We start from the raw sequence: 56,073 nt of genomic DNA, 5'->3' as shown, positions 1-56,073 counted from the left end.
GTGTGATCAACCGGCACGCCCCGCTCGGTCATCATTTCCTCCAAGTCTCGGTAGCTCACCCCGTAGCGGCAGTACCACCGCACCGCCCACAGGATGACCTCGCGAGGGAAATGACGACCCGAGAAGATACCCATGGCTGTGATTATTTCACCTCGCTCTTCCTACTGCCCCAACTTTGCAACAGCACCGTTAGATGAGGGTGGCGCCGTATTCCACGGTCCACTGGCGTACCCAGTTGATGAAATACGCCCACGCCCCGCTGGCCAGGGCAATGCCCACGGCGACCATGAGCACCCCACCGAACATCTGGATCTTGCGGGAGTGGCGGCGCAGCCACCCCACGGTGCGCATCGCCCGGGCCGAGCCGAAGGCCATGAGAAGAAACGGCAGACCCAGGCCCAGGCAGTAACCGATGATCAGGATCACCCCACGCACAGCGGTCATCCCCTCGGTGCCGGCGGACACCGAGATGATCGCCGCCAAGGTGGGCCCCAGGCACGGCGTCCACCCCAGGGCGAAGACCCCGCCGAGCAGTGGCGCACCCAACCAGGTGGACCACTTCTTCGGGGCCATCCGGGTGTCGCGCTGCAGGGCAGGCACCATCCCCATGAACGCCAGACCCATGACGATGGTGATCACCCCTCCGATGCGCATGAGGGTCTCAGCATTGAGCGTGAGCATGCTGATCGCCCCAAAGACGGTGACGGTGGCCAGCACAAAGACGATGGTGAAGCCGAGAACGAACAACCCGGCCGCACCCGCTACCGCCCACTGGCGTTTGGTGACCACCGTGCCCCCCTCGGCGTCGTAGTTGACCTCCCCGCCGACCACACTGGCCAGATACGACATATACCCGGGTACCAGGGGTACGACGCACGGGGAGGCGAACGAGATCAGACCTGCAGCTGCCGCAGCCAGGATGCCGATCATCAGTGGCCCGGTGGCCGCGGCGTCGGCGAACTGCTGGCCGATCGCCAACTGCGCCATCACATCAACGGTCATGATGCTGGTGCCTCCTCGGCCAGCGGCAGGGCGACATCAAGGATGTCATCGGCGGTGACCTCCCTCAGGAACACCGCGGCCGGGCGGTGGCTTCGGTCCAGGACAATGGTGGTCGGGATGACGGAGGTCGGCACCCCACCCAGGGCCGCAGCGATACGAAACGGCGGGTCGTAGATCGAGGGATAGGTCACCGCGTTGTCGAGTTTGAAGTCCTGGGCGATGGTCTGGTTGTAGTCACGGACGTTGATGCCCAGCACCTTGCCACCGAGGGGGTCGGGAGTCTCCTGGACAAGCTGCAGGTCATCGACTTCCGCCCGACACGGTGCACACCACTGGCCCCAAGCGTTGAGGACGACGACCTCGCCTTCAAAATCAGACAGGCTGATCTCCTCACCCTCCTCCATCAGCGACGGGCCGGAGAAGTCCGGCAGCGGGGCACGTTCCTCCTCTGCGTAGATAATCTCGGTTTGGCCTCCTGGTGAGTGGAACTGGAAGGTGCCCCCGACGGCGACGGCGTTTCGGGCGCCGTCGCCTGAGGAACAGGCCACAAGGGTCACGGCGGTGAGCACCGCGGCAACCGCGATGGCGGCTCTGCGGGGTGTGCTCGGCATGGATTAGATCTCCTTATTCCGGGGCGGTGGGGAAGAAGACGGTGTTCTGGTTGTCCCGGAAGACCACAACACCGAGGAAGGTCATCGTGCTTGCCCGGTGGGTGGTCTGCAGCGACTCTGCCCACCTCGGCACTCAACCCTGCTGTGGGGGTTACTCGTAGCGAAGCGAGCTGACCATCCCGGTTTCCATGTGATAGGCGTTATGGCAGTGAAATGCCCACTCACCGGGGTTGTCAGCGATCAGGTCTGCGATCATGGTTTCACCGTGGCGGAGAAGGACGGTGTCCTTGCGTAGCCCGCCGCTGCCGGGCAGCGCCCACGTGTGGCCGTGGATGTGCATGGGATGGGGCATCATGGTCCTGTTGCGCATGACCATCCGCAGGCGCTGGCCCTCCTGCACGGTCGCGGAGGAGGATTGGCCGTCGGTGAGAATGCTCCATTCATACGGCATCATCTGCCCGCCCAGGTCGATGCTGACTTCTCGGTCTGGTGTGCCCTCGGGCAGGAGTGCACGGTCTGCTGGCTTCAGGGAGGACAGAAGCAGTCCGGTGGACGACAACTCGGGGAAGTCGACATCGGGGCGGGGGGCCTGGCCGCCGGCGGTGCGGATGACGGCGAAGGCGCGGTCGTCCTTACCCACCGCCAAAGCCGTGAGCGGGAAGATGCCGTCGCCGAGGATGACCTCGACGTCGACACGCTCGCCCATCGACAGGTAGATCGATTCGGTCTCCCAGGGCTGGACAGGGAAGCCGTCGGTGTGGGTGACGGTCATGCGGTGACCACCGAGGGCCACCTTGAAGATGGTGTCACCGCCGGAGTTGATAAACCGCAGGCGGGCCTTGTCGCCCGGGCGAGCCTCGAAGGTCCGGTGAGCACGGGGGATACGTCCGTTGATGAGGTAGTGCGGATACATCACATCGCCGACATCCCCGCCCAGTACCCGGTCCGGGGTGCCGTGTATCATCTGGCCGTGGCCTCCCATTCCCATCCTCCCGTTATGGTCGCCCGAACCCATTCCGGTGAGCTTGTCGAGCTCATCGTCGGGAGTGCCCTGAATGCCATCGACCCAGTCGTCGAGCACGATGGTCCACTCGACGTCCTGGTCCTCAGCGTCTTGCGGGTCACGGATGATCAGTGGGGCGTGGAGGCCGCGATCAAGCTGCAGGCCGGTGTGGGAATGGTAGAAGTAGGTGCCACCGTGGGGGACTTCAAAAACATAGGAGAAAGACTCGCCAGGTTCAATGGGGTCCTGGGTCATGCCGGGCACACCGTCGGCTGCGTTGTGGAGTGCGATGCCATGCCAGTGGATGGAGGTGCTCTCAGGCAGTTCATTGGTGATATCGACCTGGAGGACGTCGCCGGCGGTGGCCTCAATGGCCGCATCCCCGGTGTCAGAGACGTATCCCCACGTCTTGGCTTCGATGCCGCCGATATCCAGGGAGAGGGGCCGGGCGGTCAGTGTCCGGCGCACCGTCGGCTCACCGAGCGCAGTGGGGGTGGGAGTGGGGCGAAGGGAGGGACCTGGTGCCGAGGCAGCGGGTCCAGGGTCGCTGGTGCAGGCGGCCACGGCCCCGGTGCCGGCCAGGACGAGCCCGCCGAGCAGAAACTGTCGTCGGGAAAACGCGTTCGTCATGATTTAACCGTCCTTGGTGCAAGATTTCAGTGACGCGGGAGACAGGCGCAGGTGAGGACCCTGCTGAGCCATCACGTCAGGCGCAGGTCTGTGACACAGGTGGCACCGTCGTCGGTGGTGGAAAACTCCGTGGTGCCGGTACGCCCCTGGTAGCTGACCTCAATCAGGCCGGTGGCATCATCGGGAAGCCAGAAGCCAATAAACCCGTTGTCGAAGGTGGTTGTCGCCTCGTCCACCAGCACCTCACCGGTCGCCTCATCGGTAATCGTGACCTGGATATCCTCATTGTCGAGTTCCCCCAGGCAGGTCGTGAGGCTGTGGTAGAAGCAGTCGTGGGTGGAGGTGAGATAGGGTGCGATCGAGACATACGTCTGATTGTCGGGAAGATCGACCACGACTTCCTGGTCATCGCTCGAGAGCAGCAGTTCATTGCCACGTACTGAGGCGATCAGATCCGTGGGACGCTCAGTGACCTTCTGCCGGTCGAGGTGATCAATGATCTCCACCGCGTCCATGGCGGCCAGGCCATGGGCAGTCAGGAATGTGTCCTGGGACACCGTCCCGTCGGCGGTGGGTTCCGGGTCGGCGGCCGAACACCCCGTGAGGGCGAGGGCAAGGGCGGCGGCTGCGATCGCTGCTCGTTTCACGTCAATCTCCTTGGATCGTGGTAAGGCCATAAGAAGACACCGCCTCAAGGTCGATGCCATACCTTTATCTAGCACGGGTGCCTGACGGGCTAGAATCCAAAAACCCTGCTCACAGCCTTATAACAGGGCGAAAAGGGGGTGAATTCGGTGGGCTGGGTCACCACCGGGACACCACCCCACAGCCGTGGGCGATGTCCTTCCACCCGCCCCGGGTATGCGGTGCAGGCAGTGAAATCCCTGGTGGCGCCTGCTGAACCGACCAGGGGAGGCGATGCCACCGGCCCGGGGTGAGGCACAGGGGTGACGGCGGTCGAAGGGTGACGTTTGAAGATTTGATGAAGTTTTCCCCGCCAAGCACTGAGCGAGGGTGGTATTCCCCTGGCCGGAGCGATACTGGGGTCTATGGCTGACCGCACACCGACCACCGCCACGCCCCCGGGGCGGGTGCTGGTCGTCGATGATGAACAACCCCTGGCTCAGATGGTGGCCTCCTACCTCATCCGGGCCGGCTTCGATACCCGCCAGGCGCACACCGGCATCCAGGCCGTGGACGAGACCCGTCACTTTTCCCCCGATGTTGTGGTGCTGGATCTGGGGCTGCCCGAACTCGACGGCCTGGAGGTGTGCCGACGGATCCGCACCTTCTCGGACTGCTACATCCTCATGCTCACCGCGCGTGGCAGCGAGGACGACAAGATCAGCGGTTTGACCCTGGGGGCGGATGACTACATCACCAAACCTTTTAGCATCCGGGAACTGGTGACCCGGGTGCATGCGGTGCTGCGCCGCCCGCGCACCAGCACCACCCCACCGCAGGTGACCACCCCTTTGATCGTTGGTGACCTCATCCTTGACCCCGTCGCCCATCAGGTGCGGGTGGGGGAGACGACCGTGGAGCTCACCCACACGGAGTTCGAGCTGCTGGTTGCCCTGGCCCTGCGCCCCGGCCAGGTGCTGACCCGCCACGACCTGGTCACCGAGGTCTGGGACACCACCTGGGTCGGCGATGAACGCATCGTCGATGTCCACATCGGCAACTTGCGTCGCAAGCTCGGCACCGACACCCGGGGCCGGGGGTTTATCGACACCGTGCGTGGCGTGGGCTACCGGGTGGGGCAGCCATGAATCACGGACCCGGCCTGACCTTCCGCTTCCTGACCGCCCAGGTGGTGGTCGTGGTGATTAGCCTGCTGGTGGCCGCGACCGTGGCCACGATGGTGGGCCCGACCCTGTTCCATGATCATATGTTGATGGCCGGCCGGGAGGACCCCTCGCTGGAGCTGTTCCATGCCGAGCAGGCCTACCGGGACGCCAACCTGATCACCCTGGCCGTCGCCCTGCCCACCGCCTTGATCAGCGCCCTGCTTGCCAGCCTGTGGTTATCGCGTCGCCTGCGCACCCCCCTGCAAGATCTCGCCCGCGCCGCTACCAGCCTGACGGCCGGCAACTATCGCATCCGCGTGCCCGCCGGAGAAGCAGGCCCCGAGGTCACCACCCTGGCACATGCCTTCAACACCATGGCCGACCGGCTGGAACACACCGAACAGGTCCGCCGCCAGATGCTCTCTGATCTGGCCCACGAAATGGGCACCCCCTTATCGGTGCTCACGGTCTACCTCGATGGTCTCCAGGACGGGGCCGTGGACTGGAATAATGCCACCCACACGATCATGGCTGACCAACTCACCCGCCTGACCCGGTTGATGGAAGACATCGACGATGTCTCCCGGGCCCAGGAACACCGGATCGAGTTGGACCTGGCGGAGGAAGGGCTCGGGGATCTGCTCCATACCGCCGCTGCTGCCGCGGGGGAAGCTTATGCTAACAAAGGCGTCGATTTACAGGTCGAGACCATTACGGACACCGCCCGGGTGCTCGTGGACCGGCAACGCTTCGGCCAGGTGATGAGCAATCTCCTGTCGAACGCGCTACGGCACACCCCGGCCGGCGGGCAGGTCCGGATCAGCGTCCACCGACAGGGGGCGTCCACCGCGCTCATCCACGTCGCCGATGACGGCGAGGGCATCCCACCTGGCCAGCTCGGACACATCTTCGAACGCTTCTACCGGGGGGATGCCGCCCGCAGCCGGGACAACGGCGGGGCCGGTATCGGCCTGACCATCTCCAGGGCATTGGTCGAGGCCCACGGCGGCACTCTCACCGCCACCTCCCCCGGACCCGGTCGCGGAGCGGTGTTTGCCCTCCGCCTCCCGCTGTCTCCTCCCGACAGTGAGGAGGCTGCTCGGTGACCACACCCTGCCCCGCGTGAGGGCCGTGCCCTCCACCCCTTGAGAATGTACCCCGGGGGGGTATACGCTAGCGAGCGTTATCGCATCCCACCGACCCGTAGGAGCTTTCCCATGATCACCTCCCCGCCCCGCCTCTTGCCGATGGCCTCCCACGGCTGCAGCTGTTGCGGACCTGCCTCACGTGCCGACACCGCCTCCATCCCTGCCGCCAGCGACTCGTCAGCAGGAGGGTCCTCCCCTAGCTACCAGGTCACCGGCCTGACCTGCGGACACTGCGCGAAAAGCGTGACCCAGGCCCTTCAGGCCCTCCCCCAGGTCGACGACGTCCAGATTGATCTCGCTGCTGGTGGTGTTTCCACCGTCACGGTCACCGGTGTCGTACCTCCGGAGATGGTTCGCCGGGCCATCGAGGAGGCCGGCTACACCGTCTTATCCTGATCTGTTTTACCCATCATCTCGACCCCGACCGGGTTGAGCGGAAGGAACGTCATGAGCACTCCCCACCATTCCGGCGATCACCATGGTGATCACCCCGCTCCGGAAACAAACCACACCCACCACCCGGATCATGCCAGCCACGAACACCACGCAGATGCCGACACCCACGGCCAGGCGATGCCCCACGATCACCCGCACTCCGCCCTGGACGAAGACCACCACGTTCATGGTCACGGCGAACACGCCGGACACAGCACCGCAATGTTTCGGGACCGCTTCTGGTGGTCGCTGATTCTGTCCATTCCCGTCGTTATTTTCAGCCCCATGGTCGCCCACCTGCTCGGCTACCACCTCCCGGCATTCCCCGGATCCACCTGGATCCCCCCGGTGCTGGGCACGATCATCTTCGTCTACGGCGGAACGCCTTTCCTCAAGGGCGGATGGAACGAACTGAAATCCCGCCAACCCGGGATGATGCTCCTGATCGCCATGGCCATCACCGTGGCGTTTGTCGCCTCCTGGGTCACCACTCTGGGGCTGGGCGGTTTTGACCTGGACTTCTGGTGGGAGCTGGCCCTGCTGGTGACCATCATGCTGCTGGGCCACTGGCTGGAGATGCGTGCTCTCGGGGCCGCGTCCTCCGCGCTTGACGCGCTGGCTGCCCTGCTGCCGGACGAGGCCGAGAAAGTCATCGACGGGACCACCCGCACCGTGGCCATCTCCGAGCTGGTCGTCGACGACGTCGTGCTGGTGAGGGCCGGTGCCCGGGTGCCGGCCGACGGAACCATCCTCGACGGAGCCGCCGAATTCGATGAGGCGATGATCACCGGCGAATCCCGTCCCGTCTTCCGGGATACCGGTGAGACCGTGGTGGCCGGCACCGTGGCCACCGACAACACCGTCCGGGTCCGGGTGGAGGCCACCGGTGGGGACACCGCCCTGGCAGGCATCCAGCGCATGGTTGCCGACGCCCAGGCCTCCTCCTCCCGGGCCCAGGCCCTGGCGGATCGGGCGGCGGCGTTGTTGTTCTGGTTCGCGCTGATCTCCGCTCTGATCACCGCGGTGGTGTGGACCATCATCGGCAGCCCGGACGATGCCGTGGTGCGCACGGTCACGGTGCTGGTCATCGCCTGTCCGCACGCCCTGGGCCTGGCGATTCCGCTGGTCATTGCGATCTCCACCGAGCGGGCCGCGAAATCTGGGGTGCTCATCAAGGACCGGATGGCACTCGAGCGGATGCGCACCATAGACGTGGTGCTCTTCGACAAAACCGGCACCCTGACCGAGGGTGCGCACGCGGTCACCGGTGTCGCGGCAGCTGTCGGCGTCACCGAGGGCGAGCTGCTGGCCCTGGCCGCCGCCGCGGAGGCAGACAGCGAGCACCCCGTGGCCCGCGCCATCGTGGCGGCCGCGGCCGCCCATCCCGAGGCCTCCCGTCGGCAAATCCGTGCAACTGGTTTCAGCGCCGCCTCCGGCCGGGGGGTCCGGGCGACTGTCGATGGCGCTGAGATCCTCGTGGGCGGGCCGAACATGCTGCGCGAGTTCAACCTCACCACCCCGGCCGAGCTCACCGACACCACCAGCGCCTGGACCGGGCGTGGGGCCGGTGTGCTCCATATTGTCCGCGACGGTCAGATCATCGGTGCGGTGGCCGTCGAGGACAAGATCCGCCCCGAATCCCGCGCCGCCGTGAAAGCCCTGCAGGACCGCGGGGTGAAGGTCGCGATGATCACCGGTGACGCGCAGCAGGTGGCCCAGGCGGTTGGCCAGGACCTGGGGATCGATGAGGTCTTCGCCGAGGTCCTGCCCCAGGACAAGGACACCAAGGTCACCCAGTTACAGGAGCGTGGCCTGAGCGTGGCCATGGTCGGTGACGGTGTCAATGACGCCCCCGCTCTGGCCCGCGCGGAGGTCGGTATCGCCATCGGTGCCGGCACGGATGTGGCCATGGAATCTGCCGGGGTGGTCCTAGCCAGTGATGACCCGCGGGCAGTGCTGTCGATGATTGAGCTGTCCCAGGCCAGCTACCGCAAGATGATCCAGAACCTGATCTGGGCCTCTGGCTACAACATCCTCGCCGTGCCGCTGGCCGCCGGAGTGCTCGCCTCGATCGGGTTCGTGCTGTCCCCGGCCGTGGGCGCGATCTTGATGTCTGCCTCGACCATCGTGGTGGCCCTGAACGCCCAGCTGTTGCGCCGCATTGATCTGGAGCCGGCTCACCTGGCTCCGACCGAGTCGAAGGAGGAACACAGTGGGTCGATATCCCCCGTAACCGTTACTGACTGACCTTGTCTCTCGACCCCTAACTCACACCACCTTTGAAAGGAACGCTCATGAAACGCAGCATTACCCTCGCCGCCTTGGTACTGACCTCCACCCTGGCGCTGACCGCCTGCAGCGACGCCACCGACAACTCCGACGATGCCGACACCACCAGCACCACGACGGCAACCGCAGAGACCAACGAGACCCACCAGGAAGACACCACCACTGCCGACGACGGTGGTCATGACATGGAGCACCCGGAAGACGGTGGCCCGCCCCCGGAGGGCATCACTGAAGCCACGGATCCGACCTACCCGGTCGGCTCCGAGGTGATGCTCACGGCTGATCACATGCCGGGCATGGACGGTGCGCAGGCCACGATCTCCGGGGCCTTCGACACCACCACCTACTCGGTCAGCTACACCCCGACTGACGGTGGTGAGCCGGTCACCGATCACCGGTGGGTCGTGCACGAGGAGCTTGTCGACCCGGGCGAGGCACCGCTCCCCGGCGGCACCAAGGTGGTCCTGAACGCCGAGCACATGCCGGGAATGCAGGGCGCGACCGCCACCATCGACTACTCCACGCAGGAAACGGTCTACATGGTCGACATTGACACTGGGGAGATGACCATGATCAACCACAAATGGGTCACCGAGAGCGAGATCCAACCCGCCGAATAGTCCACCCACCCTGAACCGCGAGACCAGACAAGGCACCCGCTCCAGAGTCGGTCATCAATCGCTGCCGACCATGCCGCAGCACACCAGCCACACACGGAACCTGCACGCCCACAGGGCCCACGCTGAGGTAGACCTTCTGTGTCACTGCTTCTCTTAGTCAGGGGAAATATGCCCTGGAATGACCCTGGTGACAGGAGTTCATTCCAGGGCTTTGTCTCTGCCCACAGGCCCGGTCTCTTGGGGTACCTGCATCGGTGCTGTTGCAAAGTTGGGGCAGTAGGAAGAGCGAGGTGAAATAATCACAGCCATGGGTATCTTCTCGGGTCGTCATTTCCCTCGCGAGGTCATCCTGTGGGCGGTGCGGTGGTACTGCCGCTACGGGGTGAGCTACCGAGACTTGGAGGAAATGATGACCGAGCGGGGCGTGCCGGTTGATCACACCACGATTCTCACCGCTGGGTCCAGAAATACGCCCCTGAGCTGGGCAAGCAAACACGGTGGTACCGGCAGGTACCTGATTGGCAGGCCAGTTCCTGGCGGGTGGATGAGACCTATATCCGGGTCGGCGGCAGGTGGTGCTACCTCTATCGGGCGATCACCGCCGGTGGCCAGACCCTGGACTTTTACCTCTCTCCGAAACGGAACGTGGCCGCAGCGAAGCGTTTCCTGGCCAAGGCCCTCAGATCCAATGCGTCAGCCGGGTATCCCAGAGTGATCAACACCGATAAAGCACCCTCCCTAGCCAGGGCAATCGCCGAGTTGAAGTCAGAGGGAATCTGCCCGCCAACAGTGGAACACCGGCAGGTGAAATACCTCAACAACATCCTGGAAGGCGACCATGGTCGGCTGAAGCGGATCCTCGGGCCGAAAGGCGCGTTTAAGAACCGGACATCTGCATATCGGACGTTGAAAGGGATGGAGGCGATGCACTCATTGCGGAAAGGGCAAGGCACGATGTTTGCCTACGGGCAACCGAACCCGGACGCGGTGAACGTCAACCGGGTCTTCGAGACGGCCTGAGAACGCCCACACGCAGCGGCCATCAGAGAATGAGAAACTGAGTCTTCGCTGTTCTCCCCCAACTTTGCAACAGCACCTCGGCTGGCAGATGGCCGAGCACATGCGCACCTCGCTGTCGTCGATGCGCTGGCGATGGCCCGGGACCACGGCCACCTGCGCGAAGGCGCGGTGATGCACTCAGATCGCGGGGCCCAAGGCGGATTCAAGTGGTCGTCGCAACACCTTGATCGCGGAGGTGTTCAACGATGGCCTCGGTCGGATCCCGCGGGGTCAAGTCCTGGGAAGTGGTGTTTCTGCCCTTTTCTGCTTCCCCCGGCTGCTGCTGCGGTGTTGATGTCGCTGTCGACGATTGTGGTGGCGCTTAACGCTCAGCTGCTGCGCCGGATTGATCTGGACCCGGCCCACCTGGCTCCCACCAGTCCGAAGGAGGAACACACCACGCCTACTCCGGTATCCACCGCCGTCCACTGATCCACCACTTCTCTCCACTGCCCCCATATGACCCTGAAAGGCTCCACCATGAAGCGCACCCTTGTTCTTTCCGCTCTCGCCGTGGCCTCCACCCTGGCGCTGGCCGCCTGCGGTGAGGCCACCGAGTCAGGCAACACCGACGCCACCACCTCGGCCACCAGCACTGCGACGACTACCGCTGAGACGACCGAGACCACCACGGCGACGACTGAGGCGGACGGGGAGATCTCCGCCGATCACAACGACGCGGACATCATGTTTGCCCAGATGATGATCCCCCATCACCAGCAGGCCGTGGAGATGAGTGAGATGCTCCTGGCCAAGGAGGGTATCCCCGCCCAGGTCGTGGAGTTTGCCCAGGGGGTTATTGACGCCCAGGGACCGGAGATTGACCGGATGAACGCCATGCTCGAGGCCTGGGGCCAGCAGCCGGTCACCGACTCTGGGGGCATGGGGACCATGGACGAGATGGGTGGAATGGATCACGGCGAGATGGGTGGCATGAGCGGGATGATGAGCCAGGAGGACATGACAGCCCTTGAGGAAGCCCAGGGCACCGAGGCTGCCCGCCTCTACCTGGAGCAGATGACCGCCCACCACGAAGGTGCGGTCGACATGGCCCGTGACGAGGTTGCTGACGGCCAGAATCCCCATGCAATCACCCTGGCCGAACAAATTATCAACGACCAGGAGGCCGAGATCGCCCAGATGCAGCAGATGCTCACTGACCTATGACAGGCCCCCGTCTTTTTCTGATCCCGAGGACAGGAATCTGAAAAAGAGGGATAACCGTGACGATTGCCACCTGCTGCGGGCGATGGGTCGTTGTCACCGCAGCGGGTGCACCGGGGTGGATGTTTCTTCTCCCTCTGGTCGCACCACTGAGGAAAGGGGAAAGCTCCTGTGTCCAGACGCGACTATCCCCATTATGGGGACACCATCAAAGTAACGGGCGAGTACACACAAAATACACACCGCTCTGAGCGCTAACCGTTTCTCATTGGCGGTATTGCTTCTCTGATCTGGTCTTTTACTGTCGTCCTTGGTGGCGTTGTTGCTAGCCAACGCCAGGAAGGGTTCACTCGTAATGAGAAGGTCGCGAGTTCGATTCTCGCAGGTGGCTCATTTTCTTTTTCGGCGGTAGTACACCTGCCTACGCACATGCGCGACGACCTCGCCCGCCTCGCTGGTGACCTCGGTATCGAACCAGTGCAGGTACTTTGATCCGTCGGCCGTCTTTTCCTTGATCAGATCGTAGGTTTCGTCGGAGATCTCCATCACCGCCGTGATGGTTCCCTTTCCCGGTTTCAGGAATTTCACCTCGCCCGCGACATCCCACACGGTGTACTCCTTGCCCAGCCGTGCCATCGAGGCGAGCATGAAAAACGGGTCGGTCATCGCCATGATTGTGCCGCCGAAGGCGGTGCCCACGGCGTTGCGGTTGAACTTGGTCAGCGTGTGGTTCACCACCACACGCGAGCCGTCGTCGGCGAATTCGCGAACCCGGATTCCGGCGCCGAGAAACGGCGGCCAGAAATTCATGAACCTGCGCAGTGTTTTTGCGGAGAAGTGCATGGTGTGCACTCTACCGCTCGTCATCGCGTGTCGATGCCGGCAGCAGGCGCGGCACCACCTTGCCTGTGGCATTGCGCGGCAGCTCGGTCACGAAGTTAATGTCTCGCGGCACGGAGTGATCGGCGAGGTTGAGACGGACCCATTCACGGATTGCGTCGGAGGTCAGGGCATCTCCTGCCTCGTCGTCAGTGGGGACAACCCACACGGCGACGCGCTTGAAGGTGTCCTCGTCGTCAACACCTCCGGAATGGATCTCATCGATGCCGGGCATGCGCTCGAGAACCTCGGTGACGGACTGCGGGTGGACGTTTTCCCCGCCGACAATGATCATGTCGTCGTTGCGGCTGAGCACGTGGAGGTGCCCGTCGGTGTCGAAGTAACCCAGGTCGCCCATCTCGATGAGGCCGTCGATCTCCACGATGGGGGTCTGGGGGTTGGAATAGCCCTTCAACGCAGTTTCGTTAGTGAGGAAGATCCGCCCTACCTCGCCGGGCTTGGTCTCGCGCCCATTGTCGTCGTAAATCCGCAAGATCGTGCCCGGAGGAATGCGGCCGGCGATGGTCGGATCCGCCGCGACCATCTCCGCGTTGGCACAGGCCGCCAGGGCCAGCTCGGTGGAGCCGTAGTAGTTGGCCAGGATGGGCCCGAAGCGCTCGGTCATGCGCTCCACCAGAAGCGGTGTCAGCGCATTTCCGGACGAGGCGATGAACTTCAGGTTCGAGGTGTCGAACATCTTGTTGCCGGGGATGGCGAGCATCTGCTTGAAAAAGATCGGCGAGGACACCAGCCCGTCACAGCGGAAGTCCTGGATCTGGCGGAACACTTTCTCTGGGTCGAAGACGCGCTGGGTGATGATGGTGTTGCGCAGCGCGAGCGAGACATTGACCGCCGACCAGCCCCAGGTGTGGAACATGGAAGCGGTCAGTTGCACCGTCATCCCGGATCGCCACGGCACGGTGGAGAGGTACCCGCCGATCACGAACGGCAGGATGGGCTCCGGGCGGAGGATGCCCTTCGGCACCCCGGTGGTGCCCGAGGACATCAGGACGATGTTGCCGTGGGAGGGGAAAAGCGGCAGTTGCGGTGCGTTGTCGGCCTGCTCCACCCCTTCCGCGATGCGGGCGAGGGTGGGTTCGCTCCCGTGTGCCGTCGTGGTGTGTGCCCAGATGACCTCGATGCCGTCCATGTTCGCAGGGATCCGGTCGGCGAATTCGTCGTCGATAAACAGCACGTTGATGCGGTTCTCCGCGAAGATGCCGGCGAGCTGCTCCGGGGAGGAACCGACGTTGAGCAGGAACAGGTGCCCTCCGGTGAGGCCTTTCGCACCCATGGGTATGACCACACCGCGGCCGTTGCGGGCCATCACCGCAACACGGAGCTCTTCCACCCCCCCGGTCGCGCTTGCGAGCGAGGAGCCACGTGGCCACAGCGCGGGTCTGATCGCGTAGCTGGCGGTAGCTCAGGACCCCGTCGTCGTCGATAAGCGCGTTGCGCTCTGGGCACGCAGCGGATGACTGCTCGATCTCGCGCGCCGTGGTGAAGCGGTAGCGGCTGTAGAGGGGGAGAACCTTGAAAAGCGCGGCGGGGCTGCCTTCCGGCGACAACGCGCCCGCGCCGATGCCGGCCCGGAGGAGGCGCACCAGCGACGTGGTGGTAAAGGTCACGCGCTGCATTGGGTTCAGGGTGGGTATGGGCTTGTCTTTTCCGTCGGTGGTGCCAGTGCGTGTTCACCACCTTATCGTTGATACCGTGCGCGGTATGGACTTTCGCCAGGGTGGGGGTTAACGCTGTAACGCTGACACGGTTGGCGGCGATACTCTAGGATGCAATAGAAATGCCTGTGACGTTGTAGTTGTAGAGGAGTCCTGCATGCTCGCCCGTACCATCCGCCTCCGTGTAGTGGCCGTGTGCGCCACCGCGCTCGCTGCCTTGTCCATGGCGCACGCTCCCGCGAACGCGCAGCAGCGCAACATGGTGATTTTCGGGGACTCGGTCATCTCGGACCCGAACGCTCCGCAGTGGTTGGCCGGCAAGCTCGGGCTCGACCCGCGCGGGTCGTCGGGTGTCGGCACGTGGTGCCCGCAGAGCCCGACGAGCTGGGGGCGGCAGGCGGCGGCGCAGCTCGGGCTGGCGGCGTCCGATTACTCCTGCACGGGTACGGTGACGGTCTCGCCCGGCCCGCAGCTGTACACCCAGGTCGACCGTGCATTGTCCGACGGTGCGCTGAACCCGGGCACGGCCCGGGTGATCATCACGACCGGTTTCAACGACACCTACAACAACGAGGGCCGTCCGGATGCTGACGTGCGCCGCGACTTTGTCAACTACATGATTCCGCAGGTCAGCCGCATCCGTGCCGCCGCGCCGAATGCGCGGATCCAGTTCGTGGGTTACCCGAAGATCACCTCCGGCGACAAGGTGTGCCTGTTCCACATCGCGCCGAACGTGTCGGACTGGACGTCGTTCGCGCAGATCCAGCGCTGGGAGGATCAGGCGCAGTGGATGTCGGTCGATGCTGCCCGGGCGACGGGCACCGAGTTCCTGGATGTGAAGCCCTCGACGTGGAATAACAACATGTGCGCCCCGGACGATCAGCGGATGTGGGCCGGGTTGGTCGATTTCTACGCAGGTCCCGGCAATTTGCCGATCCACGTGAACCAGCGGGGCCACGATCACGTGGCCCGCGTCATCGCTAACTCCTAGTCGCCTCGTTACCATTGGGGGGTATGAGCGAAAAAGTACAAGGAGTCATTGCACGCGAAAAAGGTAGCCCCGTCGAGGTGGTCGACATTACCCTTCCGGAGCCGGGGCCGAACGACGTTATCGTCAAGGTGCAGACCACCGGAGTCTGCCACACCGACCTCGCCTACCGCGACGGGGACATCGAGGATGCCTTCCCCTTCCTGCTCGGTCACGAGTCGGCCGGCATCGTTGAAACGATCGGCGAGAACGTCACCCACGTCGAAGTGGGAGATTTCGTGGTGCTGAACTGGCGCGCGGTATGCGGCGAGTGCCGCGCCTGCCGCAAGGGCGACGTGAAGAACTGCTTCAACACCCACAATGCGTCGGCACGCATGACGCTTGACGACGGCACCGAGCTGACCCCCGCCCTCGGAATCGGCTCGTTCGCCGAGAAGACCCTGGTGCACGAGAAGCAGTGCACGAAGGTCAACCCCGAGGAGGATCCGGCGGCCGCCGGCCTGCTCGGCTGCGGCATCATGGCCGGCCTGGGCGCGGCGGTAAACACCGGCGACATCCAGCTCGGCGAGTCGGTCGCCGTGTTCGGCCTTGGCGGCGTCGGCCTGGCGGCCGTGGCCGGAGCCAAGCTGGCCGGGGCGTCGACAATTATTGCCGTCGACCTTGACCAGCGCAAATGCGATGCGGCCATCGAGCGCTTCGGCGCGACCCACGCGGTGTGCTCCAAGGGCAAGAGCGAGGACGAGGTGATCGACGCCGTGCGCGAACTTACCGACGGCTTCGGCCCGGACGTCACCATCGACGCCGTCGGGATCCAGCCGACCTGGCGCCAGGCGTTCTACTCCCGTGACCTTGCCGGTCGGATGGTCATGGTGGGCGTTCCGAACCTCACCGACCACGTCGACATCCCGGCAATCGACCTGTACGGCCACGGCGGGTCCATCAAGCCGGCCTGGTACGGCGACTGCCTGCCCGAGCGCGACTTCCCGACCTACGTGGACCTGCACATGCAGGGCCGCTTCCCGCTCGGCGAGTTCGTTTCCGAGCGCATCGGCATCGGCGACATTGAGGACGCGTTCGCGAAGATGAAGCGTGGCGACGTTCTGCGAAGCGTGGTGGAGTTCTAACATGTCTCTGCGAATTGAACACGTACTCACGTCCGGTGTTTTCCGCCTCGACGGTGGAGAGTGGGACGTGGACAACAATGTATGGATCGTCGGCGATGACCGCGAGGTCTACATCATCGATGCCGCGCACGATGCCGAGACCATTGCCAAGGCCGTCGGCGACCGGAAGGTCAAGGGCATCATCGCAACACACGGCCACAACGATCACGTCGACGCCGCCCCGCTTTTGAGCAAGCTTGTCGACGCCCCCGTATACCTGCACCCGGGCGACGACATGCTCTGGTACGAGCAGAACCCGAACGAAGCGTTCGTGAACTTGGGCGATGGCGACATCTTCTCGATTGCCGGAACGGAGCTTAAAGCGATGTCGACCCCGGGGCACTCGCCGGGCTCGGTCGTGCTCTACGCGGAGGAGGCCGGCGTACTGTTTTCCGGTGACACGCTTTTCCAGGGCGGCCCTGGTGCGACGGGGCGTTCCTACTCGTCCTTCGACACGATCATTGATTCGCTGCAGAAGCGCGTCTTGGATCTTCCCCCTGAGACGATCGTGCGCACCGGCCACGGCGACCACACCACGATCGGCGAGGAAGCCCCCCACCTCGAGGAGTGGATCAAGCGGGGCTACTAGCCTTCTTTCGTTACAGCGCCGTGGTTCTCAGTGCTGGGAACCACGGCGTTTTGCAGCGCGATGGCCCGGGCGAGGCGGGCGTAGCGCAGCTCCTGTTCGCGGAATCGCGTCCAGGCCGAGATCGTGGTGAAGAAAAACGCCATGATGAGCACGTAGAGCATGAGGTCGGTGCCCCGGTCCACGCCGAGCCAGTTAGCCAGCACGGTGACGTCATCGGGTCGCAGGATTGCCCAGATGGCGGCCACCATGAGCGCGGCGAAACCGATTTTCACCCATGCCTTGGCGTTGGCCTTCTTGCGGTTGGTAAAGAAGTAGAACGCGACCGCGAGCGCGGCCGCGAGCAGCAGGACCTGGATCACGGGAGCCTCCTTGCCACGATGCCGTCGGCGAGAATGTTCACGCCGTTGATAAGAGATTGCCCCTTGCTCATCGAGTATTCCGTGTAGAGGATGTCTACGGGTTCCTCGGTGACGCGCCAGCCGTTGGCGTCGATAAGCGCGACGATCTCGGAGGCGTGCGACATGCCGTTCATCCGAATGTTCATCTCGTCTGCGACCTTCTTATTGAAGGCGCGGAGCCCGTTGTGGGCGTCCGAGAGCCCGAGGCGTCGCGTGCGGGGAGAGAGCAAGACAACGGTCTTGAGTACCACGCGCTTGATCAGCGGCACCTGGGTGGTTTCCTGGCCGGCGAAGCGGGTGCCCACGACGATGTCCACTGGCTCGGTGCGCAGGCGCTCGAGCATCTTCACCACGTCTTTGACTTGGTGCTGCCCGTCGGCATCGAAGGTGACGAAGTACTGCGCACCGGGCTGTGCGCGGGCGTACTCGATGCCGGTCTGGATCGCAGCGCCCTGCCCGAGGTTGACGGGGTGGTTCACCAGGTGCGCGCCCGCGGCGTGGATCGCGGCGGGCGAGTTGTCCTTGGAGCCGTCGTTCACCGCGACGATGTGAGGAAAAGTCTCGCGGGCATGCTCGATGACCTCCTGGATGACTGGGCCCTCGTTGTAGCAGGGGATCACCAGCCAGGTGTCGGAGTAGTCCTGGATTTCGCTCATGGTGGCCTAAACGTTACTAGCTGCGGTGAAAAGGCGGGTATATACGCGTGTCAACAGCGTCATCGGGAGCAACCGGTAGGTCGTTCGGGCGGCGAGGTTGAACCTAGCGCGCCACGGGCCGACGAGCCCGTAAGAAACTAACCGGGCCTGCATCTCGCGCTCGGCGGCGAACATCTCGCGGCCCGTGCGCCGCGCGAACTGCTCCGGGCTCACCCGGAAGTACGTCAGCGGCTCGGGCATGTTGTGGAGTCTCTTGCCGGCGGCGATGAGCCTGGCCCAGAGGTCGTAGTCCTCCATGAAGTGGACGCCCTGGTAACCGCCGACCTCCTTGATCGCGGCGGTGCGCAGGATCACCGAGGGGTGATTGAGCGGCGAGTTGATCAGGGCGTATTTCGCGATTTTTTCGTGGGTTTCCGGCATCGCGCGCACCGGGCCGGCATCGAGATCGGTCGCGCCTGAAAACTCGCGTACCGCAGTGCCGAGCGCCGCGATATCTGGGTGAGCCTCCATAAATGCCACTTGTTTTTCTATCCGCTCCGGGTGCGCAATGTCGTCGGTATCGAGCCGCGCGACGTAGTCGGAGGTGATTGTCTCCAGTCCCGCCTGCAGCGCGGGGCCCAGTCCCACGTTGTGAGCAAGCGTGACGACGCGCACATTCTCAGTCCCCTCTGCCAAGCGCTCCACATCGTCGGAGACTGGCCCGTCAAAGACGACGACGACCTCATCGGCGGGACGGGTCTGCCGGGCGAGGGAGTCCAAGGCCTGGCGGAGTTCCCCGGCGGGGGTGTTTCTGTAGGCGGACAAAAGCGCAGAAATCGTGGCCACGTGGCCGTATCCTACGCGAGCGGGTCGGGATAGGGAGGTTCAGTGTCGTCCGGTTCGGGCGGGATCCACGAGAGGTCTTCTGGTTGCGGTGGGTAGTCGAAGGTGAGGTCAAATTCCTCCTCAAAGTGCTTGATTTTCGCCACCGTTGCGCCATCGTCGGCCCCGGAGTCGTATTCGTCGCAGGCGGCGTGGCACGCCGCGTTGAACCGGGCGATGTGGGCGCGACGGGCGCGCACGCGTTCGCGGGTTGTTGCCCACCTGGGGTTGGTCGGGGTGAGGTTGTCCCGCAGGATTCCCTTGGCCTCGCTGGTAATCCAGGTGCCGTCTGCGAAAAGCCAGATTGTTTCACCCGTGGCGGGGTCTGGGATGTAAAACCCCCGCTTATCTGTCTTGAAATTATGATGCCGTTGGCACAAGCAGTGGAGATTGTCTGGGGTTGTTTCGCCTCCCTGGCCGTAGGGGATGCGGTGGTCGAGCTGGCAGCGCTCAGCGGGGACGTGGCAGCCGGGGAAGACGCATGCGCCGTCGCGCGCCCTGACAAAGGCCGCCATCTTCTTGGTCGGTGTGTAACTATCGGTGTGGGCGCTGGAGGCGTCGTCAAGCTGGGTGATCTTGACGTTGCCTTCGCCGAACAGGTTGAGGTAGGAGTCCCCGAGCCAGCCGAGCCGCGGGGAAAAGGTTTCCTCACCGACGGCGTAGACGCGCGTGGTCGCGTGCGTTTCGGGCGCGAGGTGGCCGGTGAGCAGTTTGATCATGGCGTCGGCGAGGCCGAGCTTGTGTTCTCGGGCCGTGGCGCCGACGAACGCGTCGACGCTGGCCATGGTCGCGGCGTCGGCGGTGAGGTTGAGCGCTGTCGTGCCGTCGGCACCGGGGAAGAAGCGTGCGGTGGGTGCCAGGGGCTTCTCGCGCTGCCGGCGCTTGACAGGGTTGAAATCGACCGAGGGATCCACCTCGGCGACGAGGCGGCGCAGTCTGCGGGTGACGCTCCACACGCTGGGCAGGGCGGCGCCGAGGCGGGTGGAGGTGAACATGTCGACCAGGAGGTCGTCGAAAAGCGCGAGCGTGCGCGCGGTTGTGTCGGGGGCGAGCACGCTCAAGGTGCGGTCGATCGCGGCGAGCCGGGGGACGTCGAGAAGCTGGCGCTCGTTCTGCAGCGCGCGCAGGCGAGGCAGGTCGCGCAGGCGACTGTAACCGGCGACCCCGGCCTCGACGAAATGTTTCCCTCGCCCTGTGATTGCCATCAGTTCCGCGATTTCAATGTCGTAGTCGCTGTCTATGCTGTGGACGGTGTCCAGACTGTAGCTGCTGAACACCATGAACTCGCCCTCGATGATGAGCCGGGCGCCGTCGCGTCGCATATCGTTCGTCGCTGAAATTCCCCCCGTTTATAAATGCCAGTGTAGTGAACATATATTCGATACTCAAGGGCATGAATGGAGGTTATGTGACAAAATTAGAAAATAGTACCTAATCGCGAGCGGCGTCGATGAGGTAGCGGCCGTAGCCGGACTTCAACATCGCGCGCCCCAGCTCGGCAAGCGCGTCCGCCGAGATCAGCCCCTCGCGGTACGCCGCGACTTCGGGCGAGCCGATGACCGTGCCCGTGCGCTTCTGGATCACCTCCACGTAAGCGCTGGCCTCGGTCATCGAATCGATCGTCCCGGTATCGAGCCACACGTCGCCGCGCTCCAAGCGGTGGACCTTAAGCGCCCCGCGGTGCAGGTACTCCTCGTTGATCGAGGTGATCTCGAGCTCACCACGAGCGCTCGGGGTGATCGATTTCGCGATGTCAACCACACTGTTGTCATAGAAATAAAGCCCCACTACGGCAAAAGGCGACTTCGGGGCAGCAGGCTTCTCCTCGATCGAGGTCGCCATCCCGCGCTCGTCGAAGCTGACGACGCCGTAGCGCTGCGGGTCGGAGACCTCGTAGGCGAAGATTGCGCCGCCCGAAATCTCGCGGATCCCGCCGAGGATGCTTGAAAGCCCGGCGCCGTCGAAAATATTGTCGCCGAGGACGAGGGCGACGGAATCGTCGCCGATGAATTCCTCGCCGATGATGAACGCCTGGGCCAGCCCCTCGGGCTTCGGTTGCACGGCGTAGTCAATCATGATGCCCCAGTCGGAGCCGTCGCCAAGCAGGCGTCGAAAAGCATCTGCGTCCTCTTGGGTGGTAATCACGAGGACCTCGCGGATGCCGGCGCTGATCAGGGTGCTTAAAGGGTAGTAGATCATCGGCTTGTCGTAGATCGGCATGAGCTGCTTCGAGATGCCCTTGGTAATGGGGTAGAGACGCGTGCCCGAGCCGCCCGCGAGGATGATGCCTTTCATGAATCTCCACATTAGACACCGAGTTTTCCTATGGTGGGTGAAACTACACAGCAAAGGAGCGCCCATGTTCGGTACCCGCCACTACGCCGTCGTCACCGGTGCCGCCTCCGGCATCGGACGCGCCCTCGCCCTCCAGCTGGCCGATCTCGGCTGGCGGCTTGCCATCAGCGATATCAATTCCGCCGGGCTCGAGGCCACCGCGCGCGATTGCGAGGCGCGGGGAGCCAAGCTTATCGACGCCTCCGTGGTCGACGTCGCCGACGCAGATGCCGTCGATTCCTGGGCGAGTGGACTTGCTCAGCAGCACGGACCTGCCCACACCGTCCACCACGTCGGAGGCATCTCCATCTGGGGCAGGGTGGACACGATGCCGCTTGAGAAGTGGCGCACTCTTATCGACGTCAACCTCATGGGCACCATCCACGTGGCACGCGCCTTCACCCCGGCGATGATGAAGGCCGGCCCGCTGCCCAGGCAGGAGCAACAGGAAATCGGCCCCCGCCGATTGGTCTGCGTCTCCAGCTCCGCGGGCATCCTCGCGCTGCCCTGGCACGCGGCGTACTCGGCATCCAAGGGAGGCGTGCTGGCGATGTGCGAGGTGCTGCGCTTCGACCTCGCCCCCTACGGCATTAGAGTGCACGCCGTCGCGCCGGGCGCGGTGGACACCGGGCTGGTGCGCACCATTGACGTCGACGGGGTGGACATGGACAACCCCCGGGTACGCAAGGCGCGCGAGCTTTTCCAGGGCCATGCCATCTCGCCGGAGAAGTGCGCCGAGATCATCCTTCGCGGCGTGGAGAAGAATAAGCCGCTGATAACCACCGGCGCAGATGTGGCACTGGCGCGCTGGGCGCAGGTCAACGCACCCTGGCTATACGCAGGAGCCATGCGGGGGATCAACCGCGCGTTTCGGTGGGTGGCGAAGGACGCGATGCTCTAGCGCTTCTCGTCCAGGGGTACCTGGAGGACGTCCATGACGGTTGCCAGGCCGTCGTAGTTGGTCACGAGCAACAGCAGGGCTGTGATCTCTTTGTCGCTGAGGTGGTCGCGCAGGCGCTCCCACACCTCGTCGGTGATCTGGCGGTGCTCGATGAGGTCATTGGTAGCATCCAGGATCACCCCCGTGCGACCGGTGAAGCCGTGCTCGGGCCGCTTGACAGCTTCGATGTCGGCGTCGCTGAGGCCGAAGCGCTTGCCCATCGTGGTGTGGTGCTCGAGTTCGTAGCGGGAATCGCGCAGCGTAGCGACGCGCAAGATGACCAGCTCGGATTGCCTGCGCGGCAGGATACCGAAGGGCATCAAGGAGCCGGAATAGAGCAGCCACGGTAAAAAGTTGCGCCTCGCCCGGCCGACCGCGCCGAATAGGTTCAGTGTCTTCGTCCCTTGTACTTGCGCGCCGATGCGGTTGGCCAACCGCGCGAGCAGGGCGATGTCTGTGCCGCGGCCGGGACCCGGGCGGGTGGATGAGGTGATAGGCATAGGCTTCATACTTTCCACCATAAAACAATAGGAAAGCTCTCGCCCCAGATGCTGACCAGTACATGCTTGCCAGTCGGGACATCCGTACCTATGGGCCTTTCGTTAATCGACTGACAAGCATGTACTGGTCAGCATTTGGCGGTTCGGGGGGGGGCATCAGCGCGCCGCCAGATAGATCGCCAACGCCGCGCGCCAGTTCCGCGGTGAGAACCCGGTTGCCTTGATCTTGTCCAGGCTTAAGGTGGATTCCTTCGGGCGGGGTGCTTCGGGGCCGTTGAGCTCGGCGTACTGGGCAGTAGTCACGGGGGTGACGTCGGAGGGGTCCGCGCCCACCCCGATGAATACGCTCATCGCGATCTCGTCGCGGCCCACCGCATCGCCGTCGGAGGTGATGTTGTACACGCCATACTCGGCCTTTGTCGCCAGCAGATGCGCGATGCCGTGCGCCAGATCGTCGGCATGCGTGGGCCTGCCGCGCTGGTCGGCCACCACGCTGGGGCTCACACCCTTGTCCGCGAGCCGGGCCATGGTGTCCATGAAGTTCGCGCCCTCACCGAACACCCAGGAGGTGCGAATCACGTAGTGGCGCGGCGTGGCCCGGGCGGCGGTTTCACCCGCGCTTTTCGACGCCCCATAGGCGCTGAGCGGCGATGGCAGCTCGTCCTCGGTGTGCTCTGTATTCAACCCATCGAAGACGTAGTCGCTGGAGACGTGCACCAGGGTCAGGTCGTGCTCGGAGGCGATGCGGGCAAGCCCCGCCACAGCGTCCGCGTTGACCGCCCACGCTGTGCCCCTTTCTGTTTCCGCCCCGTTGACGTCGTTGTAGGCGGCGCAGTTGATGATCGCGCGGTACTCGTTCCAATCGCGCGCCGGCGGATGAGTGATGTCGAACTCGGCCCGGGTGCAGAATTCCGCCTCGCGCTCCGAGTAGACCTTGCGCAAGGCCCGGCCGAGCTGCCCGTTCGCGCCGGTGACAAGGATTTTGCGCGGCGGCACGGTGGGGGCGTCGGCAAGCGGCGGGTGCTTTTGGTCCGCCTCAGATAACTCGGTGGGCTCGAGCGGCCAGTCGATCTCGCGGTAGGAGCAGTAGGCGTACGCGCCATTCGGGTTGTAGCGGGCGTTGACCAGGTAGGTGTAGGTGGTTGCGTCCTCGAGGGCCTGGAAGCCGTTGGCCACCCCGCGCGGGACGAACACCGCGGTGTCCGGGCCGATCTCGACGCCGAACTTCGTCGCGAAGGTTTCCGAGCCCTCGCGCAGGTCCACCCACGCAGCAAAGACGCGCCCGGTGGCCACGGAGACCCATTTGTCCCAGGGCTCGGCGTGCATGCCGCGGGTCGCACCAACCCGGGCGTTGAAGGAGATGTTGTTCTGCACCGGGCGCAGCCGCTGGCCGGACCAGTTTTCCTTGAACCAGCCGCGGTTGTCCGCGTGGACGTCGAGCGGGTGGATTTCCAGGCCGTCGATGGGGGTGGGGTTCATGGGAGTCAAGTGTAGGACGAGTAGCGGACGGGGCTACCGGACCGCTGCCCAAAGTACTCACCGCAGGACCACGCAGCGGCTGCATCGAGGCGGTCGAGGCAGCTAATCTCCCGAGTCGGTTCGTGGGCCAGTGCGATGGTATTGCCGACGATCATGACCAGGGTTACCAGCGTGAGAAGAATCGTGATCGCGCTGGCGACTGTGCGGACGTGCCGGGAACGTGCCGTGGCGCGGACCCCCGCCACGGCGATGACGCTACCCGCCAGCGCAATTACGTAGCCCGCGATCCGTGCCGCCACCTCGGCGGGCACTGCGAAGCACGAGGTGCTGGCGCACTGCTGCCACGGCTTCCAGACGGTCAGGACTGTGATCGCAATGCCAGCGAGCGCGACGATCGAGCCAAGGATGATTCTATTGTCCGTTGTGCGCATATCGCTTCTCGACGTCCCCTTTTACGCCCCGCCACCAGTTTTCATGCTCGGCGTACCACGCGATGGTGCGTTCTAACCCGGTGCGCAGCTCCGGGGCGTGGTGGGGCTGCCACCCGAGCTCGCGGGTGAGCTTGGTGGCATCCATGGTGTAGCGCTGGTCGTGGCCGGGGCGATCGGCGACGTGCTCGTACGTGCCGCCCATGATCTCGCAGATCATCTCAACGACCTGCTTGTTGGTCACGTGTGTGCCGCCGACGCCGATGTTGTACGTCTCTCCGATCTTTCCCCGCTCCAAGATGGCGAGCACGGCGTCGTTGTGGTCGTCGACGTGGATCCAGTCGCGCACCTGCGCGCCGCTGCCGTAGAGCTTGGCGGGGCGGCCGTCGAGAATGTTCGTGATCTGCCGCGGGATGAACTTCTCTATGTGCTGGTACGGCCCGTAGTTGTTCGAGCAGTTCGAGATCGTCGCCTTGATACCGAAGGAGCGCACCCAGGCGCGCACGAGGTGATCGGAGCCGGCCTTGGTTGCCGAGTACGGGCTCGACGGGTTGTAGGCGGTGGTTTCGGTGAACTTCTCTTTACCGCCGAGTGGCAGGTCGCCGAAAACCTCATCGGTGGAAATGTGGTGGAAGCGCACCCCGAAGCGTCGCACGGCCTCCAGCAGCGTGAACGTGCCCACCACGTTGGTGTGGACGAAGGGGGAGGGGTCTGCCAGCGAGTTGTCGTTGTGGGACTCGGCGGCGAAGTGGACCACGGTGTCGCTGTCCGCCACTAAGCCGCCGACAAGCTGGGCATCGGTCACCGAGCCGTGGACGAATTTCACGTCGAGTCCACCCAAATTGGCGCGGTTGCCGGCGTAGGTGAGCGCATCGAGGACGGTGATGTGCACCCCGGGGCGTCGCTCACGCAGCAAACGGACGAAGTTGGTGCCGATGAACCCGGCGCCGCCGGTGACCAGAACGCGTTCCATGGGTCAAAACCCTACCGACGTAGACCTATTGCATGCACCGCGGCTCCGGCAAGTGGGCCTGCGTACAGGGCCGCGCACACCGAGGTGACCACCCCGTAGGGCAGGGCGAAAAGCAGCGCGAACGCGACGACGGTCGCGACCACCCAGCCGGCCACGTACACGCCGTGGCGCTCGGTGGAGAGCACGGCCACGCCGGTGATCATCAGCGCGCCCATGAACGCCGAGGCGAAGGTGAGCGCGCCCAGGGTTAACCCCGGGACGAAAAATTCCGGCTCGAAGGCGAAACGAAGGATCGCCGGCCCGAGCAACCAGGCGGCGGCGAAGCCAACAGCGCCCAAGCCCAGCACGGCGCCGATCGGGGCGACAAGGGCGGCGTGGATGCGCTCGCGCTGCTCCACGAACCGCACCACCAACGCGGACTGGAAGCGCTGCAGCGGCACGAGCACGGGGGCGCGGGTAAGCAGCACCGCGTTGATGATCGCGGCGACTGCAGTGCCCCCGCCGAAGGGGAAGGCGGCATTGACGGCGACGGGGAAGCCCGTGATCAGCGCCGCCGAAGCCCCCGAGGCGACCATCGCGGAGGACACCCGGCGGGAAAACACCGCGCGATCCACGTCCAGGGCCACACGGATGCTGTTTCGCGCGGCCTGGGAGGAGCCGAGGATGACCAACCAGCTCGCTGCGCCGATTACCGTGATGATCGCGAACGCCCACAGCGACCACCCCATCGCCCACGCCACGACGGCGAGGACGAGGCGCACGCCGGAGTCGAGCGCGACCATCGCGGCGTACTGGTTCCACAGCCCAGCCCCACTCAAGATCCCGGATAGCGCCGCCTGGAACACGTAGCTGACCAGGCCGAAGGCAATAAGGATGGTGGCGGGGGCGGGTGCCACGGGCACGACTTGGTGCATGAACAGCACGCCGCCGACGGCCGTCGCGACGGCGATCAGCGCGGCAACCAGCGCCCCGACCCGCCACGGGTTAGCGGAACCGTGCGCACCAGATTCCCGGGCGCCGGCGACGGCGCGGGTGGTCTCGTGCGTCAGGCCGTCGATAAGCCCGGTGGCGGCGAAGAACAGCGACCAGAAAGCGGCGAAGTAGCGGTAGTCCGTCTCCGCGGGCAGGACGCGCTGGGCAACCCAGAGCACCGCGAAGCCGCTGATTGCGGCGAAAAGAGTGGCGAAGGAGAGGCTTCTCACGGGCACTCCGGAAGCTCGGGCCGGTTAATCCAGGCGTCGATAACCCCCTCGACATCCGCGCCGGGGGCGTGGGCCTTCAGCGCGTTGACCAGGTCGAAGGGCTCGACGACGCTGTGGGCGTTCTTGGCCACGTAGCTGCGCACGGCGCTGAAAAAGGCGGCGTCGCCGACGAGGCGTCGTAAAGCATGCAGCGTGATCGCGCCGCGCTTGTACACGCGGTCGTCGAACATGTCGCGGGGGCCGGGGTCGGCAAGAGTGAAACTCTGCCGCGTGAGCCTGCGGTAGTGCTGGCGCACGCTGACATCAACCGGGGTGCCTTGGTGATCCGCCCACAGCCACTCGCAGTAGCAGGCGAAACCCTCGTTGAGCCAGATGTCGCTCCACTGGGCAACACCCAGCGAGTTGCCGAACCACTGGTGCGCCAGCTCGTGGGCGATCAGTCGCTCCTCACCGCGCAGGTGGTTGACCCCGAAAATCGACATCGCGGCCGCCTCGAGGGGAATCTCCAAGTCGTCCTCGGTAACCACCACCTCGTAGCGTTCAAACGGGTAAGGCCCGAAAGTCTCCTCAAAAAATTCCAGCATCGCCTGCTGCTTTGCAAAATCACCCGGGCCGACGTTGTACGGTAGCCACGCGATCACATTGCGCCCGAGATCGACCCGGGAGTACCTGCCAACCTGCACGGTTGCCAGGTAGGTGGGCATGGGCCTGGCGGTGGGGTTGGTGATCACCGTGTAATCGCGATCCGCGCGGACGTTGAAGGAGTAGGTTGCCTTCTCGTCCGGGGTGTCGTCGCAGGGGAACCAGGTGGGCGCGCCGTTGGGCTGGCTGGCAACCAGCGAGCCCTCGGTAAGTTCTTCCCAGCCCAGCAGGCCCCAGGGGGTGCGGCGCGGGCGCGGGTTGCCCCCGTAGCTGATAACCAGTTCGAACTCCTCGTCCACGGCGATCGCCTCGGCAAAGCTGATGCGCAACTTGCCGTGCGACTGCTTGAAGCGCCGCACGCGGATATCCCCGCCCGTGAGACTGCGGGAGGTCACCCGCCGTGCCACCATCGACGGCTGCAGGTCGAGAGTCATGTGGTCGAGTTCGCGCCAGTTGGTCAGCGTCAGCGTCGCAGTGCCTTCGAGGCGGTTCGGGCCGACCTTGTAGGTCAGATCGAGGTCGTAGTGGTGGACGTGGAACCCCAGGTTGAACTCCACGCCCGTGTAGGCATCGACGGTGCCGGGAACGGGAGTTGAGCGCAGCCTGTGGTTTGTCATCGTCGCAATAGTGTACCCCCGCCTGTGGGCCAACGACGACGCCCCACCCCTGGCCACGAGGTCATCCCGTGGGCTGGGGTGGGGCGTCGACTACCGGCTGAGAAAGTCTTACATGTCGAAAGCCGGTGCGATGGTGCTGTACCAGGACTTCTCGATGTCTTCGCGCCAGTACGGCCACGAGTGGGTGCCGACGTTGCGGAACTCGTACGTCGCCGGGATGCCCTCGCTCTCGAGCTTGGCGCGCAAATCGTGCGAGCACTTGTTGATGGCAGCTTCGATCACGCCGCCTTCGACCTGCAGAGTGGTCGCGCCCACGCTCGCGGCGGGTGCAGGTGCGCCCTGGCCGATGAGGTAGCTGACCTGATCCGAGCGGCCGGCCAGGCCGGTCGCCGTGGAGATGTAGAGCGCGGTGCCACGCAGCTTATCGGCGTTAAGCAGCGCGTCGTTGTAGCGGTTGTACTCGCCGCCCATCGGGCCCCACATCTGCTCCGGGGTCACCGTCTTGAAATCGCCGGTACCGGAGGCGCGGTTGATGGTCACGCGGGCGAAGTTGTAGGCGTGCGGGGAGGAGGTTGCGGCGCAGCCGGAGAAGGAGGCGGCGGCGTCGTAGAAACCGGGGTTGTGCGCTGGGAGGACGAGCGCGGAGGTACCGGACATGGAGAATCCGACAATGGCGCGGCGGTTGTCGGCGTTGAGGGTGTCCTCGATCGGGCCCGGAAGCTCCTTGGTCAGGAAGGTCTCCCATTTCTGGGGGCCATTGATGTAGGGGGACTGGACGTTCTCGTCGACCCAGTCGGTGTAGTAGGTAAACGCGCCGGCCTGCGGGATGACCACGTTGACACCCTTGCCCGCGAAGAAGTCCCTGGTGTCGTACATCTTCAGCCAGTCGGCGTTCTGCTCCGCGCCGCCAGCGCCGTTGAGCAGGTAGATCGTCGGAGCGTTGTCCACGCGCTCGCCATTGGCATCGGTTGCCGGGATGACGGCGATGGGGATGTCGCGCTTCATCGACGGTGAAAAGACCTTGTAGGCCAGGACACTTTTGTTGTCGACCTGTTTGATCCAGTCCTGGGGCTTCTTGGTGGAAACCACCAGCGGCGGATCCTCGTTGACATTCCACGTCTTGACCTCGCCGACAGCTGTACCGTCGGCCACCTGCGCGGGGGTCACATCTGTGGCGTTGGCGGCGGGGGTCAGCGGTGCTGCACCAAGGGCGAGCGACAACGCTGCGGTGGCGGCGAGAACGGAGCGCTTGAGGTTCATGTGTTTCCTTCGACTTTCCTTGACAAGAAGCATGCAATAACGAGCACGCTGGTGCGGGCCTACACCGTAGGCATCGCTGTAAACTTAACCGATGTTTCACAACAATTCGACCCTAGTGAGCAACAAATTGCTATTTTGGTCAAAATTGTTACCAAATTGGCTTAGAGTTAGCGCTAAGCTTTCGCGTGGCTCCGGTGGCGCTACCCAGACACCGTCGCTACACCGTGTAACAATGACCGCCGCAGCTCCGACGTCGATGTCGAAGACCAAAAACCCCCAACACCTACCGAAGGAACACCATGAACCCGCTCGAATTCATTCAGCTCCAGATCAACGAGGTCCTCGGCCAGCTCATCCACGCAGGATCCTCGGCATCATCGAACCTTTCGCTGCAACTGGGCTGGTTCTAAGCCCTACCCCCAACGTGCGCCCGACAGACGCTGACTCAAAAGTCCACGTATTCTGTTGGGCGTGAGTAACGAACATTTTGACGTTGTTGTCCTCGGCGCTGGCCCCGGTGGCTATGTCGCCGCCATCCGAGCTGCCCAACTGGGCAAAAAAGTTGCTGTCGTAGAGAAGAAGTACTGGGGTGGTGTCTGCCTGAACGTGGGCTGCATCCCCTCTAAGTCTTTGATTAAGAATGCCGAAGTGGCCCACATCTTTACCCGTGAGGCCAAGACCTTCGGCATCAAGGGTGACGTGGAGTTCGATTACGCGGACGCACACGAACGCTCCCGCAAGGTCTCCGAGAAGATCGTCGGCGGCGTGCATTACCTGATGAAGAAAAACGAGATCACCGAGATCCACGGCCTCGGCACCTTTAAGGACGCCTCCACCATCGAGATCACCGAGGGCGACGACGCTGGTAAGACCGTCACGTTCGACAACTGCATCATCGCCACGGGTTCCGTGGTGCGCACGTTGCCGGGCATCGAGCTGTCCGACAATGTCGTCTCCTACGAGGAGCAGATCCTCAACCCCGAGGCCCCGCAGAAGATGGTCATCGTCGGCGCCGGTGCGATCGGCATGGAGTTCGCCTACGTCCTGTCCAACTATGGCGTTGAGGTCACCGTCGTCGAGTACATGGACCGCGTCCTGCCCAACGAGGACAAGGACGTGTCCAAGGAGATCGCCCGCGCCTACAAGAAGATGGGCGTGAATCTGCTCACCGGCCACGCCACGACCGCGGTGCGCGACAACGGCGATTCGGTCGAGGTGGACATCGCAAAGAACGGCTCGGACAAGACCGAGACGCTCACCGTTGACCGCGTCATGATCTCCGTCGGTTTTGCCCCGCGCGTCGAGGGCTTCGGGCTGGAGAACACGGGCGTGGAGCTGACCGAGCGCGGCGCGATCGCCGTCGATGACCGCCTGCGCACCAACGTCAAGGGCATTTACGCCATCGGTGACGTCACCGCGAAGCTGCAGCTTGCCCACGTCGCAGAGTCCCAGGGCATCATCGCCGCCGAGACCATCGCGGACGCCGAAACCCTCGAAATCGAGGACTACATGATGACCCCGCGCGCGACCTTCTGCAACCCGCAGGTTGCCTCCATGGGCTACACCGAGGAGCAGGCCCGTAAGAACTGGCCGGATCGCGACATCAAGGTCGCAATGTTCCCGTTCTCCGCCAACGGCAAGGCGATCGGCCTGGCCGAGTCCGCCGGCTTTGCCAAGCTGATCACCGACGGCGAGCACGGCGAGATCCTCGGCTGCCACCTTGTCGGCGCGAACGCCTCCGAGCTCCTGCCGGAGATTACCCTGGCCCAGCGCTTCGACCTCACCGCCGGGGAGATCGCACGCAACATCCACATTCACCCAACGCTCTCGGAGGCCCTCAAGGAGGTCGCCCACGGCGTCGAGGGGCACATGATTAACCTCTAAGTGCCCGCTTGACGACGCCAAAGGGGCCCGCCGAGTAAATCGGCGGGCCCCTTTGTGTCTTGAGACGTCGTAGTTAGCTACCGGACACGGCTGCGGCCAGCGCGTCCAGGCTGGTCTCCAGGAAGTCGTCGTCGAACGACTCAGACATCGACTTAACCTCGCTGCTCTCGATGTCGGAGCGGTCGTAGGTGATCTTCACCCGCGTTGCGTCAGGGCCCTCGGGCTCGAGCTCGTAGAGCCACTTGGCGCCCACCTCGACACCGGCGGTGGTGTTTTCCAGGTTCTGCCACCCCACGACCTTGTTCTCTTGGAGGGCGAAGACCTTGTTGCGGGTTTGGTAATCGCCGTCCTCCTTGGTCATGTTCATGGTGAAGGTGTCGCCCACGGACTGGAAGCGCTCGGCCTGATCGGCGGAGACGACCATTCCGGAGTTGTCCGTTTCAGCGTGGCGCTGCGGGTTGGTCAGCAGGTCGTAGATGTCGGCTGCGGGGGCGTCGATGACTCGGGTTGCGGAATTAGTTGAAGTACTCATAAGCCCCAGTGTACGGATTTATCAGTACGGGGCGATCGAGGTCGTGTGCGGGTCAACTTCAATTCCGTGCTGGATGGAGGGGAAGGCACGCTGCGCGCAGGCCTCGCGTGGGCACACGCGGCACCCCGCTCCGATCGGCGTCGCCTGGGAGACGTCGTCAAGCGCCATGCCCTCGGCGTAGATGGTGCGCTCGGCGTGGCGGGTCTCGCAGCCAAGGCCGATGGCGAAGAGCTTTTCCGTCTCGCGGAAGTGGAAGCGGTGGTGGCGCACGGTGCGCGCCACCCACAGGTAGGTGCGCCCGTCCGGCATCGTCGCGTGCTGGCGCACCGTCTCGCCGGGGCGGGTAAAGGATTCGTAGATCCCCCATAGCGGGCACGTCCCGCCGGAGGTGGAGAAGTGGTAGCCGGTCGCGGATTGGCGCTTGGAGATGTTGCCGGCGCGGTCGACGCGCACGAAGGTAAACGGCACGCCGCGCATGTTCGCGCGCTGTAGCGTCGACAGGCGGCTGGCCACGGTTTCGTAGCCGACGCCGAAGACGTGGCAGAGGTAGTCCACGTCGTAGCCGTTCTTCTCCGACTCGAAATGCATCAGTGAGTACGGCAACAGCGTCGCGGCGGCGAAGTAGGCGGCAATGCCGCGCCTGGCCAGGTTTTTCGAGGTCTCCGAGGTAAACGGCTCGGCGGCGACGTGGGCATCGATAAACGAACTGGCCTCGAGGAAGCTGAGGGCGGAGGCGAGGCGGAAGGCGCGCTGGCCCGAGGAGAGGATGGGGGAGAGCGAAAGCACGCCTGCGTCGAGGTCGAGGTGGTGCAGAACCCCGGACTCCGACGGGCTCGTGCGCACCTCAACGTCGTGCGTCTCGGTGACGTAGCGGGTCAGCGCGCGCTCGGTGTCGAGGATGCCGAAGCGCTGCACCCCAATGCGCCCGGCCAGCTCCTCGGCCTTGTGGTCGATGTCGTCGAGGTAGTTCTGGCGGGAGTAGAAGAAGTCGCGCACCTCGTCGTGGGGCATTGTCAGCGTTTCCGGGCTGGACACCCGCGAATCCAGAGCCAGCGTGAGCTTGTCGCGGGCGTTGGAGTAGCGGCGGTGCATCTCGACGACGGACCGGGCGATGGAGGGGTGGCGGTAGACGAGCTCGGAGAGCTCTTGGAGTTCGACGTTGGCCGCGCCCAGCTCCTGGTCCGCCACGACGTCCTTGAGCTCGGCGAGGAGCCGGGAGTCGTCGTCACGCGAGAAGAAGGTGGCGTCGACGCCGAAGGCCTCGGTAATGCGCTTGAGCACCGGGACGGTCAGTGGGCGCACGTCGTGCTCGATCTGGTTGACGTAACTTGCGGAGAGCTCGAGAGTCGCAGCCAGGGAGGCCTGGCTGAGGTTTCTCTCCCGGCGCAACTGGCGCAGCCGTGAGCCGACATAAGTCTTGGACATAATCAGTATCTAACCACTGTGCAAAGATTCGTGCGAAGGCCTTGCGAAAAATCTTTACAAACAAAAGTTTGACACCCTTCGGGGTGACTGTTCAGTGGGTCAGCGCATGCGCGGGCCCGGATGTGTTCAGGGTCACAGTGTCGGTGTTAAAGGCGTGTCTGGTGTGGCGGATGAGTCGATCACAAGGGTAGAAAATGCTGCACGCAGGGGTACGAAACCCTTAAGAAACCCCCCGCAATGCACACAGTTTTCGCCGGTAAAACCCGCCGCACCTGTGGGTAGCGTCCACCCCCACAACCATTAAGTAGGTAAAGGTCGGGCGCATTTCGTAGAGTAATAGCGACACTGGAGGTGCCATGACTGTACAAAACGCAGACCGTGACGCAATTCGCCACGGAAAAATTACCGAAGCGCCGCTGCGCGAGCGGCCATCCGTCCCCACGTGGGCTCTGAAGATGATCATGGCCGTAACCGGCCTGCTCTTCGGCCTGTACGTTCTCGGCCACATGGTCGGAAACCTCAAGATCTTCATGCCGCTGCACAGCAACGGAGTAGCCCCGATCGATGAGTACGGCCACTTCCTGCGCACCATGGGCGAGCCCATCCTGCCCTACGGCGCCCTGCTCTGGCTGATCCGCATTGTCCTGCTCGTCGCCCTTGTGCTGCACGTGTGGGGCGCGTTCGCCCTGCGCGGGCGCTCGGCGAAGTCCCGTGGCAAGTTCAAGCGCACGAACCTGATGGGCGGCTGGCAGTCCACCGCCACCCGCTCGATGCTGATCACCGGCGTTATCCTGCTGCTGTTCATCATCTTCCACATTCTCGACCTCACCCTCGGCCAGGTCGTCGCTTCCGACGAGTTCGTCCACGGCGCGGTGCGCAACAACCTGCTGGCCACCTTCGCGCCGGGACGCTGGTGGGTTGTCGCGATCTACGTCATCGCTAACCTCGCCCTGCTTCTCCACCTCACGCACGGCGTTTACCTCGCGGTCTCCGACCTGGGCTGGCTGGGCAAGCGCGGACACGCCGTCATGGTGGTCCTTGCCTACATCCTCCCGGCGCTCGTGGTGATTGGAAACATCGTCATGCCGCTGGCGATCTCATTCGGCTGGATTCCCGGCTTCTCAAGGTAGACGGCTGACAAGGAGAATTACATTATGACAACCGCTCACAACTCGGCGGCAGGCCAGCAGGCCGCTTCGCCCGAAACCTTCCACGCCGCCCAGGGCGACGCCAACACGACGAACCAGGCGGGCGAGTTCCGCCAGCCCGAGTCCACCGTGCCGGGCGTTACCCCGGGCCTGATCCTGGCCAACAACGAGCCGGACAGCACCAAGGTCCGCATGAAGGACATGTGGGAGTGGCAAAAAGACCACATGAACCTGGTCTCCCCGCTCAACCGCCGCAAGTTCACCATCCTCGTCGTCGGTACCGGCCTCTCCGGCGGCGCCGCCGCGGCCGCTCTCGGCGAGCTTGGCTACAAGGTCAAGGCGTTTACCTACCACGACGCACCGCGCCGCGCCCACTCCATCGCAGCGCAGGGCGGCGTGAACTCCGCCCGCGGCAAGAAGGTGGATAACGACGGCGCGTACCGCCACACCAAGGACACCGTCAAGGGCGGCGACTACCGCTGCCGCGAGTCCGACTGCTGGCGCCTCGCCATCGAGTCCGCCCGCGTGATCGACCACATGAACGCCATCGGCGCACCGTTCGCCCGCGAGTACGGCGGCACCCTGGCCACCCGCTCCTTCGGCGGCGTGCAGGTCTCGCGCACCTACTACACCCGCGGCCAAACGGGTCAGCAGCTGCAGCTGTCCACTGCGTCCGCGCTGCAGCGCCAGATCCACCTCGGCAACGTGGAGATCTTCACCCACCACGACCTGATGGACCTGATCGTGTCCGAGGGCGCTGAGGGCCAGGGCAAGGGCACCTGCCGCGGCATCGTCACCCGCAACCTGATCACCGGCGAGATCACCCCCTTCACCGGCCACGCCGTGATCCTGGCGACCGGCGGGTACGGCAACGTCTACCACAAGACGACGCTGGCCAAGAACTCCAACGCCTCGGCCATGATGCGAGCCTACGAGCGCGGCGCCTACCTCGCCTCGCCCTGCTTCGTCCAGTTCCACCCGACTGGCCTGCCGGTCAACGCGAAGTGGCAGGCGAAGACGACTCTGATGTCGGAGTCGCTGCGTAACGACGGCCGCATCTGGACGCCGAAGGAGAAGGGCGACGAGCGCGACCCGAAGGACATTCCGGAGGAGGAGCGCGACTACTTCCTCGAGCGCCGCTACCCGGCGTTCGGCAACCTGGTGCCCCGCGACGTCGCATCCCGCGCGATCTCGCAGCAGCTCAACGCCGGCTACGGCGTCGGCCCGCTGCGTAACTCCGCTTACCTGGACTTCACCGACGCCATCGACCGCCTCGGTGTGGACACCATCCGCGAGCGCTACTCCAACCTCTTCGAGATGTACGAGGACTCCACGGGCGCTGACCCGTACCAGGAGCCGATGCGCATCGCCCCGACGGTGCACTTCACCATGGGCGGGCTGTGGACCGACTTCAACGAGATGACCTCGCTTGACGGCCTGTTCGCTGCCGGCGAGGCATCCTGGACCTACCACGGCGCGAACCGCCTGGGCGCGAACTCGCTGCTTTCCGCGTCCGTCGACGGCTGGTTCACCCTGCCGTTCACGGTGCCGAACTACCTCGCCGACCACCTCGGTGAGGAAGCCCTCGACGTTGACGCGCCCGAGGTCCACGAGGCTGTCACCCGCACCCAGGACATGATCCAGCGCCTGATGAGCGTCAACGGCCCCGAGCCGCACGGCCCGGAGCACTTCCACGAGCAGCTCGGCGACATCCTCTACGAGCACTGCGGCGTGTCCCGCTCGGTGGAGGGCCTCAAGGCCGGCATCGAGAAGATCCGCCGCCTGCGCGAGGACTTCTGGACCAACATCTCCATCCCGGGCATCCCGAACGACATGAACCAGACGCTCGAGGCTGCGATCCGCCTGGCGGATTACATCAACCTCGGCGAGCTGATGTGCGTCGACGCGCTGGATCGCGACGAGTCCTGCGGTGCCCACTACCGCGACGACCACCTCACCGAAGACGGCGAGGCGCAGCGTGACGACGACAACTGGTGCTTCGTCTCCGCGTGGGAGCCCGCCGGCAAGGATGGCTTCATCCGCCACGCTGAACCGCTCTACTTCGATTCGATCCCTCTGATGGCAAGGAACTACAAGTAATGAAACTGACACTTGAGATCTGGCGTCAGGCCGGACCCGATACTGACGGAAACTTCGAAACCGTCCAGGTCGACGACGCGGTGGAGCAGATGTCCATCCTCGAGCTCCTCGACCACGTGAACAACAACTACGTCGAGGCTGGCAAGGAGCCGTTCACCTTCGCTTCCGACTGCCGCGAAGGCATCTGCGGCACCTGTGGCGTGACCGTCAACGGCCGCCCGCACGGCGCTGGCCAGAACACCACCGCGTGCCTGCAGCGTCTGTTCAACTACAAGGACGGCGACACGCTGCGCATCGAGCCGTTCCGCTCGGGCGCGTTCCCGGTGATCAAGGACCTGGCCGTGGATCGTTCCGCGCTGGACCGCGTCATGCAGCAGGGTGGCTACATCTCCGTCCAGGCTGGTACCGCCCCGGACGCCGATACCCTGCACGTCAACCACGAGACCGCCGAGCTCGCGCTCGACTACGCGGCCTGTATCGGCTGTGGTGCCTGCGTCGCGGCCTGCCCGAACGGTGCTGCGCACCTGTTCACCGGCGCCAAGCTGAAGCACCTCAAGCTACTTCCGCTGGGCAAGCAGGAGCGCGGCAAGCGCGCCCGCCAGATGGTCGATGAGCTCGAAACCAACTTCGGCCACTGCTCGCTCTACGGGGAGTGCGCGGACGTTTGCCCGGCGGGCATCCCGCTCGACGCCGTCGGCGCGATCAACGCTGAGCGCGCGCGTGCAGCCTTCCGCGGCAAGGACGACTAAGAGTGCCCTATACTGGGCACCAGAAACACTAGTTACTCGAAGCGACTAGCGAGAGACGTCGAAAGGCGTCGAGAGACCTAGAGAAAAGGACACACCCCATGGCAAACACTCCCGAGTCGGTTGCAGATATCCGCAGCGAGAGCTTCCCGGATTACCAGCAGCGCATCGAGGACGCCTACATCGAGGGATACGACCCCGTCTCCCTGGGCGCCCCGCACTCCTCGCTGAACACCCATTCCTTGTGGATCGCCATGGGCCTGATCCTCGCCTCTCTCTTCGGCGTCGGTCTCGCCGTCTGGGGCGGCGCGGCGATGGTTTGGGGCATGGGCTCGGAGTCCAACATCGGCTCCCGCCTGCTCATCCTCGGTGTCATTGAGTTCGCCGTGACGATGATCGCCGCGATCGTGCTCATGTCCATGGGCCGCCGCGGGTACAAGGAGTACCGCACGCGCACCGGTCGCGTTAACTAGACGGAAAAGCGAAACTCCCCGCCCTCGCTGGCGGGGAGTTCTTTCATGTCTTAGCCCAGGTGCTTTAATCGAGGGCATGGCACAACACGCGCTTGAGGGGCCGGACCCGATCCCCTTGCCCACGCCGGACAACGAGTCGCAGCGCCGCCGGGTGCTGCGCAACCACAAGATTTTTGTCACCAGCCTGCTCGGCGTGATGGCGGTGATCTTTCTCTCCTGCTCGTGGTGGCAGTCGCAGGGCACGGCCCCGGGCTGGGTCGGCTACGTGCGCGCCGCCGCGGAGGCCGGGATGGTGGGCGGTCTGGCGGACTGGTTCGCGGTGACCGCGCTGTTTCGCCGCCCGCTGGGCTTGCCCATTCCGCACACGTCGATCATCCCGCGTAAGAAGGACCAGGTCGCCGGCGCTCTTGGTGATTTCGTCAGCGAGAACTTCCTCAACGCGCAGACGATTACGGACAAGGTGGTCCAGGCGAAGGTCCCGCAGCGAGTCGGCGCGTGGCTGGTGCAGCCGGACAACGCGGAGCGGGTCTCTGAACACGTCGGCGGGTTCACCATCCGGATCGTGCAGTCCATCGACCCGGCTGAGGCTGAGCGGGTGATCAACACCCACGTGATTAACCGCTTCGCGGAGCCGACGTGGGGCCCGCCGCTGGGCAGGGCGCTCGAGGGGCTGATCCAGGACGGCAAGGTCGAGCCGATCGTCGACGACGTCATCGCCTGGGGCCGCCGCAAGGTCGAGGGCATGGAGGAGGTTGTGGTCACCATGATCGACGAGCGCATGCCGAAGTGGGCGCCGAAGTTTGCGAAAGACCTGGTCGGGGAGCGGGTGTACCGCGAGCTGGTGGAGTTCATGCGCGAAATGGACACGGACCCGCAGCACGAGGCGCGCCGCGCCGTGCGTCGCCACATCAACCAGTTCGCCCAGGACCTGCAGTTCGACCCGGACATGATCTCGCGCGTCGAGTCGATTAAGGCCGACGTGATGGGCTCGAACGCCGTGACTTCGACGGCCGGCGGGCTGTGGGCGCAGGTTTCGCAAGCGCTTATCGACGCCTCCTCCAACCCTGCATCCCCGCTGCGGCGCAAGCTGGTGTCGTTGTGCATCGAATGGGGTGACAAGCTGCAGACGGATCCGCAGGTGGCGCACAGCGCGCAAACCCGCCTCGCGGCGGTGACGAAGTACCTCGCGGAAAACGGTGCCGGTGAGATCGTCAGCATCATCTCCGAGACCATCGCGCGGTGGGACGGCAAAGAGGCCAGCGACAAGATCGAGCTCATGGTGGGCAAGGACCTGCAGTTCATTCGCCTGAACGGAACCGTAGTCGGTGCGCTGGCGGGCTTGGCCATTTACACTGTGTCTCAGCTGCTCTTTAACTAGCCCCACGAAAGTGAGCCCACGATGACTTCCAACAACGACAACAACTCGATCATGGACAGCCTGCGCGGCGCGGGCGAGGCCTGGCTGTCAGCGGGCTCCGCTGTCGGCGGCGTCGTCAGCGAGTTCGCCACGAAGCTGCGCGAGGACCGCAGTGCAACCGAGCCGACGGGGGCGCACGCCGCCGCTGATGCATCCCCGCAAGAGGGCCTGCTGCAGCAGCTGCGTGGCGCCGTCGACAATGCGCGCGGCGCGTTCAACTCCGCGGACAACGACCGTGACTTCCGCGCCGCCGCGACGACGTTCGCCACCGATGCCGAGGCCATCTTCCGCGACGTCGCGGGCTCCGTTTCCCGCGCGGGCAGCGCCGCAGCTCAGTCCGGCCAGGCTGACGAGGCGAAGGCCGCCTTCAGCAACGCGTTAGGCGAGGTGAAGGAGACCTTCAACCAGGCGGTCGCCGGTGTGCGCAACCGCGCCGAGGAGTCCGACGTGGATGCCGAGGGGGTTGTCAAGGATCTGCGCGAGCGCCTGGACACGCTCATTGCGAAGGTATCCGAGCAGGTCTCCCGCCCGGATTCGGGCGAGCAGAAGGCGGAGGATATCATTGACGGGGAAGTTATCCGTGACCATGATGGCGACAACGGCAACAGCACCGTTTAGCTTTAACCCAGAGGGAGAGTCCCGCGCGTGATGGACCTTGGCACATTGGGTTCGGTGGGCTTCATCCTCACCGTGCCAGCGCTAGTTCGCAACCTGCTGTTTATGCTGGTGGGCATCGCCGGCATCGGCGGTGCCGTTTTGGCGGCCACGACCCGCGAGGACGCTTTTGAGGCCGCCGGGCGCCAGGGCAAGTGGGTGTGGGTCGCCATCGTCGGCGGCGCCGCGGCCGTCTGCCTGCTGCGTTTCCCATTCATTGCGTGGTTCGGTGCGGTGGCGATCGGCGTCTACTTCTTCGACGTCCGCCCGCACCTGAACAACATCATCCGTGGTAACCACGGCTGGTAAGCTAGTGGATGACCTCGAGTGGCTGGCCATGCGGACGGGTATAACCGCCCTCGGTGGCCGGCCCTTTAACGTTTCCGAGCGGCATCAGGCGGGCGTGGTGGTCGAGCCGACGCGGGTGCAGGCGGCGAAGCGCACGGGCGTGCCCGTCATCGCCGTGGTGGGATGGCAGGACGGGCGCCACCACAGCGTGATCAAGGCGGCGGAGGCGCGCCTGGCTGTCGAGATGGGCGCTGCCGAGGTGTGGCTCGCCGTCGACGCGGACGCCGAGGGCGACAACGAAGTGTTAGCCGATGTCCTCGCCGTGCGCCAGGCCGTCGAGGCGCCCGCCAGGCTCGGGCTGCTTTACGATGCCCGCCCTTCGGTGATCCGGGCTGGGGAGCTGGTGGGCGTCGATAAGCTTGTGTGCCCAAGCGGTGCTGAGCTGCCCCGCACGACGCTGGACGTGGCCGCAATCGGGGTCGACGACAGCGTCGAGGCGGTCGTCGACGCGCTCGAGGCCGGCGCCGCGGTGGTGTTTACAGAGCCTCGCTGATCTGGTTCAGGTTGACGTCATGGCCGTTGAGCGAGACCAGCAGGCCGCCGTCGATAACGGTGACATCGCGCACGCGCATCGGCCCGAACACGGCGTCCTGCATGCCCTCGCGAAGGGCCTGCGAGAGGCTCTCCGCAACCCCGCCCGGCAGGTCGATGCCGAACAGGCTGGTGGAGTCGGCGGTAAAGGTGAGCTCGTCGCCGTCCATTTGCGGGCGCAGGTTGATCCCGGCGAGCCCGTTGTTGAACTGGATGGCCACGGTTCCGGCATCCGGGTTCGACTCCACGCCGGAGATGTTGACTAAATCCTTGAGGGTCGCGGCGGGTAGGCCGTCGACCTGCGAGAGGGCCGCAGATGCCTGCTGCTGCAAAATGGCCTGGATAAACGCGTCCGGCAGCTCGGTCGTGACATCGAGGGTGTCGGCGACGAAGCCGGAATCGGACTGGCGGACCTTGTCTACGTTGACCGTCGCGGCGGGCTGGCCCGTGAACGAATCCCCGTCGAGCACCAACGTCGAGGGGACTGAGAGGGTCATGTGGGGGACGGTGCCGGCAAGCAGGCCGAACGTGAGCGGTTGAGGCCCGAACGCGACCTGGGGGTTAGCCGTCGTCGGAACGGGGGCGGCGTTGGCGAACTCCGTTTCAATCCGGTTGGACACATAGGCGCGCAGCCCAAATTCTGCGACGACGATCAGGATGAGGATTACCGCGAGTACTCCGACGAAGATTTTCCAGGCGAGCGAGCCTTTGGTGCGAGTCATGCGGCTATCATACGTCCACCGCGACATGCTCCCAATCGATTGTAAACATATTGTCCCGCAGCCGGCGGCGCACGGGGTGCAGTGGCCAACCGCTGCCGATGAGCTCCTCGCGGGCGCGGGCCCACCGGACGCGGGGGCCGTGGGGTGCCCAGCCGGCGGCGTGGTCCCACGCCGCGTCGGCGGCGGACAGAAGCTCATGGATGCTCTCACCTGGGACGTTGCGGTGGATCAGTATCTTGGGCAGCCGCTCCGCGACGTCGGAGGGCCGGGTGACGTCCTGCGGGTCCCAGGCCAGGGTGAGGGAGCGGGGGCCGGTGGCATCCAGCAGCACCCACGCCGCACGCCGGCCCAGCTCATCGCAGGTGCCCTCAACAAAAAGTCCGCCCGGGGCGAGGCGGGAGGTCACCGACTCCCACACTGCGGGCACGTCGGCGACGTCGTATTGGCGTAGCACGTTGAACGCGCGCACTAGGTGCGGGGTGTAGCCGGCGAGTTCGAACCCGCCGAGTTCGAAGCGCACGCCGTCGCGCGGCTGAAGAACTCTCTCGGGGTGGATCTCCAGCCCCACGACCTCAACGCGCGGGTTGATCTGGCGCAGCCACCTGGCCCACTCCACGGTGGTGGTGTGCGAGGCGCCGTAGCCCACGTCCAGTGCGAGCGGGGCGGGCACGGATCGGAGCAGCTCGCCGACCTGCGGGTTGAAGCGGGTCCAGCGGTCGGAGCGGCGCAGCCGGTTGACGCCCGTCGTGCCCCGGGTGATCACGCCAAACGGCCGGTCGCGCCCAGACTGCGCGCGCAGATTGTGGGCGTGACCGGCCATGGAGGGTTGAAAAAGGTTTAGAGGTTCTCGCTGATCCACTGCTCGGTGAGCTTGCCCTCGTTGGAGAAGATCTCCTCGAGCGCTTCACCGACCTTCGGCTCAAGGGCGGCGCCCATGAACGGGATGGAGACCTTGGCCTCGTTGGCGTAGGCAAGGGTGGTGGTCTCGCCGGCGCCGGTGAGCTCGATGTCGCCGGAGAAGTCCACCGGGGTGCCCTTGACGTCGCCGGTGTAGGCGAGCTTGGCGGTCTCGCCCGCGAGCGCGCCGATGTTCACGGTGCGCTTGAGATTGAGGTCCTGGGAGATCATCGCCTGAGCGGCCTCGGGCAGGATAGTCTGCGGCAGGATCTCGAAGAGGACGACGGAATCGCCGTTGAACTCGTTGAGGCTGCCCGGCTCCGGGGAGAGGTTGGCCGCGATGAACTCCCAGTACTCCTTGGTGCTCAGCGCCTGGTGCACCTTGGCGGCGGGGTGATTGATGGTAACGGTTACTTCGCTGTGTGCGGTCATGGGTCACAGACTACCGTTAAGGGGGTGACTGATTCATCTTTTGCCTCGCTTACCACTTTGCGCATCGGCGGCAGCCCCCGCGATCTCGTCCGCTGCACGAGGGCCGACGAGCTCGCCGAGACGGTGGCGCGCCTCGATGCGGCAGGCGAGAAGCTGCTTGTCGTCGGCGGCGGCTCGAATCTGGTCGTTGCCGACGGCCCGCTCGACCTGACAGCGGTCATCGCGGGCAACGAATCGCTTTCGCTTATCGACGCCTCCACGCTCCGCATCGGCGCCGGCACCGTGTGGGACGACGTCGTGGCGTTTGCCGTGGATCGCGGCCTGGGCGGCATCGAAGCGCTCAGCGGCATCCCCGGCTCCGCGGGCGCCGCGCCCGTGCAGAACGTGGGCGCCTACGGCGCGGAAATCTCCGACGTGCTCACCCGCGTGCGCCTGTATAACCGCGAGACGGGCGCCGACGAGTGGGTGCCGGCCGAGTCGCTGGATCTGGCGTACCGCTATTCCAACCTGAAGTTCACCGCCCGCGCGGTCGTGCTCGAGCTCGAGCTCCGCCTTGAGCCGGCGGAGCTGTCCGCGCCGCTGCGCCACCTCGGCGGGCAGCGCCTCCCCCTGGCGCAGGCGCGCGAGAACATCATCGCCACCCGCCGCGCCAAGGGCATGGTGCTTGACGACAGCGACCACGACACCTGGTCCGCGGGCTCGTTCTTCACCAACCCGATCGTTCCAGCCTCGCTTGCCGACGCCATCGCCAACGACACCGGCGAGGACACGATGCCGCGCTTCGCGCAGCCCGACGGGCGCGTCAAGCTCTCCGCTGCGTGGCTCATCGAGCGCGCCGGGTTCCCGCGGGGCTACCCGGGCCACGGCGCGCCGGCGCGGCTGAGCACGAAGCACACCCTGGCGCTGACCAACCGCGGTGACGCCGCGGCGAGCGATATTGTGGCGCTGGCCCGGGACGTGCGGGCGGGCGTCGACAAGCGATTTGGCGTTGTCCTCGAGCCGGAGCCCGTGTGGGTGGGCGTGGAGATCTAGTCCTCGAGCTGAGCGAGCAAGTCCGCTTGGACCTCGCGGCGGCGGATCTTGCCCATGGGGTCGCGGGCGAGCTCCTCGAAGTGGTAGAACGTGCGCGGCACCTTGTAGGCGGTGAGGTGCTTCTTCGCGTAAGCGCGCAAGCCCTCGGAGTCCAACTTGGCACCGTCGGTGAGGGTGACGCAGGCAACGACATCCTCGGAGCCGTCCGGGCGGGGTCGGCCGACGACGGCGACGTCCTCGACATCCTTGTGCGCGCGGATGACCTCCTCGACCTCGGCGGGGTAGACGTTGAACCCGCCGGTGATGATGAGCTCCTTGATGCGCGAGACGAGCTTGACAAAGCCGTCCGACTCCATGATTCCCATGTCACCGGTGCGGAACCAGCCGTTGTGGAACGCCTGTTCGGTGGCCTCGGGGTTATCCAGGTAGCCGCCGAACACCTGGGGGCCGCGGGCGAGGATCTCGCCGGCCTCGCCGTAGGGCATGTCCTCATCCAGGTTCTCCGGGTTGGCGATGCGGATATCGGTATCCGGGAAGGGCAGGCCGATGTAGCCGGGGCGACGATCCGCGCTTTCGGGGTTGCCGATGAGGATCGGCGAGGTTTCGGTCAGGCCGTAGCCCTCCACGAGGCGGCCGCCGGTGAGCTTTTCCCACTCGTCGATCACCGCGACCGGGAGCGAGGAAGCACCGGAGAAAGCAATGTTGAGGCTCGAGATGTCGACGTTATCTTCCTTGGCCTGCGCGACGATGCGCTCGAACAGCGTGGGCACGCCCGGCATGAAGGTCGGCTTGTACTTCTTAATGGCCGACATGATGAGGTCGATCTTCGGGGCAGGCAGGAGAATCACTTCGCTGCCGATCTTCATCGCGAGGGTCAGGGAGAACGTCAGGCCGAAGGAGTGGAAGAACGGCAGGGTGGCCACCATCCGCTGGTCGCGCTCCTGGAAGTCCTTGACCCACGCGATGCCCTGGGTCACGTTGGCGCACAGGTTGGCGTGGGTCAGTAGCGCGCCCTTGGGGCGACCCGTCGTGCCGGAGGTGTACAGGATCAGCGCCGGGGTGTCGGGGGAGACCTCGGCTTCCTCGAGCTGGTCGGCGTTGTTTACCAGCGCGGAGCTGACCAGCGCCTCCCACGGCACGGTGGAGGTCGCGGGCGCGGTGAGCTCGGCGCGTGCCTCACGGAGACGCTTCAGCGGCAGGCGCAGGGCGAGGCGCATTGGCAGGGACATCGCCTGGGTCATGTCGACGCTGACGACGGTGGTGATATCGGTGTCGTCGCGCAGTTCGTTGACGGTGCCCGCGACCTTGTCCCACACGATGGCCACTCGGGCGCCGTGGTCGGCAAACTGCGGGCGCAGCTCGGCGGCGGTGTAGAGCGGGTTGTGCTCGACGACGACCGCGCCGAGCAGCTGTGCGGCGAAGAAAGCCACCACGTGCTGCGGGCAGTTCGGCAGCATGATCGCCACGCGGTCGCCCGCTTTGACGCCGAAGGATTTCAGCCCGGCGGCGGCGCGGCGGACCTCGCTATCAAGCTCGGCGTAGGTCATCGTGCGACCGAAGAAACGGGTCGCTATCTTCGACCCGTTTGCCGTGATGTTGTCGGCGTAAATCTTCGTGAGCGTCGCCGTGCTGTAATCTAGGTTGGGGGCGGTCCACTCCGTGTAGGAATCGAGCCAGGGTTTGTCTGCGTGAGAAGCCATGCCCCCAAGTATAGGGACTACGGTTACCGCCCCGTAGCTTAGTGCTTCGCGGTGCCCTCCTCCAGCATTTGCAGCAGGGTCTTCTGCACATGCTTGCGGCGGATCTTGCCCGTCTGATCGCGGTTTAGGTCCTCGAAGTGGTAGAAGGTGCGCGGCACCTTGTACGGGGTGAGGCGCTCGCGCGCGTACGACTGGAGACTATCCGGGTCCAGTGGCGCACCCTCGTGCAGGGTGACGCAGGCGACGACGTCCTCGGAACCGTCGGGGCGCGGGCGGCCGACGATCGCGATGTCGTCGATGTCCGGGTGGTGCTTGAGCACCTGCTCCACCTCGTCGGGGTAGACGTTGAAGCCGCCGGTGATGATCATCTCCTTGATGCGGGCAACCAGGCGGATAAACCCGTCTTCCTCCATCACGCCCATGTCGCCGGTACGGAAGAAGCCGTTGTGGAAGGCCTTTTCGTTGGCTTCCGGCTTGTTCAGGTAGCCGGAGAAGACCTGGGGGCCGCGGGCCAAAAGCTCGCCCGGCTCGCCGTCCGGCATGGTCTCGTCGGGGTTATCCGGGTTGGCGATGCGGATTTCGGTGTCGGGGAAGGGCACGCCGATGTAGCCGGGCCGGCGGTTGCCGTCGAGCGGGTTGGCTGTGAGAATCGGCGCGGTCTCCGTCAGGCCGTAGCCCTCCACCAAACGGCCGCCGGTGACCTTCTCCCACTTCTCCAGCGTGGCGGTGGGCAGCGTCGCCGCGCCCGAGAAGGAGTAGCGGATGGATGTGATGTCCTTGTTGTTGTCGATGGCCCAGTCGGAGATGCGTTCGTAGAGCGTCGGCACGCCCGGCAGCATGGTCGGCTTCGTCTTCTCGATCGCGGAGAACATCAGCTCCGGCTTCGGCGCGGGCACGAGAATGGACTGCGCGCCCACCGCGAAACCGATGGCGAAGTTGAGCGTCAGGCCGTAGACGTGGAACAGCGGGAGCACGGCGAAGATGCGCTCGTCCTGCTCGCCGAAGTTGCCGAACCACTCCAGGCCCGCGGCGACGTTGGCGTTGATGTTGCCGTGCGTTAGCGGCGCGCCCTTCGGCGCCCCCGTGGTGCCGGAGGTGTAGAGGATGAACGCGATGTCATCCTGGGTGACGCGCACGTCCGCGCGCTTCGGCTCGTTGCTCAGAAGCTGCGCGAACGGGATGGTGCCCTCGGCCGGGCCGGTCAGCTCCTCGCGCTTCTTCTTGATCGAGCCCAAAGGAAGGCTGAGCACCGTGCGCAGGTGCCACGGCATGGCGTCGATCATGTTGACGGTGATGACCTTTTCAAGCTGGGTCGTGCGCGCCAGCTCCTTGTACACCGGCGTGGCCTTGTCCCACGCGATGACGACCTTCGCACCGTGGTCGTCGAACTGATCCTTGAGCTCGTAGGCGGTGTAGAGCGGATTGTGCTGGACAACCGTTGCCCCGAGGCTGTGCACCGCGAGAATGGAAACGACGTGCTGCGGGCAGTTCGGCAGAGCGATGGCCACGCGGTCGCCCTGCTTGACGCCGAGGCCGCTGAGTCCGGTGGCGACGCGGCGGACCTGGTCTTCGACCTCGCCGTAGGTGAGCTCCTTGCCCATAAACCACGTGAACTTCTTGTTGCGGTGCTTTGCTACCGCGTCGTTGAAACGGGAGACGAGAGTGTCATCTCCGTAAGGCAGCTGGCGGTCGGTCCACTCCGCGTAGTGCTGCAGCCAGGCCTTGTTTTCAAAAGCTCCCATAGCGAGCGCGCTCCTTGTATGTCGTTGCCGTTGATTAGTTCATTCTACCTAAGGTCTCCGGTACATCTTACAAGCTCAGTGTGGGGCGTGTGTAGGAAATCCGCGACATATCTTTTGTACGTGGTTAAGCGAGCTAGCTCTTTTCCTCGCCGACCTTGGTGCCGTCGCCCTCTTCGAGCATCTCAATGAGGGTTTCCTGAACCTCGCGGCGGCGGATCTTGCCCGTCATATCGCGGGCGAGCTCCTCGAAGTGGTAGAAGGTGCGCGGCACCTTGTACGCGGTGAGGCGCTCGCGGGCGTATTCGCGCAGCGCATCCGACTCGATGACGGCGCCCTCGCGCAGGGTCACACACGCCACCACGTCCTCGGAACCGTCCTTGCGCGGGCGTCCGACGACGGCGATGTCATCGATGTCGGGGTGCTCCTTCATCACCTGCTCCACCTCATCCGGGTAGATGTTGAAGCCGCCGTTGATGATCATTTCCTTGATGCGGGAGACCAGGCGAATGAAGCCGTCCTCCTCCATCACGCCCATGTCACCGGTGCGGAAGAAGCCGTCGTGGAACGCGTCCTCGGTCGCCTCCGGCTTGTTCAGGTAGCCCTTGAACACCTGCGGTCCGCGGGCCAGCAGCTCGCCCGGCTCGCCGTCCGGCATGGTCTCGTCCAAGTTGTCCGGGTTGGCGATGCGGATCTCGGTGTTCGGGAACGGCAGGCCGATGTAGCCCGGGCGGTGGTTGCCGTCCATCGGGTTGGCGGTCAGGATCGGGGAGGTCTCGGTCAGGCCGTAGCCCTCGACGAGGCGGCCGCCCGTGATGCTCTCCCACTTCTCAATCGTCGATTCCGGCAGCGTCGACGCACCAGAGAAGGAGTTGCGGATCGTCGGGTACGTCTTGTCGTTGTTCAGCGCCGCCTCCGCGATCTTCTCGTAGAGGGTGGGCACGCCCGGGAAGAACGTCGGCGGGTTTTTCTTCATCGCCATGGCGATCAGCGGCGGCTCCGGGGCCGGCACCAGGATCAGCTCGGCACCGGTGCCGATGGCGAGGCCCATGGTCAGGGCCAGGCCGTAGACGTGGAACAGCGGGAGGATCGTCATGATCTTCTCCTGCTCCTTGCCCAGGTCCTTGACCCACACGAGGCCGGACTTGAGCATTGAGTTCAGGTTGCCGTGGGTGAGCTGGGCGCCCTTCGGCGGGCCGGTGGTGCCCGAGGTGTAGAGGATCAGGACGGTGTCATCCTGCGTAATCTCCTCCGGAGCCTCAAAGGGCTTGTCAATCAGCAGGGACGACCACGGCATCGTCGCTGGGGCGTCGCCGGTGAGCCGCTCGCGCAGCTCCTTGGCCTTCGGCAGCGGCAGTGAGAGGGCGATGCGGTACTTCAGCGCCATCTCGTCGATCATGTTGACCGAGACGATGGTGGACAGCGGGGAGTCCTTGCGCAGCTTCGAGATCGTCGGCGCAACCTTGTCCCAGACAATGGCGATCTTCGCGCCGTGGTCCTGGAACTGGGGGAGAAGCTCGGAGGCGGTGTAGAGCGGGTTGTGCTCCACGACGGTCGCGCCGAGGCGCATCACGGCGCTAAAGGCGATGATGTGCTGCGGGCAGTTGGGCATGACGAGCGCGACGCAGTCGCCCTTCTTCACACCCAGCTCCTGCAGGCCAGCCGCGGCCTTGAGGACCTGCTCGTTGAGGTCCGCGTACGTCATGGTCTTTTCGAAGAACCAGGTCGCCGTGCGGTTCGAGTGCTTGGCCAGGTTGCGTTCGTAGACGTCAACAAGGGTATCCTCGCCAAGCTCAACCTCGTGCGGTGTCCAGGGTGCGTAGTGTTTCAACCACGCCTTTTCTTCGAATGCGCCCATAAGAGACTCCTTCGGGTTTTCGGTCGGCATTGATGGGTTGTTTATTAGTATAGGGAAAATGCGGTGGCCCGCATCACAATTTGCGCGAAAGGTGACCTCTAGCCCCCCACCCGGCGATGCTTCGCCTTGCGAGCCGCTCAAAATGCGGTAAAAAATGTGGGAAGAGGGGTGCACACATTTACAGGGGGAACTGTCATGCACGATGCCGCGCGCTATGGCGAGCACAGGTTTAACCAGGCCAACCAGGAGCTTTTGCCGCCGCCGGGACTCGACCAATCAACGCTTCTCAACCCGGTCACCGCGCCGCCACAGCGCGGTTGGCGGCGCATGCTCCACACCGCCTCCGGTGGGCGGATCAACCCAGGCGGCTCCCGCAAGGAGTTGCAGGAGCAGCAGCTTATCGACGCCATCCGCGCCCCGTTGCGCGGCGATTACCGCATCGCCGTGATGTCGCTGAAAGGCGGGGTGGGCAAGACAACCACCACCGTGGTACTCGGGGCAGTGTTCGCCCAGCTGCGTGGCGACCGGGTGATCGCCATCGACGCCAACCCGGACCTGGGCACCCTGGCTCAGCGCGCCGCGGTGCCCACCCCAGCGACGATCCGCGACCTGCTCGCCGCGCGCGACACATCGCGCTACGCGCAGGTGCGGGCATTTACGCACCAGGCGACCTCGCGCCTCGAAGTCATTGGCTCCGAGCGCGACCCGGCAGTCAGCGAGGCGTTTAGCGAGGCCGACTACCGCCGAGCCGTGGACATCCTGCAGCACCACTATAACGTCATCCTGACCGACTGCGGCACCGGGCTGATGCACTCCGCCATGGCGGGCGTGCTCGACCTGGCCAACTCGCTGATCTTGGTGACCTCGCCGGCGCTCGATGGCGCGCAGTCCGCGGCGGCCACGCTGGACTGGCTGAGCCTGCACGGCCACGACCAGCTCGCCGCCAATGCGGTGGTGGTTGTCTCGACCAATGCTCCAGGTAGACCTACTATTGACATTTACCAGCTCGCGGAGCACTTCGCGTCGCGCACCCGCGCCGTGCACGTCATCCCCTACGACCGCCATTTGGCGGAGGGCGCCGTGGTCGAGCTTGACCGTCTCCACCCGAAAACGGTGCAGGCCTACCGGCTGCTGGCAGCGGAGGTCGCCGCCGACTTCGACTCCTGGCACCGCCACGCTGCCTACTAGACCAAAAGCGCCTCTAGAATTGGGCTGCATGCGCGTCGCGATGATCTCCATGCACACCTCCCCGCTCGAGCAACCGGGCACCGGGGACGCTGGCGGCATGAACGTCTACGTTCTCAACATCGCGCGCGAGCTCGTGCGCGGCGGCCTCGAAGTGGACATCTTCACACGGGCGACCCGGCCCAGCCGGGGCGAAATCGTCGAGGTCAGCGAGGGTCTGCGCGTGATCAACATCGTCGCCGGGCCTTACGAGGGGTTGGCGAAGGAGGATCTGCCCACCCAGCTCGCCGCCTTTGCCGGCGGGATCCTGCAGTTCTCCCGCACGTACGACCTGTCCTACGACCTGATCCACTCGCACTACTGGCTCTCCGGCCAGGTGGGGTGGCTCATGGCCGACCTCGCGCGGGTGCCCCTGGTCCACACGGGGCACACGTGGGCGGCGGTGAAAAACGCGCACCGCTCCCCGGACGCCGAGCCCGAGGGCGAGGCGCGCCGCATCTGCGAGCAGCAGCTCGTGGACAACGCGAACACCGTGGTGGTCAACACCCCGGACGAGATCGCGGAGTTGGCGCGGCACTACGACGTCGACCCGGCGAAGATCGCCGTGGTCACCCCCGGCGCCGACACGGAGCTTTTTACCCCCGGGTCGAACCGCAACACGGAGCTGGCGCGGCGCCAGCTGGGCATCCCGCTACACGCCAAGGTCGTCGCGTTCGTTGGCAGGCTGCAGGATTTCAAGGGCCCCCAGGTGCTGATCCGCGCGGTAGGGGAGATGGCGCGCCGCGACCCGGCGCGCGACGTGCACGTCATTATCTGCGGTGGGGCGTCGGGAAGCGATGCGAGCGTGGAGCGCTACCGCGCGCTCGCCCGCGAGGAAAACATCGCGCGTCGGGTGCGCTTCCTGGGCCCGCGGCCCCCGGAGGAGCTGGTGGCGATCTACCAGGCGGCCGACATCGTCGCGGTGCCCAGCTACAACGAGTCCTTCGGCCTGGTCGCCGTCGAAGCGCAGTCGACGGGCACCCCCGTGGTCGCGGCCCGCGTCGGCGGGCTCCCGCTGGCCATCGCCGAGGGCGAGACAGGGCTGCTTGTCGACGGGCACGGCACCGAGGCGTGGGCCGACGCGCTTGGCCAGCTGCTTAACGACGACGCCCGGCGCATCGAGATGGGCGCGGCCGCGGTGGGCCACGCGCGCCGCTTCAGCTGGGCAGCCTCGGCGCGAAGTCTGAGCCGGGTCTACGAGGACACGCTCGCCGAGTTCGTCCCGGGTGGTGCGCCGAGGGCGCCGTTTGGCGGCTAATCACGGCAACAGGGGGCCGATTTTCGTGGCATGCTAGACGCATGAGCAACGGAAAGCTGATTCTCCTACGGCACGGACAAAGCACATGGAACAAGTCCAACCAATTCACCGGCTGGGTCGACGTTGACCTGACCGAACAGGGTGAGCAGGAGGCGGCCAACGCGGGCCAGCTTCTCGTGGACAAGGGCATCCTCCCCGACATCGTGTTCACCTCGCTGCTGCGCCGCGCGATCCGCACCGCGAACATCGCGCTTAACGCCGCTGACCGCCACTGGATCCCCGTCGAGCGCAACTGGCGCCTCAATGAGCGCCATTACGGCAAGCTGCAGGGCCTGAACAAGGCCGAGATCCGCGAGGAGTTCGGCGAGGAGCAGTTCATGACGTGGCGCCGCTCCTACGACACCCCGCCGCCGGAGCTTGCCGACGACAACGAGTTCTCCCAGGCCAACGACCCGCGCTACGCCTTTTTGCCGCAGGTGCCGCGCACCGAGTGCCTCAAGGACGTCGTGGAGCGCTTCTTGCCGTTCTACGAGGACGTTATCTTGCCAGAGGTTCTGCAGGGCAAGAACGTCATGGTCGCCGCTCACGGCAACTCCCTGCGCGCGCTGGTCAAGCACCTGGACAACATCTCGGACGAGGACATCGCGGGCCTGAACATCCCGACCGGCATGCCGCTGGTCTACGAGATCGGCTCCCGCGGCGCGGTACTCAACCCGGGCGGCACGTACCTCGACCCGGAGGCAGCCGCCGAAGGTGCTGCGGCTGTGGCAAGCCAGGGCAACCAGAAGTAACCGCGACTTGTCACCCGCCTTAGCGTTCGTCCTCGGGGCGCTCGCCGCCGCCGTGGTGCTGCTGCTTGTCTATTGGATTGAGCGGCGCGCGAAGACCGCGTCAAAGCCCGAGGACGAAGATAACAACGTCAGCACCATGAGCAAGGTCCTGCACTTGGCCATCCAAGGCTCCACGACCGGGTTCTTGGTGGTCAACCGTGCGGGCCGGGTGATTTTGTCCAACCCGCGCGCGCACGAGATGTCCATCGTGCACAGCCGCACGGTCAACCCGCGGGTAATGGAGACGGCGCGCGAGGTCTTCGAGGACCTAGAGACCCGCACGATTGACCTCGACCTGCCGAAACGCGCCACAGGCAGCCTCGTGCGCAGCGTGCGCGCCGTGGTGAAACCGCTGACGCTGACGGACACCTCCTTCGTCATCGTCTACGGCACCGATGAGTCCGAGAACGTGCGCATGGAGTCCGCGCGCCGCGACTTCGTGGCCAACGTCTCGCACGAGCTGAAAACCCCGGTCGGTGGAGTCTCCCTGCTGGCCCAGGCGCTGCTGCAAGACCCGGGTGACCCGGAGATGGTGACGTACTTCGGCGAGAAGCTGCTCAAGGAATCCCACCGCATGGGTGACATGATCACCGACCTGATCAGCCTGTCCAAGCTCCAGGGCGCCGAGGCGCTGCCCGAGTTAACGCCCGTGCGTGTCGACGACGTCATCGACGACGCGATCCAGCGCAACCAGGTCACCGCGGACAACAGGGAAATCGAGCTGACCCGCTCCGGCCACACCGGCATCAAGGTGATGGGGGACCGGGCGCTGCTCACCGCCGCGGTGTCGAACCTGGTGTCCAACGCGATTAACTATTCGCCAAACAACCAGCCGGTGACCATCACCCAGAAAGTGGTGCGGGACTCGGTGATTTTGATCCGCGTCACCGACCGCGGCATCGGGATTGCGCCCGAGGACCAGAAGCGCGTTTTCGAGAGGTTTTACCGCGTGGACAGGGCGCGCTCGCGCTCGACGGGAGGCACGGGTTTGGGTTTGGCCATCGTCAAGCACGTCGTGGCCAATCATGGCGGTAACATCAAGTTATGGTCGAGGCCCGAAACGGGATCCACGTTCACCATTGAGCTGCCGATATACACCCCCGAGGCTCAGGTCACTCTGGCCGATCGGGAGACGGAGCAGCCCGGCGCGCAGTCTGCCGAGCCCCAGCCGGGTTTGAAGCAGGCGGTCACCCGGGTTGCGACGCGCCGTAAGGAAAGGGAGAAGCAATGACGACGATTCTCATCGTTGAAGACGAAGAATCCTTGGCCGACCCGTTGGCCTACCTGCTGCGCAAGGAGGGGTTTGAGGCGATCGTGGCCCCGGATGGGCAGAGCGCGCTGAGCGAGTTCGACAGCAACAGCGTCGATTTGGTTCTGCTTGACCTCATGCTGCCCGGGATGAGCGGAACCGACGTGTGCAAGAAGATCCGCGCGACCTCCGCGGTGCCGATCATCATGGTCACCGCCCGCGACTCCGAGATCGACAAGGTCGTCGGCCTGGAGCTCGGCGCCGACGACTACGTGACCAAGCCCTACTCCAGCCGCGAGCTCATCGCCCGGATCCGCGCCGTGCTGCGCCGCGGGCCTGAGGTGGCGGTCGAGGAGCTCGAGGCAGACGAGCGCATCCTCGAGGGCGGCCGCGTGAGGATGGACGTCACGCGCCACACCGTGTTCGTTGACGGCGAGCCGGTCTCCATGCCGCTCAAGGAGTTCGACCTACTGGAGTACCTGATGCGCAACGCCGGCCGCGTCCTCACCCGCGGCCAGCTCATCGAGCGCATCTGGGGCGCTGACTACGTGGGCGACACCAAGACCCTCGATGTCCACGTCAAGCGCCTGCGCACCAAGATTGAGGCCGCGCCCTCGCGCCCCACCCAGCTGGTCACCGTGCGCGGTTTGGGCTACAAGTTCGAGGCTTAGCCCGCCGGGTGCGTCGCTTTGGCGTCGTCAGGCAATGCGGCGCGAGCAGCGCAATGCTTCTCGACGACCCCGTACGCCGCCGCCCCGATCAGCGCAGTTAGCTCGTCCCGCATAGAACGCCACACGGGCGTTGCGCCCGGGGTGTGGGTGTTGGGCGCGCCCGTGCACCACCAGTCGAAGTCCTCGCCCCCTCCGCCCCACTGGCGCCGGTCGTATTCGCCGATGGTGGTGCGCAGCACCTGCTCGCCGTCGGAACGTTCGACCCACTCGTCCTCGCGCGACAACGGCACCTGCCAGCACACCTCGGGCTTGGAGCCGACGATGTTGCAGCCCTCCGCTAGCGCCCACTGGTGCAGCGCGCAGCCCGGGCCCGTCTCGGCGTCGGCGCGGTTGGCAAAGATGCAGGCACCGTCCACGCGCGTCGTTTTCAGGCCCGGTTCGTCCTCATCGTCGTCCCACTCCAGCCACGGCTCGAGCACTACCGGGTCGGCGGCCTCGATGTAGGAGTCGACATCGTGGGGGCGCAGCTGCCAGTACTTGGCGGGCATTTTGGCGACGGCGTTGTAGAGGTCGTCGCGGTCGGACTCGTCGGAGAGGTAGGCGCCGTGGATGCAGCAACCGACCACCGGGAAGCTCTCGTCGATGCCGTGGCACTCCGGGGTGCCGAACCGGCAGCTCCACGTCGATTCCAGCCAGGTGAGATCGACCACGATTAGATGCTTCGGGTCGTCCGGGTTGGTGAACTCGAACCACTCGCGGGGGAAATCCGGGGCAACCTCGCGCCCCGCGAGGATGGACTTCCCGGCGGGGGAGGAGGCGGGAAAACCGAGATAAACGGGGCTTCGGGTTGGTTGATTCACACTTGAGTACCGTAGACCCATTACTCTGGGTGTGTGCGACTAGGTGTATTAGATGTAGGCAGCAATACCGTCCACCTCGTGGCGGTCGATGCCCACAGTGGCGGGCGCCCGACTCCGATGAGCGATTGGAAGCAGCCCCTGCGGCTCGTTGAGCTCCTCGATAAGGACGGGGCGATCGAGGACAGGGGCGTCGATAAGCTCGTGAGCGCTGTGCAGGAGGCGAAAGACCTCTCGACGAACCTGAAGTGCGAGGAGTTCCTCGCGTTCGCCACCTCCGCCATTCGCTCCGCCACCAACTCCGACGACGTGCTGCGCCGCGTAGAGAAAAAAACCGGCGTGGACCTGCGGATCCTCACGGGCGAGGAGGAGGCGCGCCTGACGTTTCTCGCCGCGCGCCGCTGGCACGGCTGGTCCGCTGGCCGGATCACCAACATCGACATTGGCGGCGGCTCGCTGGAAATGTCGACCGGCACCGAGGAAACCCCCGACCTTGCCGTCTCCCTGGATCTCGGCGCGGGCAGGCTGACGCACCAGTGGTTCGACACCGACCCGCCGGAGCGCAAGAAGATCAACCTCCTGCGCGACTTCATCGACGCCGAGCTCGCCGCGCCCGCCGAGCAGTTCCGGACGCTCGGGGGCAGCGGGTTGGCCGTGGGCACGTCGAAGACGCTACGCACGCTCGCGCGCCTGACCGGCGCCGCACCGTCCTCAGCTGGGCCTTTTGTCAAGCGCACGCTCACCGCGCCGGGTCTGCGCCAGCTCATCGCCTTCATCTCACGCATGACGGCGGCGGACCGCGCGGAGCTCGAAGGCATCAACGCGGACCGCTCCCACCAGATCGTTGCGGGCGCGTTAGTGGCGGAAGCCGCAATGAGAGCCTTAAATATTGATAAGTTGGAAATCTGCCCGTGGGCGTTGCGCGAAGGCGTGATCCTGCGATGGATCGACCAGGGACCGAACTACGAAGGAGAGAGCTAATGTCTGACGACTCTCAGCTCACTGTCGCG

At 65.0% G+C, this 56,073-nt stretch carries 54 protein-coding genes and 3 pseudogenes (2 of these 57 only partly in view); 29 read left to right on the top strand and 28 right to left on the bottom strand.

Annotation, left to right across the window (positions count from 1 at the left end; genetic code table 11):
- From E3227_RS03100 to E3227_RS03080, 5 genes and pseudogenes are all read right to left on the bottom strand, one after another.
- Positions 1 to 134: pseudogene (locus tag E3227_RS03100) on the bottom strand (IS6 family transposase) (it extends 579 nt beyond the left edge of the window).
- A 55-nt stretch (positions 135 to 189) separates the two neighbouring features.
- A complete protein-coding gene (locus tag E3227_RS03095) occupies positions 190 to 1,002 on the bottom strand; it encodes a cytochrome c biogenesis CcdA family protein (RefSeq protein WP_144317496.1) in 813 nt (270 codons plus the stop codon).
- A complete protein-coding gene (locus E3227_RS03090) occupies positions 999 to 1,613 on the bottom strand; it encodes a TlpA family protein disulfide reductase (protein WP_144317495.1) in 615 nt (204 codons plus the stop codon). Before E3227_RS03090 ends, E3227_RS03095 begins: the two co-directional genes overlap by 4 nt.
- Positions 1,614 to 1,764: 151 nt before the next feature.
- On the bottom strand, positions 1,765 to 3,246 hold the full coding sequence (locus E3227_RS03085) for a multicopper oxidase family protein (protein ID WP_144317494.1): 1,482 nt from the start codon (positions 3,244 to 3,246) through the stop codon (positions 1,765 to 1,767).
- A 71-nt stretch (positions 3,247 to 3,317) separates the two neighbouring features.
- Positions 3,318 to 3,893: a CueP family metal-binding protein gene (locus E3227_RS03080; protein ID WP_144317493.1), complete on the bottom strand. Its 576-nt coding sequence runs from the start codon at positions 3,891 to 3,893 to the stop codon at positions 3,318 to 3,320.
- A 402-nt stretch (positions 3,894 to 4,295) separates the two neighbouring features.
- Here E3227_RS03080 and E3227_RS03075 point away from each other — a divergent pair, with 402 nt between their 5' ends.
- From E3227_RS03075 to E3227_RS03040, 8 genes and pseudogenes are all read left to right on the top strand, one after another.
- A complete protein-coding gene (locus E3227_RS03075) occupies positions 4,296 to 5,018 on the top strand; it encodes a response regulator transcription factor (protein WP_144317492.1) in 723 nt (240 codons plus the stop codon).
- Entirely contained in the window at positions 5,015 to 6,142 is a 1,128-nt protein-coding gene (locus E3227_RS03070) for a sensor histidine kinase (protein WP_144317491.1), read from the top strand. Before E3227_RS03075 ends, E3227_RS03070 begins: the two co-directional genes overlap by 4 nt.
- A gap of 111 nt (positions 6,143 to 6,253) precedes the next feature.
- On the top strand, positions 6,254 to 6,580 hold the full coding sequence (locus E3227_RS03065) for a heavy-metal-associated domain-containing protein (protein WP_005276120.1): 327 nt from the start codon (positions 6,254 to 6,256) through the stop codon (positions 6,578 to 6,580).
- 51 nt (positions 6,581 to 6,631) lie between these two features.
- Complete coding sequence (locus E3227_RS03060) at positions 6,632 to 8,866, top strand: copper-translocating P-type ATPase (protein WP_144317490.1); 2,235 nt, start codon at positions 6,632 to 6,634, stop codon at positions 8,864 to 8,866.
- A gap of 47 nt (positions 8,867 to 8,913) precedes the next feature.
- Positions 8,914 to 9,528, top strand: a complete 615-nt coding sequence (locus E3227_RS03055) for a YdhK family protein (RefSeq protein WP_136648819.1) — start codon at positions 8,914 to 8,916, stop codon at positions 9,526 to 9,528.
- Positions 9,529 to 9,835: 307 nt separating this feature from the next.
- Positions 9,836 to 10,548 (top strand): annotated as a pseudogene (locus E3227_RS03050) (IS6 family transposase).
- Between the two features lie 333 nt (positions 10,549 to 10,881).
- On the top strand, positions 10,882 to 11,019 hold the full coding sequence (locus E3227_RS11510) for a hypothetical protein (RefSeq protein WP_170228597.1): 138 nt from the start codon (positions 10,882 to 10,884) through the stop codon (positions 11,017 to 11,019).
- 48 nt (positions 11,020 to 11,067) lie between these two features.
- Positions 11,068 to 11,754 carry a DUF305 domain-containing protein gene (locus tag E3227_RS03040; protein WP_136648821.1) on the top strand — a complete coding sequence of 229 codons (687 nt, stop codon included), beginning with the start codon at positions 11,068 to 11,070 and terminating at the stop codon, positions 11,752 to 11,754.
- A gap of 387 nt (positions 11,755 to 12,141) precedes the next feature.
- Here the strand turns inward: E3227_RS03040 and E3227_RS03035 are convergent, their stop codons facing one another.
- Positions 12,142 to 12,594, bottom strand: coding sequence for a DUF4442 domain-containing protein (locus E3227_RS03035; protein WP_170228615.1), 453 nt, complete (start codon positions 12,592 to 12,594; stop codon positions 12,142 to 12,144).
- Between the two features lie 10 nt (positions 12,595 to 12,604).
- A pseudogene (locus E3227_RS03030) lies at positions 12,605 to 14,267 on the bottom strand (AMP-binding protein).
- Positions 14,268 to 14,463: 196 nt separating this feature from the next.
- Here E3227_RS03030 and E3227_RS03025 point away from each other — a divergent pair.
- From E3227_RS03025 to E3227_RS03015, 3 genes are read left to right on the top strand one after another with little or no spacing between them, the layout of a single operon-like run.
- Positions 14,464 to 15,297 (top strand): GDSL-type esterase/lipase family protein, encoded by an 834-nt coding sequence (locus E3227_RS03025; protein WP_006839310.1) that lies wholly within the window; start codon positions 14,464 to 14,466, stop codon positions 15,295 to 15,297.
- A gap of 23 nt (positions 15,298 to 15,320) precedes the next feature.
- On the top strand, positions 15,321 to 16,418 hold the full coding sequence (locus E3227_RS03020) for an S-(hydroxymethyl)mycothiol dehydrogenase (RefSeq protein WP_144317489.1): 1,098 nt from the start codon (positions 15,321 to 15,323) through the stop codon (positions 16,416 to 16,418).
- A 1-nt stretch (position 16,419) separates the two neighbouring features.
- Entirely contained in the window at positions 16,420 to 17,046 is a 627-nt protein-coding gene (locus tag E3227_RS03015) for an MBL fold metallo-hydrolase (protein WP_006839312.1), read from the top strand.
- Here E3227_RS03015 and E3227_RS03010 read toward each other — a convergent pair.
- The 5 genes from E3227_RS03010 to rfbA form a co-directional block, all read right to left on the bottom strand.
- Positions 17,043 to 17,405: a DUF2304 domain-containing protein gene (locus tag E3227_RS03010; protein ID WP_006839313.1), complete on the bottom strand. Its 363-nt coding sequence runs from the start codon at positions 17,403 to 17,405 to the stop codon at positions 17,043 to 17,045. The genes E3227_RS03015 and E3227_RS03010 overlap by 4 nt on opposite strands.
- Positions 17,402 to 18,100 carry a glycosyltransferase family 2 protein gene (locus E3227_RS03005; protein ID WP_006839314.1) on the bottom strand — a complete coding sequence of 233 codons (699 nt, stop codon included), beginning with the start codon at positions 18,098 to 18,100 and terminating at the stop codon, positions 17,402 to 17,404. Before E3227_RS03005 ends, E3227_RS03010 begins: the two co-directional genes overlap by 4 nt.
- 6 nt (positions 18,101 to 18,106) lie before the next feature.
- Complete coding sequence (locus E3227_RS03000) at positions 18,107 to 18,925, bottom strand: glycosyltransferase (protein WP_144317488.1); 819 nt, start codon at positions 18,923 to 18,925, stop codon at positions 18,107 to 18,109.
- Between the two features lie 11 nt (positions 18,926 to 18,936).
- Positions 18,937 to 20,283 (bottom strand): HNH endonuclease signature motif containing protein, encoded by a 1,347-nt coding sequence (locus E3227_RS02995; protein ID WP_144317487.1) that lies wholly within the window; start codon positions 20,281 to 20,283, stop codon positions 18,937 to 18,939.
- Between the two features lie 109 nt (positions 20,284 to 20,392).
- Positions 20,393 to 21,256, bottom strand: coding sequence for a glucose-1-phosphate thymidylyltransferase RfbA (rfbA, locus tag E3227_RS02990; protein WP_144317486.1), 864 nt, complete (start codon positions 21,254 to 21,256; stop codon positions 20,393 to 20,395).
- Positions 21,257 to 21,320: 64 nt separating this feature from the next.
- On the opposite strand from rfbA, the gene E3227_RS02985 reads away from it, so the two are divergent.
- The gene (locus E3227_RS02985) at positions 21,321 to 22,196 is read left to right on the top strand and encodes an SDR family oxidoreductase (protein ID WP_144317485.1); all 876 of its coding nucleotides are present in this window, start codon (positions 21,321 to 21,323) and stop codon (positions 22,194 to 22,196) included.
- Here the strand turns inward: E3227_RS02985 and E3227_RS02980 are convergent.
- The 7 genes from E3227_RS02980 to E3227_RS02950 all read right to left on the bottom strand — a co-directional run bounded on the left by E3227_RS02980 (position 22,193) and on the right by E3227_RS02950 (position 29,336).
- The gene (locus E3227_RS02980; RefSeq protein WP_245527424.1) at positions 22,193 to 22,744 is read right to left on the bottom strand and encodes a carboxymuconolactone decarboxylase family protein; all 552 of its coding nucleotides are present in this window, start codon (positions 22,742 to 22,744) and stop codon (positions 22,193 to 22,195) included. The genes E3227_RS02985 and E3227_RS02980 overlap by 4 nt on opposite strands.
- Before the next feature lie 147 nt (positions 22,745 to 22,891).
- Complete coding sequence (gene rfbD, locus E3227_RS02975) at positions 22,892 to 24,214, bottom strand: dTDP-4-dehydrorhamnose reductase (protein ID WP_144317484.1); 1,323 nt, start codon at positions 24,212 to 24,214, stop codon at positions 22,892 to 22,894.
- Positions 24,215 to 24,219: 5 nt separating this feature from the next.
- Entirely contained in the window at positions 24,220 to 24,645 is a 426-nt protein-coding gene (locus E3227_RS02970) for a hypothetical protein (protein WP_006839321.1), read from the bottom strand.
- Positions 24,626 to 25,615, bottom strand: coding sequence for a dTDP-glucose 4,6-dehydratase (rfbB, locus tag E3227_RS02965; RefSeq protein WP_144317483.1), 990 nt, complete (start codon positions 25,613 to 25,615; stop codon positions 24,626 to 24,628). The genes E3227_RS02970 and rfbB overlap by 20 nt, the downstream gene beginning before the upstream one ends.
- Positions 25,616 to 25,626: 11 nt before the next feature.
- Positions 25,627 to 26,817: a hypothetical protein gene (locus E3227_RS02960; RefSeq protein WP_040422153.1), complete on the bottom strand. Its 1,191-nt coding sequence runs from the start codon at positions 26,815 to 26,817 to the stop codon at positions 25,627 to 25,629.
- A complete protein-coding gene (locus tag E3227_RS02955) occupies positions 26,814 to 28,076 on the bottom strand; it encodes a M1 family metallopeptidase (RefSeq protein WP_006839324.1) in 1,263 nt (420 codons plus the stop codon). The genes E3227_RS02960 and E3227_RS02955 overlap by 4 nt, the downstream gene beginning before the upstream one ends.
- A 108-nt stretch (positions 28,077 to 28,184) precedes the next feature.
- Positions 28,185 to 29,336 carry an alpha/beta hydrolase gene (locus tag E3227_RS02950; RefSeq protein ID WP_144317482.1) on the bottom strand — a complete coding sequence of 384 codons (1,152 nt, stop codon included), beginning with the start codon at positions 29,334 to 29,336 and terminating at the stop codon, positions 28,185 to 28,187.
- 471 nt (positions 29,337 to 29,807) lie between these two features.
- Here E3227_RS02950 and lpdA point away from each other — a divergent pair, with 471 nt between their 5' ends.
- The gene (lpdA, locus tag E3227_RS02945) at positions 29,808 to 31,220 is read left to right on the top strand and encodes a dihydrolipoyl dehydrogenase (RefSeq protein WP_186366087.1); all 1,413 of its coding nucleotides are present in this window, start codon (positions 29,808 to 29,810) and stop codon (positions 31,218 to 31,220) included.
- Positions 31,221 to 31,293: 73 nt separating this feature from the next.
- On the opposite strand, the gene E3227_RS02940 is transcribed toward lpdA, so the two are convergent.
- Together E3227_RS02940 and ramB are read right to left on the bottom strand one after the other, a co-directional pair.
- Positions 31,294 to 31,752, bottom strand: a complete 459-nt coding sequence (locus E3227_RS02940) for an SRPBCC domain-containing protein (RefSeq protein ID WP_246062730.1) — start codon at positions 31,750 to 31,752, stop codon at positions 31,294 to 31,296.
- A 21-nt stretch (positions 31,753 to 31,773) separates the two neighbouring features.
- Positions 31,774 to 33,177: an acetate metabolism transcriptional regulator RamB gene (gene ramB / locus E3227_RS02935; RefSeq protein WP_144317479.1), complete on the bottom strand. Its 1,404-nt coding sequence runs from the start codon at positions 33,175 to 33,177 to the stop codon at positions 31,774 to 31,776.
- A gap of 356 nt (positions 33,178 to 33,533) precedes the next feature.
- Here ramB and E3227_RS02930 point away from each other — a divergent pair, with 356 nt between their 5' ends.
- The 8 genes from E3227_RS02930 (at position 33,534) to E3227_RS02895 (ending at position 40,556) form a co-directional block, all read left to right on the top strand.
- Positions 33,534 to 34,307, top strand: coding sequence for a succinate dehydrogenase cytochrome b subunit (locus E3227_RS02930; RefSeq protein WP_136648840.1), 774 nt, complete (start codon positions 33,534 to 33,536; stop codon positions 34,305 to 34,307).
- 24 nt (positions 34,308 to 34,331) lie between these two features.
- On the top strand, positions 34,332 to 36,425 hold the full coding sequence (locus tag E3227_RS02925) for a fumarate reductase/succinate dehydrogenase flavoprotein subunit (RefSeq protein WP_246062729.1): 2,094 nt from the start codon (positions 34,332 to 34,334) through the stop codon (positions 36,423 to 36,425).
- On the top strand, positions 36,425 to 37,174 hold the full coding sequence (locus E3227_RS02920; protein WP_136648841.1) for a succinate dehydrogenase/fumarate reductase iron-sulfur subunit: 750 nt from the start codon (positions 36,425 to 36,427) through the stop codon (positions 37,172 to 37,174). The genes E3227_RS02925 and E3227_RS02920 overlap by 1 nt, the downstream gene beginning before the upstream one ends.
- Before the next feature lie 98 nt (positions 37,175 to 37,272).
- A complete protein-coding gene (locus E3227_RS02915) occupies positions 37,273 to 37,644 on the top strand; it encodes a hypothetical protein (RefSeq protein ID WP_136648842.1) in 372 nt (123 codons plus the stop codon).
- 76 nt (positions 37,645 to 37,720) lie between these two features.
- A complete protein-coding gene (locus E3227_RS02910; RefSeq protein WP_136648843.1) occupies positions 37,721 to 39,022 on the top strand; it encodes a DUF445 domain-containing protein in 1,302 nt (433 codons plus the stop codon).
- A gap of 21 nt (positions 39,023 to 39,043) precedes the next feature.
- Positions 39,044 to 39,679: a CGLAU_01105 family protein gene (locus tag E3227_RS02905; RefSeq protein ID WP_136648844.1), complete on the top strand. Its 636-nt coding sequence runs from the start codon at positions 39,044 to 39,046 to the stop codon at positions 39,677 to 39,679.
- 30 nt (positions 39,680 to 39,709) lie between these two features.
- Positions 39,710 to 40,024 (top strand): DUF2516 family protein, encoded by a 315-nt coding sequence (locus E3227_RS02900; protein WP_144317478.1) that lies wholly within the window; start codon positions 39,710 to 39,712, stop codon positions 40,022 to 40,024.
- Positions 40,025 to 40,028: 4 nt separating this feature from the next.
- Positions 40,029 to 40,556, top strand: a complete 528-nt coding sequence (locus E3227_RS02895) for a hypothetical protein (protein ID WP_136648845.1) — start codon at positions 40,029 to 40,031, stop codon at positions 40,554 to 40,556.
- Here the strand turns inward: E3227_RS02895 and E3227_RS02890 are convergent.
- From E3227_RS02890 to E3227_RS02880, 3 genes are read right to left on the bottom strand one after another with little or no spacing between them, the layout of a single operon-like run.
- Positions 40,540 to 41,316 carry an LmeA family phospholipid-binding protein gene (locus tag E3227_RS02890; protein WP_170228614.1) on the bottom strand — a complete coding sequence of 259 codons (777 nt, stop codon included), beginning with the start codon at positions 41,314 to 41,316 and terminating at the stop codon, positions 40,540 to 40,542. The genes E3227_RS02895 and E3227_RS02890 overlap by 17 nt on opposite strands.
- 7 nt (positions 41,317 to 41,323) lie before the next feature.
- Positions 41,324 to 42,136 carry a class I SAM-dependent methyltransferase gene (locus E3227_RS02885; RefSeq protein ID WP_136648847.1) on the bottom strand — a complete coding sequence of 271 codons (813 nt, stop codon included), beginning with the start codon at positions 42,134 to 42,136 and terminating at the stop codon, positions 41,324 to 41,326.
- Positions 42,137 to 42,153: 17 nt separating this feature from the next.
- Entirely contained in the window at positions 42,154 to 42,645 is a 492-nt protein-coding gene (locus E3227_RS02880) for a DUF2505 domain-containing protein (RefSeq protein ID WP_136648848.1), read from the bottom strand.
- Here E3227_RS02880 and E3227_RS02875 point away from each other — a divergent pair.
- Entirely contained in the window at positions 42,634 to 43,677 is a 1,044-nt protein-coding gene (locus E3227_RS02875) for a UDP-N-acetylmuramate dehydrogenase (RefSeq protein WP_246062866.1), read from the top strand. The two genes, E3227_RS02880 and E3227_RS02875, sit on opposite strands and share 12 nt — an antisense overlap.
- Here E3227_RS02875 and E3227_RS02870 read toward each other — a convergent pair.
- From E3227_RS02870 to E3227_RS02860, 3 genes are all read right to left on the bottom strand, one after another.
- Positions 43,674 to 45,377, bottom strand: a complete 1,704-nt coding sequence (locus E3227_RS02870; RefSeq protein WP_136648850.1) for a long-chain-fatty-acid--CoA ligase — start codon at positions 45,375 to 45,377, stop codon at positions 43,674 to 43,676. The genes E3227_RS02875 and E3227_RS02870 overlap by 4 nt on opposite strands.
- A 38-nt stretch (positions 45,378 to 45,415) precedes the next feature.
- A complete protein-coding gene (locus E3227_RS02865; RefSeq protein WP_136648851.1) occupies positions 45,416 to 47,119 on the bottom strand; it encodes a long-chain-fatty-acid--CoA ligase in 1,704 nt (567 codons plus the stop codon).
- A gap of 133 nt (positions 47,120 to 47,252) precedes the next feature.
- Positions 47,253 to 48,974 (bottom strand): long-chain-fatty-acid--CoA ligase, encoded by a 1,722-nt coding sequence (locus E3227_RS02860; protein WP_144317475.1) that lies wholly within the window; start codon positions 48,972 to 48,974, stop codon positions 47,253 to 47,255.
- 195 nt (positions 48,975 to 49,169) lie between these two features.
- Here E3227_RS02860 and E3227_RS02855 point away from each other — a divergent pair, with 195 nt between their 5' ends.
- From E3227_RS02855 to E3227_RS02835, 5 genes are read left to right on the top strand one after another with little or no spacing between them, the layout of a single operon-like run.
- Entirely contained in the window at positions 49,170 to 50,162 is a 993-nt protein-coding gene (locus tag E3227_RS02855; protein ID WP_144317474.1) for a MinD/ParA family ATP-binding protein, read from the top strand.
- A gap of 28 nt (positions 50,163 to 50,190) precedes the next feature.
- On the top strand, positions 50,191 to 51,456 hold the full coding sequence (gene mshA / locus E3227_RS02850; protein WP_144317473.1) for a D-inositol-3-phosphate glycosyltransferase: 1,266 nt from the start codon (positions 50,191 to 50,193) through the stop codon (positions 51,454 to 51,456).
- Between the two features lie 41 nt (positions 51,457 to 51,497).
- Positions 51,498 to 52,247: a phosphoglyceromutase gene (locus E3227_RS02845; RefSeq protein ID WP_136648855.1), complete on the top strand. Its 750-nt coding sequence runs from the start codon at positions 51,498 to 51,500 to the stop codon at positions 52,245 to 52,247.
- 7 nt (positions 52,248 to 52,254) lie between these two features.
- Entirely contained in the window at positions 52,255 to 53,517 is a 1,263-nt protein-coding gene (locus tag E3227_RS02840; protein ID WP_136648856.1) for a sensor histidine kinase, read from the top strand.
- Positions 53,514 to 54,206: a response regulator transcription factor gene (locus tag E3227_RS02835; RefSeq protein ID WP_136648857.1), complete on the top strand. Its 693-nt coding sequence runs from the start codon at positions 53,514 to 53,516 to the stop codon at positions 54,204 to 54,206. Before E3227_RS02840 ends, E3227_RS02835 begins: the two co-directional genes overlap by 4 nt.
- Here E3227_RS02835 and E3227_RS02830 read toward each other — a convergent pair.
- On the bottom strand, positions 54,203 to 55,087 hold the full coding sequence (locus E3227_RS02830) for a DUF3109 family protein (RefSeq protein WP_136648858.1): 885 nt from the start codon (positions 55,085 to 55,087) through the stop codon (positions 54,203 to 54,205). The two genes, E3227_RS02835 and E3227_RS02830, sit on opposite strands and share 4 nt — an antisense overlap.
- Before the next feature lie 12 nt (positions 55,088 to 55,099).
- Between E3227_RS02830 and E3227_RS02825 the strand changes: the two genes are divergently transcribed.
- On the top strand, positions 55,100 to 56,044 hold the full coding sequence (locus tag E3227_RS02825; RefSeq protein ID WP_144317472.1) for a Ppx/GppA family phosphatase: 945 nt from the start codon (positions 55,100 to 55,102) through the stop codon (positions 56,042 to 56,044).
- A protein-coding gene (locus E3227_RS02820) for a hypothetical protein (protein ID WP_144317471.1) crosses the window boundary here: on the top strand, positions 56,044 to 56,073 show its 5' end (the start). It continues 717 nt past the right edge of the window; 30 of the gene's 747 nt are visible here — the first part of the coding sequence; it begins with the start codon at positions 56,044 to 56,046; its stop codon lies off the right edge, out of view. Before E3227_RS02825 ends, E3227_RS02820 begins: the two co-directional genes overlap by 1 nt.

The organism is Corynebacterium sanguinis (assembly GCF_007641235.1).
Taxonomy (GTDB): Bacteria; Actinomycetota; Actinomycetes; order Mycobacteriales; family Mycobacteriaceae; genus Corynebacterium; species Corynebacterium sanguinis.
This window is presented reverse-complemented; position numbering and strand designations above follow the sequence as displayed.

What these genes read in the sequence shown, in the direction of transcription:
- E3227_RS02950 (WP_144317482.1), bottom strand. Translation starts at nt 29,336, where the DNA reads ATGAACCTCAAGCGCTCCGTTCTCGCCGCCACCGCAGCGTTGTCGCTC.
- E3227_RS02970 (WP_006839321.1), bottom strand. Translation starts at nt 24,645, where the DNA reads ATGCGCACAACGGACAATAGAATCATCCTTGGCTCGATCGTCGCGCTC.
- E3227_RS02915 (WP_136648842.1), top strand. Translation starts at nt 37,273, where the DNA reads ATGGCAAACACTCCCGAGTCGGTTGCAGATATCCGCAGCGAGAGCTTC.
- E3227_RS03015 (WP_006839312.1), top strand. Translation starts at nt 16,420, where the DNA reads ATGTCTCTGCGAATTGAACACGTACTCACGTCCGGTGTTTTCCGCCTC.
- E3227_RS03055 (WP_136648819.1), top strand. Translation starts at nt 8,914, where the DNA reads ATGAAACGCAGCATTACCCTCGCCGCCTTGGTACTGACCTCCACCCTG.
- E3227_RS02920 (WP_136648841.1), top strand. Translation starts at nt 36,425, where the DNA reads ATGAAACTGACACTTGAGATCTGGCGTCAGGCCGGACCCGATACTGAC.
- E3227_RS02885 (WP_136648847.1), bottom strand. Translation starts at nt 42,136, where the DNA reads ATGGCCGGTCACGCCCACAATCTGCGCGCGCAGTCTGGGCGCGACCGG.
- E3227_RS02940 (WP_246062730.1), bottom strand. Translation starts at nt 31,752, where the DNA reads ATGAGTACTTCAACTAATTCCGCAACCCGAGTCATCGACGCCCCCGCA.
- E3227_RS03005 (WP_006839314.1), bottom strand. Translation starts at nt 18,100, where the DNA reads ATGAGCGAAATCCAGGACTACTCCGACACCTGGCTGGTGATCCCCTGC.
- E3227_RS02910 (WP_136648843.1), top strand. Translation starts at nt 37,721, where the DNA reads ATGGCACAACACGCGCTTGAGGGGCCGGACCCGATCCCCTTGCCCACG.
- E3227_RS03020 (WP_144317489.1), top strand. Translation starts at nt 15,321, where the DNA reads ATGAGCGAAAAAGTACAAGGAGTCATTGCACGCGAAAAAGGTAGCCCC.
- E3227_RS02830 (WP_136648858.1), bottom strand. Translation starts at nt 55,087, where the DNA reads ATGGGTCTACGGTACTCAAGTGTGAATCAACCAACCCGAAGCCCCGTT.
- E3227_RS03085 (WP_144317494.1), bottom strand. Translation starts at nt 3,246, where the DNA reads ATGACGAACGCGTTTTCCCGACGACAGTTTCTGCTCGGCGGGCTCGTC.
- E3227_RS03065 (WP_005276120.1), top strand. Translation starts at nt 6,254, where the DNA reads ATGATCACCTCCCCGCCCCGCCTCTTGCCGATGGCCTCCCACGGCTGC.
- E3227_RS03060 (WP_144317490.1), top strand. Translation starts at nt 6,632, where the DNA reads ATGAGCACTCCCCACCATTCCGGCGATCACCATGGTGATCACCCCGCT.
- E3227_RS02905 (WP_136648844.1), top strand. Translation starts at nt 39,044, where the DNA reads ATGACTTCCAACAACGACAACAACTCGATCATGGACAGCCTGCGCGGC.
- E3227_RS02880 (WP_136648848.1), bottom strand. Translation starts at nt 42,645, where the DNA reads ATGACCGCACACAGCGAAGTAACCGTTACCATCAATCACCCCGCCGCC.
- rfbD (WP_144317484.1), bottom strand. Translation starts at nt 24,214, where the DNA reads ATGAACCCCACCCCCATCGACGGCCTGGAAATCCACCCGCTCGACGTC.
- E3227_RS02900 (WP_144317478.1), top strand. Translation starts at nt 39,710, where the DNA reads ATGGACCTTGGCACATTGGGTTCGGTGGGCTTCATCCTCACCGTGCCA.
- E3227_RS02860 (WP_144317475.1), bottom strand. Translation starts at nt 48,974, where the DNA reads ATGGGCGCATTCGAAGAAAAGGCGTGGTTGAAACACTACGCACCCTGG.
- E3227_RS02925 (WP_246062729.1), top strand. Translation starts at nt 34,332, where the DNA reads ATGACAACCGCTCACAACTCGGCGGCAGGCCAGCAGGCCGCTTCGCCC.
- E3227_RS02995 (WP_144317487.1), bottom strand. Translation starts at nt 20,283, where the DNA reads ATGCGACGCGACGGCGCCCGGCTCATCATCGAGGGCGAGTTCATGGTG.
- rfbB (WP_144317483.1), bottom strand. Translation starts at nt 25,615, where the DNA reads ATGGAACGCGTTCTGGTCACCGGCGGCGCCGGGTTCATCGGCACCAAC.
- E3227_RS03075 (WP_144317492.1), top strand. Translation starts at nt 4,296, where the DNA reads ATGGCTGACCGCACACCGACCACCGCCACGCCCCCGGGGCGGGTGCTG.
- E3227_RS02835 (WP_136648857.1), top strand. Translation starts at nt 53,514, where the DNA reads ATGACGACGATTCTCATCGTTGAAGACGAAGAATCCTTGGCCGACCCG.
- E3227_RS03025 (WP_006839310.1), top strand. Translation starts at nt 14,464, where the DNA reads ATGCTCGCCCGTACCATCCGCCTCCGTGTAGTGGCCGTGTGCGCCACC.
- E3227_RS02955 (WP_006839324.1), bottom strand. Translation starts at nt 28,076, where the DNA reads ATGACAAACCACAGGCTGCGCTCAACTCCCGTTCCCGGCACCGTCGAT.
- E3227_RS03090 (WP_144317495.1), bottom strand. Translation starts at nt 1,613, where the DNA reads ATGCCGAGCACACCCCGCAGAGCCGCCATCGCGGTTGCCGCGGTGCTC.
- E3227_RS02855 (WP_144317474.1), top strand. Translation starts at nt 49,170, where the DNA reads ATGCACGATGCCGCGCGCTATGGCGAGCACAGGTTTAACCAGGCCAAC.
- mshA (WP_144317473.1), top strand. Translation starts at nt 50,191, where the DNA reads ATGCGCGTCGCGATGATCTCCATGCACACCTCCCCGCTCGAGCAACCG.
- E3227_RS11510 (WP_170228597.1), top strand. Translation starts at nt 10,882, where the DNA reads ATGTCGCTGTCGACGATTGTGGTGGCGCTTAACGCTCAGCTGCTGCGC.
- E3227_RS03070 (WP_144317491.1), top strand. Translation starts at nt 5,015, where the DNA reads ATGAATCACGGACCCGGCCTGACCTTCCGCTTCCTGACCGCCCAGGTG.
- E3227_RS02985 (WP_144317485.1), top strand. Translation starts at nt 21,321, where the DNA reads ATGTTCGGTACCCGCCACTACGCCGTCGTCACCGGTGCCGCCTCCGGC.
- E3227_RS02980 (WP_245527424.1), bottom strand. Translation starts at nt 22,744, where the DNA reads ATGAAGCCTATGCCTATCACCTCATCCACCCGCCCGGGTCCCGGCCGC.
- E3227_RS02890 (WP_170228614.1), bottom strand. Translation starts at nt 41,316, where the DNA reads ATGACTCGCACCAAAGGCTCGCTCGCCTGGAAAATCTTCGTCGGAGTA.
- E3227_RS03040 (WP_136648821.1), top strand. Translation starts at nt 11,068, where the DNA reads ATGAAGCGCACCCTTGTTCTTTCCGCTCTCGCCGTGGCCTCCACCCTG.
- rfbA (WP_144317486.1), bottom strand. Translation starts at nt 21,256, where the DNA reads ATGAAAGGCATCATCCTCGCGGGCGGCTCGGGCACGCGTCTCTACCCC.
- E3227_RS03095 (WP_144317496.1), bottom strand. Translation starts at nt 1,002, where the DNA reads ATGACCGTTGATGTGATGGCGCAGTTGGCGATCGGCCAGCAGTTCGCC.
- ramB (WP_144317479.1), bottom strand. Translation starts at nt 33,177, where the DNA reads ATGTCCAAGACTTATGTCGGCTCACGGCTGCGCCAGTTGCGCCGGGAG.
- E3227_RS02930 (WP_136648840.1), top strand. Translation starts at nt 33,534, where the DNA reads ATGACTGTACAAAACGCAGACCGTGACGCAATTCGCCACGGAAAAATT.
- E3227_RS02870 (WP_136648850.1), bottom strand. Translation starts at nt 45,377, where the DNA reads ATGGCTTCTCACGCAGACAAACCCTGGCTCGATTCCTACACGGAGTGG.
- E3227_RS02845 (WP_136648855.1), top strand. Translation starts at nt 51,498, where the DNA reads ATGAGCAACGGAAAGCTGATTCTCCTACGGCACGGACAAAGCACATGG.
- E3227_RS02865 (WP_136648851.1), bottom strand. Translation starts at nt 47,119, where the DNA reads ATGGGAGCTTTTGAAAACAAGGCCTGGCTGCAGCACTACGCGGAGTGG.
- E3227_RS03035 (WP_170228615.1), bottom strand. Translation starts at nt 12,594, where the DNA reads ATGCACTTCTCCGCAAAAACACTGCGCAGGTTCATGAATTTCTGGCCG.